At 34.8% G+C, this 57,671-nt stretch carries 55 protein-coding genes, 2 tRNA genes, 2 pseudogenes and 1 riboswitch (1 of these 60 running past the window's edge); of the genes and pseudogenes, 51 read left to right on the top strand and 8 right to left on the bottom strand.

Annotated features, from left to right (window positions below; all coding sequences use genetic code 11):
* The 14 genes from mobT to N5B56_RS12755 all read left to right on the top strand — a co-directional run.
* Positions 1 to 1,000, top strand: the 3' portion of a protein-coding gene (mobT, locus tag N5B56_RS12820; protein WP_008787615.1) for a MobT family relaxase. It extends 197 nt beyond the left edge of the window; the window shows 1,000 of its 1,197 coding nt (coding positions 198-1,197); its start codon lies beyond the left edge, outside the window; it ends in the stop codon at positions 998 to 1,000.
* Between the two features lie 12 nt (positions 1,001 to 1,012).
* Positions 1,013 to 1,147, top strand: a complete 135-nt coding sequence (locus N5B56_RS12815) for a DUF3789 domain-containing protein (protein ID WP_017143882.1) — start codon at positions 1,013 to 1,015, stop codon at positions 1,145 to 1,147.
* Entirely contained in the window at positions 1,148 to 1,369 is a 222-nt protein-coding gene (locus N5B56_RS12810; RefSeq protein WP_002323342.1) for a hypothetical protein, read from the top strand.
* 89 nt (positions 1,370 to 1,458) lie between these two features.
* Positions 1,459 to 2,079 (top strand): hypothetical protein, encoded by a 621-nt coding sequence (locus N5B56_RS12805; RefSeq protein ID WP_008787617.1) that lies wholly within the window; start codon positions 1,459 to 1,461, stop codon positions 2,077 to 2,079.
* Between the two features lie 109 nt (positions 2,080 to 2,188).
* Positions 2,189 to 2,485, top strand: coding sequence for a hypothetical protein (locus tag N5B56_RS12800; RefSeq protein ID WP_008787618.1), 297 nt, complete (start codon positions 2,189 to 2,191; stop codon positions 2,483 to 2,485).
* Positions 2,404 to 2,907 (top strand): antirestriction protein ArdA, encoded by a 504-nt coding sequence (locus tag N5B56_RS12795; RefSeq protein ID WP_008787619.1) that lies wholly within the window; start codon positions 2,404 to 2,406, stop codon positions 2,905 to 2,907. The genes N5B56_RS12800 and N5B56_RS12795 overlap by 82 nt, the downstream gene beginning before the upstream one ends.
* A 17-nt stretch (positions 2,908 to 2,924) precedes the next feature.
* Positions 2,925 to 3,428 carry an antirestriction protein ArdA gene (locus N5B56_RS12790; protein WP_002323345.1) on the top strand — a complete coding sequence of 168 codons (504 nt, stop codon included), beginning with the start codon at positions 2,925 to 2,927 and terminating at the stop codon, positions 3,426 to 3,428.
* Positions 3,429 to 3,544: 116 nt separating this feature from the next.
* Positions 3,545 to 3,943, top strand: a complete 399-nt coding sequence (locus N5B56_RS12785; RefSeq protein ID WP_009243016.1) for a conjugal transfer protein — start codon at positions 3,545 to 3,547, stop codon at positions 3,941 to 3,943.
* Entirely contained in the window at positions 3,921 to 6,371 is a 2,451-nt protein-coding gene (gene tcpF, locus N5B56_RS12780; protein WP_260979127.1) for a conjugal transfer ATPase TcpF, read from the top strand. Before N5B56_RS12785 ends, tcpF begins: the two co-directional genes overlap by 23 nt.
* On the top strand, positions 6,371 to 8,575 hold the full coding sequence (locus N5B56_RS12775; protein WP_008787621.1) for a CD3337/EF1877 family mobilome membrane protein: 2,205 nt from the start codon (positions 6,371 to 6,373) through the stop codon (positions 8,573 to 8,575). The genes tcpF and N5B56_RS12775 overlap by 1 nt, the downstream gene beginning before the upstream one ends.
* Positions 8,572 to 9,579 (top strand): bifunctional lytic transglycosylase/C40 family peptidase, encoded by a 1,008-nt coding sequence (locus tag N5B56_RS12770; protein WP_008787622.1) that lies wholly within the window; start codon positions 8,572 to 8,574, stop codon positions 9,577 to 9,579. The genes N5B56_RS12775 and N5B56_RS12770 overlap by 4 nt, the downstream gene beginning before the upstream one ends.
* A 17-nt stretch (positions 9,580 to 9,596) precedes the next feature.
* Positions 9,597 to 10,508 carry a conjugal transfer protein gene (locus N5B56_RS12765; protein WP_008787623.1) on the top strand — a complete coding sequence of 304 codons (912 nt, stop codon included), beginning with the start codon at positions 9,597 to 9,599 and terminating at the stop codon, positions 10,506 to 10,508.
* A 100-nt stretch (positions 10,509 to 10,608) separates the two neighbouring features.
* Complete coding sequence (locus N5B56_RS12760) at positions 10,609 to 10,812, top strand: helix-turn-helix transcriptional regulator (RefSeq protein WP_008787624.1); 204 nt, start codon at positions 10,609 to 10,611, stop codon at positions 10,810 to 10,812.
* On the top strand, positions 10,809 to 11,225 hold the full coding sequence (locus tag N5B56_RS12755; protein WP_008787625.1) for a hypothetical protein: 417 nt from the start codon (positions 10,809 to 10,811) through the stop codon (positions 11,223 to 11,225). Before N5B56_RS12760 ends, N5B56_RS12755 begins: the two co-directional genes overlap by 4 nt.
* Positions 11,226 to 11,402: 177 nt before the next feature.
* Here the strand turns inward: N5B56_RS12755 and N5B56_RS12750 are convergent, their stop codons facing one another.
* The 5 genes and pseudogenes from N5B56_RS12750 to N5B56_RS12730 form a co-directional block, all read right to left on the bottom strand.
* Positions 11,403 to 11,687, bottom strand: a complete 285-nt coding sequence (locus tag N5B56_RS12750; RefSeq protein WP_428979617.1) for a topoisomerase C-terminal repeat-containing protein — start codon at positions 11,685 to 11,687, stop codon at positions 11,403 to 11,405.
* A gap of 145 nt (positions 11,688 to 11,832) precedes the next feature.
* Positions 11,833 to 12,570, bottom strand: coding sequence for a 23S rRNA (adenine(2058)-N(6))-methyltransferase Erm(B) (gene erm(B) / locus N5B56_RS12745; RefSeq protein ID WP_001038792.1), 738 nt, complete (start codon positions 12,568 to 12,570; stop codon positions 11,833 to 11,835).
* Between the two features lie 124 nt (positions 12,571 to 12,694).
* A complete protein-coding gene (locus tag N5B56_RS12740; protein ID WP_001814874.1) occupies positions 12,695 to 12,778 on the bottom strand; it encodes a 23S rRNA methyltransferase attenuation leader peptide in 84 nt (27 codons plus the stop codon).
* Between the two features lie 48 nt (positions 12,779 to 12,826).
* Positions 12,827 to 12,996, bottom strand: a pseudogene (locus tag N5B56_RS12735) (MLS leader peptide).
* A gap of 191 nt (positions 12,997 to 13,187) precedes the next feature.
* Positions 13,188 to 13,472 (bottom strand): topoisomerase C-terminal repeat-containing protein, encoded by a 285-nt coding sequence (locus tag N5B56_RS12730; protein ID WP_008787627.1) that lies wholly within the window; start codon positions 13,470 to 13,472, stop codon positions 13,188 to 13,190.
* On the opposite strand from N5B56_RS12730, the gene N5B56_RS12725 reads away from it, so the two are divergent.
* The 12 genes from N5B56_RS12725 to N5B56_RS12665 all read left to right on the top strand — a co-directional run bounded on the left by N5B56_RS12725 (position 13,447) and on the right by N5B56_RS12665 (position 20,887).
* Positions 13,447 to 13,872 carry a hypothetical protein gene (locus N5B56_RS12725; protein WP_008787628.1) on the top strand — a complete coding sequence of 142 codons (426 nt, stop codon included), beginning with the start codon at positions 13,447 to 13,449 and terminating at the stop codon, positions 13,870 to 13,872. The two genes, N5B56_RS12730 and N5B56_RS12725, sit on opposite strands and share 26 nt — an antisense overlap.
* A gap of 31 nt (positions 13,873 to 13,903) precedes the next feature.
* Complete coding sequence (locus tag N5B56_RS12720; RefSeq protein ID WP_008787629.1) at positions 13,904 to 14,128, top strand: hypothetical protein; 225 nt, start codon at positions 13,904 to 13,906, stop codon at positions 14,126 to 14,128.
* 279 nt (positions 14,129 to 14,407) lie between these two features.
* On the top strand, positions 14,408 to 14,836 hold the full coding sequence (locus N5B56_RS12715) for an RNA polymerase sigma factor (protein WP_008787630.1): 429 nt from the start codon (positions 14,408 to 14,410) through the stop codon (positions 14,834 to 14,836).
* Positions 14,826 to 15,068 carry a helix-turn-helix domain-containing protein gene (locus N5B56_RS12710; protein ID WP_008787631.1) on the top strand — a complete coding sequence of 81 codons (243 nt, stop codon included), beginning with the start codon at positions 14,826 to 14,828 and terminating at the stop codon, positions 15,066 to 15,068. Before N5B56_RS12715 ends, N5B56_RS12710 begins: the two co-directional genes overlap by 11 nt.
* A gap of 374 nt (positions 15,069 to 15,442) precedes the next feature.
* Positions 15,443 to 15,646, top strand: a complete 204-nt coding sequence (locus N5B56_RS12705; RefSeq protein ID WP_004613735.1) for an excisionase — start codon at positions 15,443 to 15,445, stop codon at positions 15,644 to 15,646.
* Positions 15,647 to 15,723: 77 nt separating this feature from the next.
* Positions 15,724 to 16,914: a site-specific integrase gene (locus N5B56_RS12700; RefSeq protein WP_139639702.1), complete on the top strand. Its 1,191-nt coding sequence runs from the start codon at positions 15,724 to 15,726 to the stop codon at positions 16,912 to 16,914.
* Between the two features lie 262 nt (positions 16,915 to 17,176).
* Entirely contained in the window at positions 17,177 to 17,695 is a 519-nt protein-coding gene (locus tag N5B56_RS12695) for an RNA polymerase sigma factor (RefSeq protein ID WP_117910398.1), read from the top strand.
* Positions 17,692 to 18,243, top strand: coding sequence for a hypothetical protein (locus N5B56_RS12690; protein WP_260979126.1), 552 nt, complete (start codon positions 17,692 to 17,694; stop codon positions 18,241 to 18,243). Before N5B56_RS12695 ends, N5B56_RS12690 begins: the two co-directional genes overlap by 4 nt.
* Positions 18,224 to 18,841, top strand: a complete 618-nt coding sequence (locus N5B56_RS12685; RefSeq protein ID WP_118565872.1) for a hypothetical protein — start codon at positions 18,224 to 18,226, stop codon at positions 18,839 to 18,841. Before N5B56_RS12690 ends, N5B56_RS12685 begins: the two co-directional genes overlap by 20 nt.
* 13 nt (positions 18,842 to 18,854) lie before the next feature.
* Positions 18,855 to 19,154, top strand: coding sequence for a LiaF transmembrane domain-containing protein (locus N5B56_RS12680; protein WP_022088241.1), 300 nt, complete (start codon positions 18,855 to 18,857; stop codon positions 19,152 to 19,154).
* Between the two features lie 340 nt (positions 19,155 to 19,494).
* Positions 19,495 to 20,484, top strand: coding sequence for a 2-hydroxyacid dehydrogenase (locus N5B56_RS12675; RefSeq protein WP_260979125.1), 990 nt, complete (start codon positions 19,495 to 19,497; stop codon positions 20,482 to 20,484).
* Between the two features lie 154 nt (positions 20,485 to 20,638).
* The gene (locus N5B56_RS12665) at positions 20,639 to 20,887 is read left to right on the top strand and encodes a glycoside hydrolase family 30 beta sandwich domain-containing protein (protein WP_117910394.1); all 249 of its coding nucleotides are present in this window, start codon (positions 20,639 to 20,641) and stop codon (positions 20,885 to 20,887) included.
* Between the two features lie 89 nt (positions 20,888 to 20,976).
* Here N5B56_RS12665 and trxA read toward each other — a convergent pair whose 3' ends face one another.
* Positions 20,977 to 21,282: a thioredoxin gene (gene trxA / locus N5B56_RS12660; protein ID WP_117910393.1), complete on the bottom strand. Its 306-nt coding sequence runs from the start codon at positions 21,280 to 21,282 to the stop codon at positions 20,977 to 20,979.
* Positions 21,283 to 21,448: 166 nt separating this feature from the next.
* The gene (locus N5B56_RS12655) at positions 21,449 to 22,972 is read right to left on the bottom strand and encodes a 4Fe-4S dicluster domain-containing protein (RefSeq protein WP_022088070.1); all 1,524 of its coding nucleotides are present in this window, start codon (positions 22,970 to 22,972) and stop codon (positions 21,449 to 21,451) included.
* Positions 22,973 to 23,336: 364 nt separating this feature from the next.
* On the opposite strand from N5B56_RS12655, the gene N5B56_RS12650 reads away from it, so the two are divergent.
* From N5B56_RS12650 to N5B56_RS12615, 8 genes and pseudogenes are all read left to right on the top strand, one after another.
* Positions 23,337 to 24,701, top strand: a complete 1,365-nt coding sequence (locus N5B56_RS12650) for an MATE family efflux transporter (RefSeq protein WP_117910392.1) — start codon at positions 23,337 to 23,339, stop codon at positions 24,699 to 24,701.
* 1 nt (position 24,702) lies between these two features.
* The gene (locus N5B56_RS12645) at positions 24,703 to 25,011 is read left to right on the top strand and encodes a GIY-YIG nuclease family protein (RefSeq protein WP_022088072.1); all 309 of its coding nucleotides are present in this window, start codon (positions 24,703 to 24,705) and stop codon (positions 25,009 to 25,011) included.
* A gap of 146 nt (positions 25,012 to 25,157) precedes the next feature.
* Positions 25,158 to 25,628, top strand: coding sequence for a MarR family winged helix-turn-helix transcriptional regulator (locus N5B56_RS12640; RefSeq protein WP_022088073.1), 471 nt, complete (start codon positions 25,158 to 25,160; stop codon positions 25,626 to 25,628).
* Position 25,629: 1 nt separating this feature from the next.
* Positions 25,630 to 27,894, top strand: coding sequence for an ABC transporter ATP-binding protein (locus tag N5B56_RS12635; RefSeq protein ID WP_117910391.1), 2,265 nt, complete (start codon positions 25,630 to 25,632; stop codon positions 27,892 to 27,894).
* Positions 27,887 to 29,752 (top strand): ABC transporter ATP-binding protein, encoded by a 1,866-nt coding sequence (locus tag N5B56_RS12630; protein WP_117910390.1) that lies wholly within the window; start codon positions 27,887 to 27,889, stop codon positions 29,750 to 29,752. The genes N5B56_RS12635 and N5B56_RS12630 overlap by 8 nt, the downstream gene beginning before the upstream one ends.
* Before the next feature lie 244 nt (positions 29,753 to 29,996).
* A complete protein-coding gene (locus N5B56_RS12625; protein WP_117910389.1) occupies positions 29,997 to 32,900 on the top strand; it encodes a glycosyl hydrolase family 28-related protein in 2,904 nt (967 codons plus the stop codon).
* Positions 32,893 to 34,758 carry a hypothetical protein gene (locus N5B56_RS12620; protein ID WP_117910388.1) on the top strand — a complete coding sequence of 622 codons (1,866 nt, stop codon included), beginning with the start codon at positions 32,893 to 32,895 and terminating at the stop codon, positions 34,756 to 34,758. The genes N5B56_RS12625 and N5B56_RS12620 overlap by 8 nt, the downstream gene beginning before the upstream one ends.
* Positions 34,759 to 34,877: 119 nt before the next feature.
* Positions 34,878 to 35,681, top strand: a pseudogene (locus N5B56_RS12615) (aldo/keto reductase family protein).
* Between the two features lie 362 nt (positions 35,682 to 36,043).
* Here N5B56_RS12615 and ymfI read toward each other — a convergent pair.
* Entirely contained in the window at positions 36,044 to 36,772 is a 729-nt protein-coding gene (ymfI, locus tag N5B56_RS12610; protein ID WP_117910387.1) for an elongation factor P 5-aminopentanone reductase, read from the bottom strand.
* A gap of 515 nt (positions 36,773 to 37,287) precedes the next feature.
* Between ymfI and N5B56_RS12605 the strand changes: the two genes are divergently transcribed.
* From N5B56_RS12605 to N5B56_RS12525, 17 genes are all read left to right on the top strand, one after another.
* Positions 37,288 to 38,673: a C40 family peptidase gene (locus N5B56_RS12605; protein WP_022089651.1), complete on the top strand. Its 1,386-nt coding sequence runs from the start codon at positions 37,288 to 37,290 to the stop codon at positions 38,671 to 38,673.
* 645 nt (positions 38,674 to 39,318) lie between these two features.
* The gene (hpf, locus tag N5B56_RS12600) at positions 39,319 to 39,855 is read left to right on the top strand and encodes a ribosome hibernation-promoting factor, HPF/YfiA family (protein WP_022089650.1); all 537 of its coding nucleotides are present in this window, start codon (positions 39,319 to 39,321) and stop codon (positions 39,853 to 39,855) included.
* Between the two features lie 561 nt (positions 39,856 to 40,416).
* Positions 40,417 to 44,328 carry a glycosyl hydrolase family 18 protein gene (locus tag N5B56_RS12595; protein WP_260979124.1) on the top strand — a complete coding sequence of 1,304 codons (3,912 nt, stop codon included), beginning with the start codon at positions 40,417 to 40,419 and terminating at the stop codon, positions 44,326 to 44,328.
* Between the two features lie 144 nt (positions 44,329 to 44,472).
* On the top strand, positions 44,473 to 47,043 hold the full coding sequence (gene secA / locus N5B56_RS12590) for a preprotein translocase subunit SecA (RefSeq protein WP_117910385.1): 2,571 nt from the start codon (positions 44,473 to 44,475) through the stop codon (positions 47,041 to 47,043).
* A 193-nt stretch (positions 47,044 to 47,236) separates the two neighbouring features.
* On the top strand, positions 47,237 to 48,349 hold the full coding sequence (prfB, locus tag N5B56_RS12585; protein WP_117910384.1) for a peptide chain release factor 2: 1,113 nt from the start codon (positions 47,237 to 47,239) through the stop codon (positions 48,347 to 48,349).
* 125 nt (positions 48,350 to 48,474) lie between these two features.
* A complete protein-coding gene (locus N5B56_RS12580) occupies positions 48,475 to 49,680 on the top strand; it encodes a homoserine dehydrogenase (RefSeq protein WP_022089646.1) in 1,206 nt (401 codons plus the stop codon).
* 136 nt (positions 49,681 to 49,816) lie between these two features.
* Positions 49,817 to 51,145, top strand: coding sequence for an aspartate kinase (locus N5B56_RS12575; protein ID WP_022089645.1), 1,329 nt, complete (start codon positions 49,817 to 49,819; stop codon positions 51,143 to 51,145).
* A gap of 59 nt (positions 51,146 to 51,204) precedes the next feature.
* A riboswitch (FMN riboswitch) is annotated at positions 51,205 to 51,335 on the top strand.
* A gap of 110 nt (positions 51,336 to 51,445) precedes the next feature.
* Complete coding sequence (locus tag N5B56_RS12570) at positions 51,446 to 52,042, top strand: ECF transporter S component (RefSeq protein WP_117910383.1); 597 nt, start codon at positions 51,446 to 51,448, stop codon at positions 52,040 to 52,042.
* A gap of 198 nt (positions 52,043 to 52,240) precedes the next feature.
* Positions 52,241 to 52,660, top strand: coding sequence for a tRNA (adenosine(37)-N6)-threonylcarbamoyltransferase complex ATPase subunit type 1 TsaE (tsaE, locus tag N5B56_RS12565; protein WP_117910382.1), 420 nt, complete (start codon positions 52,241 to 52,243; stop codon positions 52,658 to 52,660).
* Positions 52,661 to 52,662: 2 nt separating this feature from the next.
* Positions 52,663 to 53,391 carry a tRNA (adenosine(37)-N6)-threonylcarbamoyltransferase complex dimerization subunit type 1 TsaB gene (gene tsaB / locus N5B56_RS12560; protein ID WP_117910381.1) on the top strand — a complete coding sequence of 243 codons (729 nt, stop codon included), beginning with the start codon at positions 52,663 to 52,665 and terminating at the stop codon, positions 53,389 to 53,391.
* A 33-nt stretch (positions 53,392 to 53,424) separates the two neighbouring features.
* Positions 53,425 to 53,862, top strand: a complete 438-nt coding sequence (gene rimI / locus N5B56_RS12555) for a ribosomal protein S18-alanine N-acetyltransferase (RefSeq protein WP_117910380.1) — start codon at positions 53,425 to 53,427, stop codon at positions 53,860 to 53,862.
* 94 nt (positions 53,863 to 53,956) lie between these two features.
* Positions 53,957 to 54,223: a hypothetical protein gene (locus N5B56_RS12550; protein WP_117910453.1), complete on the top strand. Its 267-nt coding sequence runs from the start codon at positions 53,957 to 53,959 to the stop codon at positions 54,221 to 54,223.
* Between the two features lie 111 nt (positions 54,224 to 54,334).
* Positions 54,335 to 55,246, top strand: a complete 912-nt coding sequence (locus N5B56_RS12545) for a ribonuclease Z (RefSeq protein WP_022089639.1) — start codon at positions 54,335 to 54,337, stop codon at positions 55,244 to 55,246.
* Positions 55,247 to 55,258: 12 nt separating this feature from the next.
* Positions 55,259 to 56,278 carry a tRNA (adenosine(37)-N6)-threonylcarbamoyltransferase complex transferase subunit TsaD gene (gene tsaD / locus N5B56_RS12540; RefSeq protein WP_022089638.1) on the top strand — a complete coding sequence of 340 codons (1,020 nt, stop codon included), beginning with the start codon at positions 55,259 to 55,261 and terminating at the stop codon, positions 56,276 to 56,278.
* 134 nt (positions 56,279 to 56,412) lie between these two features.
* Complete coding sequence (gene ispD, locus N5B56_RS12535; RefSeq protein WP_022089637.1) at positions 56,413 to 57,099, top strand: 2-C-methyl-D-erythritol 4-phosphate cytidylyltransferase; 687 nt, start codon at positions 56,413 to 56,415, stop codon at positions 57,097 to 57,099.
* 162 nt (positions 57,100 to 57,261) lie between these two features.
* A tRNA-Ser gene (locus N5B56_RS12530) sits at positions 57,262 to 57,347 on the top strand.
* A gap of 35 nt (positions 57,348 to 57,382) precedes the next feature.
* Positions 57,383 to 57,471 (top strand) — tRNA-Ser (locus N5B56_RS12525).
* Positions 57,472 to 57,671: the final 200 nt, after the last annotated feature.

Here is a 57,671-nt window from a genome sequence, read left to right as displayed (position 1 = left end):
ACCGCTTACCATGCTGTTTGATTATGTGAAAATTCGTTTTCCCACGCTGGATATACAGCACATCATCAAAGATATATTAAAACTGAATATCAACTATATGCTCCATGAAAATTACGGGCGTTACAGTTATACGGAGCATTACTCTTTAGGGGACATCTTTATCTATACGTCGGCTGACGAAGAAAAAGGTGTCCTTTTAGAGTTAAAGGGGCGTGGTTGCAGGCAGTTTGAAAGTTACCTGCTGGCACAGCAAAGAAGCTGGTATGACTTTCTTATGGACGCACTTATAGACGGTGGCGTGATGAAGCGTATCGACCTTGCTATCAACGACCATACGGGCATTTTGGATATTCCAGAGCTTGCGGAAAAATGCAGGAAACGGGAATATATCGGAAAGTCCAGAAGCTATAAGTTTTACCAGTCGGGCGAGCTTATCAAGCACAGAGAGGACGACAGAGAATATATGGGGCGTACCCTTTATCTTGGGTCGCTGAAATCAGATGTGTATTTCTGTATCTATGAAAAGGACTATGAGCAGTACGTCAAGTTAGGGACACCTCTGGAAGAAGCCGACATTATCAACCGTTTTGAAATACGGCTTCGCAATGAACGAGCCTATTATGCGGTACGAGATTTACTGACCTATTATGACGCAGAACAGACCGCTTTTTCTATCATCAATCAGTATGTGCGGTTTGTTGATGAAGAACCCGACAAGCGAAAAAATGACTGGAAGCTCAATGACCGCTGGGCTTGGTTTATCGGCGATAACAGACAGAGCTTGAAGCTGACGACAAAACCAGAGCCTTACACCTTAGACCGCACATTGCGGTGGGTACAACGGCAGGTAGCACCGACCTTAAAAATGCTGAAAAAGATTGATAAGGGAAACGGTACAGACTACATGGAAACAATCGAACAGCAGGCAAAGCTCACAGAAAAGCATGAAATGATAATCAAACAGCAGACGACCCCTGCAAAAGATTTAGTAGAAAGTTAGGAGTGATAAAAAATGTGGGTATTATTAAAAGACTTCCTGCTGGTATCTATGGGAATGGGTATCGGCGTAGTCTTGATGTGTATTTTGAATGTCGGCAAAGAAGCTGACTATGAAATGGAACAATTAAAAGAAAGCGAGGACAATTAAATGAATTTCGGACAAAATTTATATCAATGGTTTTTATCAAACGCACAGAGCTTAGTGCTTATGGCGATTGTGGTTATCGGTATCTACTTAGGGTTCAAGCGTGAGTTTTCAAAGCTCATTGGCTTCTTGGTAGTTGCCTTGATTGCTGTCGGCTTGGTATTCAATGCCGGCGGTGTGAAAGATGTACTGTTAGAGCTGTTCAACAAGATTATCGGTGCATAAAATTTTATTGTAGTGCTAATATGTGAGTGATATAATATGGATATGAAGAAAACGACAAATATGAATTTGAACTTAGGAGGAAAACTATTGTGTCAAATATAAAACTAAGAAATACATATAAGTCTTATACAGCGATATTTGTAATTGGTATATTAGTAGGGTGTATATGTAGACTGTTAGATTATTTTCCCGCAGATACACTATGGAGTTTTTCATCACCTCAAACATTGTTTGGTTTTTGGATTATTACCAATACTATCATCGTTATGTTAAGCACCTCAAATATTTGTGCAGGAATTAGTTCGTTCTTGTATATGTTTGGAATGACATTAAGTTTTTATGCTTTACAAGCAATATTAGGAATGTTTATACCTATGTTTTCCGGCGGATTCCGCTTTGGGCTATTCATATTGTTTACTGTTTGGTCAATCGCTTGTGCAATAGCAGCATTTATTCTGTACTATTGGAATAGGGAACATATTTTTAGTTCAGTATTATATTCTTTACCAGTAGGAGCATTATTTGCTGAAACAATAGCAGTTTTTATTTATTTTTTGGAACATCAAACATTCCTATTTCAGTTGTTAATGGATATTATAGGAGCTGTTGTGTTTACCATAATATTTTTCAAAAAAGTAAACTATAGAAAAATGTATATTGTCGGAATTGTATTAAGTACTTTGGTATTTTATTATATTTTTCCATGGTAGTTTATATTGATAAATCCCAGTTTGACAATTTCATATCCATACACACAAAGCAGTTAGTCTTAGGATTGACTGCTTTTTTCTTACCTAAATTTTAGATTGGAGTGATGAAATGAGCGATATTTTTAAGGATATGCAGACGAAAGTCGGCTGTGATTATATTTCCGACCTGCCCTCTTACAAGCGTAAGGTGTGGCAGGAAATGAAACGACTGAACCCTGCCGATTATGAAGAAAGACAGTTAGAAGATTTTTCTAAATATGTGTTTGGTATGTCGTACCAGACCTTACAAGATGTGATGAAACAACAGAAAGGACGTGAGGAACAATGCAGGAAACAAGGGTGCTGGTGGAAACGAAAGGAACAACTGGCGAAGAAACAACATCATACTGGTTTGACCTGCCGATAGATGTTGCAGAGTTTGAAGAAAAGTTAGGTGTCGGTGCAGAAAGTGGGGATTACCGCATTATCGAAAAGGTACTGCCCTTTGCTGATGAAGTCCACGAACATACAAGCGTGTACCAGCTCAACGAATTAGATTTTATGTACCGCCAGCTTTCAAGCGATATGCAGGAAGAATATGTATCACTTCTTACCGTGTATGAAAATTTAGAAGCACTTTATATTTGCAGGAACGTGATTACGGTTTATCCCGACTGCAAAAGCATGATAGATGTTGCAAGGCAAAAGCTGATGAACGACCCGACATTTAAGCATTTATCCGAGGACTGTCAAGAATATTACTTTGACTTTGAAGCCTACGCTTCTCACTTGCAGGAACACGGGAAATTTTTAGTAACAGAACACGGTATCTTTGAACTGCCAGAGTAGGAAATGAGGTGGTGCTTATGATTGATGATATGGCGGTTTACATTGCTAATCTTGGCAAATACAATGAGGGCTATTTAGTCGGTGCTTGGTTCACGTTCCCCATTGACGAGGAAGATGTGAAAGAAAAAATCGGCTTGAATGAACAGTATGAGGAATACGCTATCCATGATACCGACAACTTCCCCATTGCGATTGGCGAGTATGTTTCCATTGAAGAACTCAATGAGATGTATGAAATGATAGAGGAACTTCCCGACTATATTGTAGAGTGTCTGGACGAATTTATCAGCCACTACGGGACGCTGGAAGAAGTCGTGGAACACAAGGACGATATTTATTATTATCCCGACTGTGAAACTATGACAGACGTTGCCTATTACTACATAGACGAATTGCAGGCACTTGGGGACATTCCACCCAGCTTACAGAATTACATTGACTATGAAGCCTACGGGCGAGATTTGGATATGGGCGGTTGCTTTATTGAAACAAGCCGAGGTATGTGCGAGATACCATATTAACGCTGGAAGATCAGCGACAAGCATTGTTGTTACTGACAGCGTATTTCTCTTTAAGGGACAGTCTGAAAATGGCTGTCCTTTTCTATTTAGAAACTTACGAAAGGAGCTGAAAGAACTTGAAAAAGATTAAATCTTATACGGGTATCTGGAACGTGGAAAAAGTCTTGTATGCAATCAATGACTTTAACTTACCCTTTCCCGTTACCTTTACACAGATTACATGGTTTGTGATTACGGAATTTCTCATTATTCTGTTTGGGGATATTCCCCCACTTTCCATGATTGAGGGAGCATTTCTCAAATACTTTGGTATTCCCGTTGCTCTCACATGGTTTATGTCGCAGAAAACCTTTGACGGAAAGAAGCCGTACAGCTTTTTGAAATCACAGATAACCTATGCCCTGCGACCGAAAATCACTTATGCAGGAAAAGCCGTAAAACTGCATAAGCAGATACTCAATGAAACAATCACGGCAGTAAGGAGTGTGAACTATGTTCCCGATAAAATATATTGACAATAACCTTGTCTGGAATAAGGACAATGAGGTGTTTGCTTATTATGAGCTGATACCATACAACTATTCTTTCCTATCCGCAGAGCAGAAATTTATCGTGCATGACAGTTTCCGACAGCTTATCGCACAGTCCCGTGAGGGAAAAATTCATGCGTTGCAGATTGCAACGGAAAGCTCAATACGAAGTATGCAGGAGCAGTCAAAGAAGCTGGTTACGGGGAAATTAAAGGAAGTTGCCTGCCAGAAGATAGACGAACAGACCGAAGCGTTAGTATCAATGATTGGGGACAATCAAGTGGACTACCGCTTTTTTCTTGGCTTTAAGCTCATGGTTACGGAAGAACAGCTCAATCTGAAGAACATCAAAAAATCGGCGTGGCTGACATTCAAGGAATTTCTCCATGAAGTGAACCACACGCTGATGAATGACTTTGTTTCCATGCCGAATGATGAAATCAACCGTTATATGAAAATGGAAAAGTTGCTGGAAAATAAAATCTCCCGTCGCTTTAAGGTGCGTCGCTTGGAAATCCATGATTTTGGGTATCTCATGGAACATCTTTACGGCAGGGACGGTATCGCCTATGAAGATTATGAGTACCAGCTACCAAAGAAGAAATTACAGAAAGAAACGCTGATAAAATACTACGACCTTATCCGTCCGACAAGGTGTGTGATTGAGGAAAGCCAGCGGTATTTGCGATTGGAACATGAGGACAGGGAAAGCTATGTGTCCTACTTTACCGTCAATGCGATTGTTGGCGAGCTTGATTTTCCGTCGTCTGAAATCTTCTATTTCCAGCAACAGCAATTCACATTCCCCGTTGATACTTCTATGAATGTAGAAATCGTGGAGAACCGTAAAGCATTAACAACCGTCCGCAACAAGAAAAAGGAATTGAAAGACCTTGACAATCACGCTTATCAAGCAGGAAGTGAAACAAGCTCAAATGTGGTGGACGCATTAGACAGCGTGGATGAGCTGGAAACGGACTTAGACCAGACAAAAGAAAGTATGTATAAGCTCTCTTATGTAGTGCGTGTATCGGCTGATGATTTGGACGAATTAAAACGCCGTTGTGATGAAGTCAAAGATTTTTACGACGACCTCAATGTAAAGCTGGTGCGTCCTGCTGGGGATATGCTGGGGCTTCATTCTGAATTTCTTCCTGCCAGCAAGCGATATATCAATGACTACGTGCAGTATGTAAAATCAGATTTCTTGGCAGGTCTTGGTTTTGGTGCGACCCAGCAGTTAGGGGAAACTACGGGTATCTATATGGGCTATTCCGTTGATACGGGAAGAAATGTGTACCTGCAACCGTCGTTAGCTTCGCAGGGTGTAAAAGGTACAGTAACAAACGCTCTTGCTTCTGCTTTTGTCGGTTCGCTTGGCGGTGGAAAGTCATTCTGCAACAATCTTCTGGTATATTATGCGGTGCTGTTTGGCGGTCAAGCAGTCATTTTAGACCCCAAAGCTGAGAGGGGCAACTGGAAAGAAACGCTCCCAGAAATCGCCCATGAAATCAATAGCGTAAACCTTACCAGCGACAAGGACAATGCAGGACTTCTTGACCCGTTCGTGATTATGAAGAATGTAAAAGACGCTGAAAGTCTGGCAATCGACATCTTAACATTCCTTACGGGTATTTCCTCTAGGGACGGCGAAAAATTCCCTGTACTTCGTAAGGCGGTACGCTCCGTTACCCAGAGCGACAGTCGGGGCTTGCTCCATGTGATAGACGAGCTACGCCGTGAAGATACACCCATATCAAGAAATATCGCAGAACATATCGACAGCTTCACGGACTACGACTTTGCACACCTGCTGTTTTCAGACGGTACGGTGGAAAATGCAATCAGTCTGGATAACCAACTCAATATCATTCAAGTAGCGGACTTAGTATTACCAGATAAGGATACAACATTTGAGGAATACACGACCATTGAATTATTGTCGGTGTCTATGCTGATTGTGATTAGTACCTTTGCCCTTGATTTTATCCATTCAGACAGAAGCATTTTTAAGATTGTAGACCTTGACGAAGCGTGGGCGTTCTTAAATGTGGCACAAGGCGAAACTTTATCAAATAAGCTGGTGCGTGCTGGACGAGCTATGCAGGCAGGCGTCTATTTTGTTACACAATCTTCTGGCGACGTGTCAAAGGAAAGTCTGAAAAACAATATCGGCTTGAAGTTTGCCTTTCGTTCTACTGACATCAACGAGATAAAGCAGACCTTAGAATTTTTCGGTATCGACAAGGACGACGAGAACAACCAGAAACGCTTGCGTGATTTGGAGAACGGACAATGCTTATTGCAGGACTTATACGGGCGTGTCGGTGTGGTGCAGATACACCCAGTCTTTGAAGAACTGCTACACGCCTTTGATACCAGACCGCCCGTACAGAGAAATGAGGTGGAGTGATGAAAGAAAGGATAAAAGGTGCGTTCACAAAAAGGAAGATACTTCACTTTCTCAAAATGGCTCTGTTTGTCGTGGCACTCTCCCTTATCCTGCTCTCACTTCTGGGGACGGTGGCTCATGCGACGGGGCTTGTGGACGATACCATAAACGCAGAAAATCTTTACTCAAAATATCCGCTGTCGAATTACCAGCTTGATTTTTATGTGGATAATAGCTGGTCGTGGTTGCCATGGAACTGGCTGGACGGTATCGGAAAATCGGTGCAGTACGGACTTTACTGCATTACCAATTTTGTCTGGACGATAAGCCTTTATTTAAGCAATGCTACGGGCTATGTGGTGCAGGAAGCATACAAACTTGATTTTATTAACGATATGGCAGACAGTATCGGACAAAGCATACAGACCCTTGCAGGCGTTACCGAGAACGGCTTTTCTTCTACGGGCTTCTATGTCGGTTTCCTGCTTCTCATTATCTTAATAGTGGGACTTTATGTTGCCTATACGGGACTTATCAAACGCGAAACCAGCAAGGCACTTCACGCTGTTATTAACTTTGTGGTGGTGTTCGTGTTGTCCGCTTCCTTTATTGCCTACGCTCCCGATTACATCAAGAAGATAAATGAATTTTCATCAGACATCAGTACCGCTTCTTTGGACTTGGGAACAAAAATCATGCTCCCCAACTCTGACAGCGAGGGCAAGGACAGCGTGGACTTGATACGGGACAGCTTGTTTTCCATTCAAGTGGAACAGCCGTGGCTCTTGCTTCAATTTGGTAACAGCAACGCAGAGGAAATCGGGACAGACCGTGTAGAAGCTCTGGTATCAGTAAGTCCAGAGGACGAGGACGGCAAGACCAGAGAGGAAGTCGTGAAAACAGAAATCGAGGACAATGACAACAACAATCTGACGATACCGCAGGTCGTAAACCGTTTAGGTATGGTGTTCTTCCTGCTATTCTTTAACTTAGGTATCACGATATTTGTATTCTTGCTTACGGGTATGATGTTGTTCAGCCAGATACTCTTTATTATCTTTGCAATGTTTTTACCTATCAGCTTTCTACTTTCCATGATACCGAGCTATGAAAGCATGGCAAAGCAGGCAATCGTGAGGGTATTTAATACCATAATGACACGGGCAGGAATAACGCTCATTGTAACGGTGGCGTTCAGCATTTCCAGTATGTTTTATAACATCTCCACAGACTACCCGTTCTTTATGGTGGCGTTCTTGCAGATAGTGTGTTTTGCTGGTATCTATATGAAACTGGGCGACTTAATGAGTATGTTCTCACTTAATGCTGGCGACAGTCAAAACATGGGACGAAGAATTTTCCGCAGACCGTATCTGTTTATGCGACATAGGGCTAGGCGTATGGAACACCGTATTGCAAGGGCGGTAAGTGCTGGCGGTATTTCGGGTGGTGTGGCTGGTGCGGTAGCTGGAAGTGCCGTTGCTGGCAAGAGAGCCGAAAGAAAAAATACGGCTTCTAAAGAAAATCGGGGCAATACCACTTCCAGCATGGGACAGCGTGCAGGCTCAAAGGTGGGTGCTGTCTTAGATACGAAAAATAAAGTGAAAGACAAGGCTAACGCTGTCAAAGAGAATATCAAGGATATGCCGACACAGACCGCTTATGCGGTGTATTCCGCAAAGGAAAAGGCAAAGTCCAGCGTATCAGACTTCAAGCGTGGCATGGTGCAGGAACAGCAGTCCAGACAGACGGGACGCTTGGAAAAGCAGGAACAGCATAGACAGAATATCGCTGACAAACGTATGGAGCTTCAAAAGGCACAAGAAGCAAGACAAAGAAAGACGGACGGATCAGCGACAACGGGAGCTACCCGTCCCCATGAGCGACCAGCCACAGCTTCAACCATTCCAAAGCCGAGTGCGGAAAAAATGCAGGAAGTGAAACGTCCTGCCACAGCGACCACTTCAAAAGCAAGTGAACCAGTCAAGACAAATGTTGTGAAAGAGCGTCCGTTATCTTCTGGTGCTTCTGATAAGAAAGCGACCCAGCCTGCACAGCCAGTACATAGGCAGAATGTAGAAAAAGTAGTATCGCAGGAAACACGCCAGAATTACAAAGCAGAGCGTACTACAAAGAAACAGACCTTTGAACAATCAAAGCGTACAACGGAACATACCGAAAAGAACCGTAACCTTGTAACGAAGAAAGGACAGAAGAAAAAATGAAACTGAAACATATCGCTCTTATTGGCAGTCTGTTTCCTATCCTCTTTTCCATAGTCCTTTTCTTTGGTGTCCTCATTAGTGCGGACAGCGACGACGAGAACAGCAACTTTTCTTCTGGCATTACGGGTATGAATTTATCCGCAGAAGTCTTGAAACATCAGCCTATGGTGGAAAAATACGCCAGAGAAAACGGTATCTCCGAGTATGTCAACGTGCTACTGGCTATCATTCAAGTAGAAAGTGGCGGTACGGCAGAAGATGTTATGCAGAGTTCAGAAAGTCTTGGTTTACCGCCCAACTCTTTAGATACGGAAAGCTCAATCAAGCAGGGGTGTAAGTATTTTGCGTCCCTGCTTTCTTCCTGTAAAAATCAAGGTATCGACGATTTGAATGTAGCGATACAGTCCTATAACTATGGCGGTGGTTATGTGGGATATGTGGCAGGAAAAGGAAAGAAACACACCTTTAACCTTGCAGAGAGCTTCGCCCGTGAGAAATCGGGTGGAAAGAAAGTAACCTACACCAACCCGATAGCCGTTGCGAAGAACGGGGGTTGGCGGTATCAGTATGGCAATCAATTTTACGTCGAATTAGTCAATCAGTATTTAACTGTTCCGCAGGTATCGGGAGAGCTGGCACAAAAGGTCATGAATGAAGCGTTAAAATATCAAGGCTGGAAATATGTGTATGGCGGTAGCAATCCCAACACTTCTTTTGACTGTTCGGGACTGACGCAATGGTGCTATGGAAAAGCTGGTATCTCCTTACCGAGAACCGCACAAGCACAGTATGACGCAACCCAACATCTTCCACTTTCGCAGGCAAAGGCTGGGGACTTGGTATTTTTCCATTCTACCTATAACGCTGGAAGTTATGTAACACACGTCGGTATTCTTGTTTCGCCGACACAGATGTACCACGCAGGCGACCCGATAGGATATGCAGACCTAAGTAGTAGTTACTGGCAACAGCACTTAATCGGTGCAGGACGAGTAAAACAATAGAAAGTGAGGATTTCATCATGTTTAGAAAGAATAAGAAACAGACAGAAACTATCAAAGAACCCAAAGAAAAAAAGGTGCGTACTTTCAAGGTAGGCACACATAAAAAATCCGTGATTGCATTGTGGGTGGTGCTTATCGCAAGCGTGAGCTTTGGGGCGTATAAGAATTTTACGGCTATCGACCAGCACACGACCCATGAAAAAGAAATCATAGAGCTTCGCTTGCAGGACACCAACGGGATAGAAAATTTTGTGAAGAACTTTGCAAAGCCCTACTACACATGGAGTAACAGCAAAGAAGCGATTGAAGCAAGGACGCAGGCAATCAGCGGTTATCTGACAAAGGAATTGCAGGACTTGAATGTGGATACCATTAGAACCGATATACCGACCAGCTCCACAGTTACAGATGTGATTGTATGGAGTATTGAACAGTCGGGAACGGACACTTTTTCTGCTACCTACGAAGTGGATCAGCAGATAAAAGAGGGAGAACAGACAAGCAATGTGAAAGCAACCTATACCGTAAAAGTCCATGTAGACGCTGACGGGGATATGGTAATCGTTCAGAACCCTACCCTTGCACCAGCAATCGAGAAATCAGATTATGAGCCTAAGACACCAGAAGCAAATGCAAGTGTAGACGCTGATACCGTCAATGACGCTACTGCATTTCTTGAAACATTCTTTAAGCTGTACCCGACAGCCACAGAAAAAGAGCTTGCCTACTATGTATCGGGAAATGTGCTTGAGCCTATCGGCAGGGACTACATTTATGCTGAACTGGTAAACCCTATCTTTACAAAGGACGGGGACAATGTGAAAGTCAAAGTTGCTGTGAAATTCCTTGATAATCAGACAAAGGCTACACAAATATCGCAGTATGAACTTGTGCTACATAAGGATAGCAACTGGAAGATTGTAGGATAATAAAATATGGAAAGTTTGCTTGACATTCTTTACTTGCAGGAGTATCATAAGATTAGAAAAGGAAAGCAAACTTTCCATTTGTTCAAGAAAGGGGTATGTTGTGAAAAATCGTTTAGAAGAATTACGAAAACAAAGAGGTATTAAACAAGAAGATTTAGCGACTGCTCTTGAAGTATCTCGTCAAACAATAGGCTCTTTAGAAAATGGACGCTACAATCCCTCTATTATCTTAGCTTTTAAAATTGCAAGGTACTTTCAAATGAGTATTGAAGAAATATTTATTTATGAGGAGGAAAGCAAATGAAACATAAGATACAAAAAGTTGAATTATTTATCGGTGTAATAATCTTTTTAGGTGGTTTACTAACTTATGGTTTAGGCGTACACCAACTATTGCCCGTACCTCGTCCAGATTTGGTTGTCTATGGTACAACGCTTATTGGAATAATATTGATTTTTATGGGTTGTGATATATTCAGTAAGCCAACAAAAGAAATGCAAATATTAGAAAATGATGAAAGAAATATCGCAATTACTAATGCTTCTCTTGCGAATGCTTATAAAGTAACACTTACATTATTGGTTCTTGTATTATTTGCTCTTGTCTTTATGGGATATATGAGTAAAGTTGTGTTTTTTTCGATAGCAGGAGTTATTGCTATCGGACAAATTACATGGGTTATAACAGCTCGTTATTTAGATAAAAATACGTCTTAATTCTTCAAGTATTTTTAGTTTTTCCTTCTCCATAACTACGCCCCATTCTTTTTTTGTATAGTAATATTGTATCATTAAGAATCACAAATCACAAGTGATTTGTGATTAATCACTTGTGATTTGTGATAAGTGATTTGTGATTAATATATAAAAGCCCTCTTTAAAGGGCTTTTATGTTTATTTTGAAAAAGAGATAAAATCAATATATCCCTTTTCCCCAATTTTTACAACGGCATTGTAGGGCTTTTTCTCTTTGTTTTTGATTTCTTTTACCAGGGTTTCTTTTCCCTCCAGTAATTCTTTTACATTCGTTTTGGTTAGTTTTTTCTTTCTAAAATGTTCAGCTAAAGTAAACTTACATTCAGGATAATTTGAACAACCATAAAACGATTTTTTTAATACAATATTGTTGCCACACTTAGGACATTTTCCTACAAGGGGTCCCGAGCGCTTAGTGGGAATTTGTACCCCTTATCGATACAAATTCCCCGTAGGCGCTAGGGACCTCTTTAGCTTCTTGGAAGCTGTCAGTAGTATATCTAATAATTTATCTCCATTCCCTTTAGTAACGTGTAACTTTCCAAATTTAAAAAAGCGACTCATAGAATTATTTCCTCCCGTTAAATAATAGATAACTATTAAAAATAGACAATACTTGCTCATAAGTAACGGTACTTAAATTGTTTACTTTGGCGTGTTTCATTGCTTGATGAAACTGATTTTTAGTAAACAGTTGACGATATTCTCGATTGACCCATTTTGAAACAAAGTACGTATATAGCTTCCAATATTTATCTGGAACATCTGTGGTATGGCGGGTAAGTTTTATTAAGACACTGTTTACTTTTGGTTTAGGATGAAAGCATTCCGCTGGCAGCTTAAGCAATTGCTGAATCGAGACTTGAGTGTGCAAGAGCAACCCTAGTGTTCGGTGAATATCCAAGGTACGCTTGTAGAATCCTTCTTCAACAATCAGATAGATGTCAGACGCATGGCTTTCAAAAACCACTTTTTTAATAATTTGTGTGCTTAAATGGTAAGGAATACTCCCAACAATTTTATACCTCTGTTTGTTAGGGAATTGAAACTGTAGAATATCTTGGTGAATTAAAGTGACACGAATGTTCAGTTTTAATTTTTCTGACGATAAGTTGAATAGATGACTGTCTAATTCAATAGACGTTACCTGTTTACTTATTTTAGCCAGTTTCGTCGTTAAATGCCCTTTACCTGTTCCAATTTCGTAAACGGTATCGGTTTCTTTTAAATTCAATTGTTTTATTATTTGGTTGAGTACTTTTTCACTCGTTAAAAAGTTTTGAGAATATTTTATATTTTTGTTCATGTAATCACTCCTGAAGTGATTACATCAGTAAATAAATACAGAAGTTAAACGATTTGTTTGTAATTTTAGTTATCTGTTTAAAAAGTCATAAGATTAGTCACTGGTAGGAATTAATCTAACGTATTTATTTATCTGCGTAATCACTGTTTTTAGTCTGTTTCAAAACAGTAGATGTTTTATCTACATTACGCATTTGGAATACCAACATGACGAATCCCTCCTTCTTAATTACAAATTTTTAGCATCTAATTTAACTTCAATTCCTATTATACACAAAATTTTAAGATACTGCAATATCAACACACTCTTAAGTTTGCTTCTAAGTCTTATTTCCATAACTTCTTTTACGTTTCCGCCATTCTTTGCTGTTTCGATTTTTATGATATGGTGCAAGTCAGCACGAACACGAACCGTCTTATCTCCCATTATATCTTTTTTTGCACTGATTGGTGTATCATTTCGTTTTTCTTTTTGTGCGCCTAAATTTCCCACAATCACTCACTTCTTTCTATTTCTTCTTATTCTTATTTTATCATCAACAATCACAAATCACTTGTGATTTGTGATAAGTGATTTGTGATTAATATATAAAAGCCCTCTTTAAAGGGCTTTTATGTTTATTTTGAGAAAGATATAAAATCAATATATCCCTTTTCCCCAATTTTTACAACGGCATTGTAGGGCTTTTTCTCTTTGTTTTTGATTCCTTTTACCAGGGTTTCTTTTCCCTCCAGTAATTCTTTTACATTCGTTTTGGTTAGTTTTTTCTTTCTAAAATGTTCAGCTAAAGTAAACTTACATTCAGGATAATTTGAACAACCATAAAACGATTTTTTTAATACAGAAAATGTAGTCTTTTGAAAGGTGGAATTAACAATGAAGAAAAAATTATCATTTATCATTGAGATTATTATAGGTATAATCTTTATATGTTTTGGATATTTCGTTATTGATACTGATTATTACGCTACACTTTTTTACGCAATGGGGTTCGGTTTAGCTTTTGCTTCTGGTGTTCAATTATTGAAAATTTGTTATTATGAAATGCCAAAAAATAAAGAAAAATTACAAAATATAAATAGAGAAAATCACATCAATAATGTTGATGAAAGAAAAATATTTTTAAGAATGAAAGCTGGTTCTTTAGTATATCAGTTAATGACTTTCGTGTACTTGTTTGTTGCTTTTGTACTTGCGTTACTTCATATTGAAGCATGGATTATAGGCATTATATTTGGTTTATTCCTACTGCAAACATTTTTAGGGATTATTCTATATAAGCATTTTGAAAAACATTTCTAAAACATTCAGTAAATTGTGACGAGGTAATACTATGATAGGACTTAAAAAACGAGATATTAAAAAAGCATTGAAAGCTGGTGCAAAAGCTGGCGGTGTGTCATTAGCTGATGTTCGAGCTGATATTGAAGCGACGATTGATGAAGCTATGAACAGCACCGACCCAGAAGTGCAGGAGAATTTCAGAAAGTATTTTGGAAATAAACGCCCTACTCCAGAAGAATATATTTACAAGATTACAAAAAAGACAAAAGTTTAATAGAAATCAAGTGCTGTAAGGGGGCTTGTGTCATGGAAAGTTTTAAGCATAATCTTATACGGTCATACACTACCTAACAGCATTTTATTAACAACTGAATATCTCACAGCTTTAATAGCTCGTACAGACTATATGTTTTGTGCGGGCTTTTTTTGTACCCGAAAAAATTTTTTCATTTTTTTTCAAAATCATGCAACAAATCACACCTTGCTGTACAGATATGGTGCGGAAAGAGGGATAAACACTTTTCACGTCATAACGGAAAGGGGGTGTGATGATATGAAACCGTCGGACTTCCAAAAGACAATACAATGTCAATTTGACTGCAAGCTCAAACGTGTAGTGAAAGGCATTGTCCGTAATTATCGCAAAGAATTAAAGCGACGAAGAAATAAGGAAATTTCCTATTGTGAACTTCCAGAAATCGTCGTAGAAAAGCTGGCAGTCTGGGACGAATACGAAAGCGATTATACCGCCTTTGATGTATGTGGTATTGAGGTTCGTGTCCTTGATGATGATTTAGCAGAAGCGATTAAGTATCTGTCTGAAAAAGACAGAGAAATCTTGTTGATGTATTTCTTCTTAGGCATGAGCGATACAGAAATCGGCGACAGATTAAAGATTAACCGTTCAACGTCGTTCCGCAGTAGGAAGAACTCACTTGAAGAAATCAAGAAAAAATTAAAGGAGAACATGAATGATGAATAACACACGCCCGTCATTTTACCTTATTTCGTCGGCTGTGGACGGCAACGTAAATGCGATTGAAAAGATACTGGCGTTGTATGACCCGTACATATCAAAATGTTGTTTGCGTCCGTTCTACGACAAATATGGTAATGTCTGCATAGTCGTAGACATGGAATTAAAAGGACGTATCAGAGAAGCACTTATCAAAATGATTTTGGACTTTGATATTCCTTTAGAAACCGAAGAATAACAAGCAGTAACCGCAGAGCATGATTTGTTCAATCCCCTCTTTCCTGCTCTGCCCCTGCTTTTACATGAAAGCAACACGCTTTCGCCACAGCTCTTTGACAACTGAATAAAGCAGACAGATACGTTTGTGAGATAGCGAGCCACGGGGACTGTACGCCACGACCTTTTCAAAAGAAAGCGAGCGACCCACGCAGTGATCCGAGAGCGACTGTTGGAAAAGTCGTTTTGCCACGACCTATCCTCACAGAATAATGATACGTCCGCATGGTGCGGTTCTGCCCACAAGAATGGGAATAGTTGAGATACTAACGGAGCTTTCCAAAGCCGTCTGCCTGCTTGTAAAAAATGACACACAGTAAAGGGGGTGCATAGATTATGAACAATACTGATGTGCCTATCTGGGAAAAATATACGCTGACGATTGAAGAAGCGTCCAAATACTTCCGCATTGGCGAAAAGAAATTGCGTAAATTAGCCGAAGAAAATATTGACGCTGGCTGGGTTATCGTGAACGGTAACCGTATTCAGATTAAGCGAAAACAATTTGAAAAAATCATAGATACATTGGACGAAATCTAATGTCATTGAGCCGTAGATATGGTATAATAAATATAGCGTATCACGGCTCATTCCATGACGGAAAGGAGCTTTACACTATGTCTAATGTAAAACGAAAAGACGGTAAAAATCGCAATTTGCGTAATGGAGAGAGCCAGCGAAAAGACGGAAGATACGTTTATAAATATACCGATATATACGGAAAGCCACAATTTGTCTATTCTTGGAAACTTGTACCGACAGACAAGACACCTGCTGGAAAGCGTGATGATATATCGTTGAGGGAAAAAGAAGCACAGATAAAAAAAGACCTTAACGACGGTATCGACACAGTCGGCGGTAAAATGACAGTCTGCCAGCTCTACGACAAGAAGAACAGCCAAAGAAAGAACATCAAAAGGGCTACTGAAAAAGGACGACAGTATCTTATGAACGCTCTGAAAAACGACCCGTTGGGTATGAGGGCGATTGATACTGTGAAGCAATCGGACGCTAAAGAATGGGCTATCAGAATGATTGAAAAAGGATATGCCTATAAAACGATTGATAACTATAAGCGTTCCTTGAAAGCGTCATTTTACATGGCGATACAAGACGACTGTATCAGAAAGAACCCGTTTGAATTTAAGCTAAGTGATGTTCTGGAAGATGATACGGAGCAGAAAGTTATCCTTACACCAGAGCAGGAAGAACGCCTGCTTGCCTTTATGGAAAAGGACAAGATTTACAGCAAGTATTATGATGAGGTTGTGCTTCTGCTGGAAACGGGACTTCGTATTTCTGAATTTTGCGGACTGACGACGCATATTGATATGCAGAACAGAATACTCAATATAGACCACCAGCTATTGAAAGATAGCGAAATAGGCTACTATATTGAAACACCAAAGACCAAAAACGGAAAACGGGAACTTCCATTGACAGAACGGGCTTATCAAGCAATCCAAAGAATACTAAAGAGCAGAGGAAAAGCACAACCGCTGATTGTAGGTGGTTACAGCAATTTCCTATTCTTAAACCGTGAGGGCTTGCCTAAAGTTGCAGGAAACTATGAGGGTATGGTGCGAGGATTGATTAAGAAATATAACAAGTATCACACGGATAAGTTACCGAACATCACACCACATTCATTCAGGCATACTTATTGTACGAATATGGCAAATAGAGGAATGAACCCAAACACCCTGCAATATCTCATGGGACACGCTAACATAACCATGACACTTGGCTATTACGCACACGGTACATTTCAATCTGCAAAAGCGGAACTGGAAAGACTGGCTTGTTAATATCGGAGCTTATATTTACTACTCATTTACTACTTTTGGTTGCATTTTCATGCTGGTAAATGCCAGCTTATGCAAGGTATCTTCCAAAAAGAAAATACCGATAAAGCCCTAAAATACGGGATATATCGGCATTTACCAACTTATGAAAAGATAATCAGAAATTTAGTAAGTTTTTTAAATAAAAATAAAAAAATTGAATACTTTTGTTTTGCTAAATCGTTATATATTATAGAGGGGTAAATAAGGAAAGGAGTGCTAAATTTTGGAAGAGATATATCAAAATAGTTATTTTGAAGATTTATTAACTAAATATGAGAAATTGGTTTTTTCAATATGCTATCGAATGACGAATAATTATTTTGATGCTCAGGATTTAACACAGGAAACTTTTATTTCAGTTTACAAAGTTATGGAATCCTTTGATGAGAAAAATGAAAAAGCATACATTACAAGGGTAGCTACAAATAAGTGTCTGGACCATTTGAAAAGAGCTGAGAGAAGAACAATGCCAAGTGAGGATGAAGAACTTGAAAGAGGAAGCCCACCGGTTGATTCAGCAGAGAAGCAAGTTATGGAAATAGTTGTTATGGAACAATTAGAAAAATGCTGTAATAGACTTAAAGAACCATACAAAACCGTTGCCTATGAATATTTTTATAAAGGGAAAACGGCTAAGGAAATAGCAGAACATATAAATGCTAATGTACATACGGTGCAAACTCAGATAAGGAGAGTAAGAAAGGTTCTTAGAACACAATGGGATAAGGAGGAACTGCGATGAATCATTTAAAAGATGAAGAAATAATTTCATATTATAATCACAAATTAGAACAAAATGAAGAAATCAATTTGTTAAATCACGTGTCACAGTGCTTGGTATGTGCAGAAAAATTTGCAAATCTTTTTCCTGTTGAGGAGTTAATTTCACCAACTGATAATTTAAAATATGAAATAAAAGAAAAAATAAATGATGAAAAAAATCAGAAAATTATAAAAACAAACGGTGAAATACATAAGACAAAAGCAAATATTATTCCGTTAAACAAATATAAAAATAGGAAAACAGAACTTATTTTGTATAGCTCAAAGGTTGTTGCTGCTGCAGGAATTGCTGTACTTATGGTGTTTAATATGGATTCAATTAAGCCAAATTTAGTCGGAACTAAAATAGAAACAATGAAACAGTTAAATAACAAATTTTCGATATCGAGAATGTTACAGCAGTATACGGAAAAGATAGGAGCCGGAATGAAAAATATATCCGGAGGAATAGCCGAAAATTTAGAATTTGATAAAGGAGTGTATAAAGATGAAAAAGCAAAGAAGTAAATTTTGGAATTTTTGCCTGGCATGTATACCTGGTGCAGGGCAGATGTATTTAGGATTTTTTAAACAGGGAATTAGTTTAATGTCCATATTTATGGGATGCTGTGCTATTATTTCTTTGATTGGAGTTGATGCAATTGCATTTGCACTTCCTGTTATATGGTTTTATGCTTTTTTTGATGCATTAAATAAAAATTCATTGTCAGCGGATGAGTTTTCAAAATTAGAGGATGATTGGTTAATAATCAAGAACACGGATGAACTTAAATTTAATGTTAAAAAAGTAAGAATTATAGCAGCAGTGATATTAATACTTATAGGAATAAATTCCTTGTATAATGGTGCGATTAGTTTTTGCTATCAGTTAGGAATAGATTTAGATAATACTGTATTTGGATTAATTAGATATGCGTTACCTAAATTAGTATTTTCAGTGTTAATAATTGGAGCTGGAATTTATTTAATTAAAGGAAAAAGAAAATCAATATACGAAGAAAATGTAAGTATAGATAATACAAAGTTAGATGGCGATTCAGAAATTATTGAAGATAATTTTATTGAAAATGAAAAAGAAGCAAATGATGAAATATTAAGCGATTAAGGGGGAATAAGAAATGAAGGAAAGAAGAGTAGGTACATTTACATTTGGAATAAGCCTGATACTTTTTGGTGTGTTATTTTTAATTAAAACAATATTTAAAAGTTTTAATTATGCATTTATTTTTCATATGTGGCCAATTATGCTGATTATGTTAGGAGGAGAAATTATATATTATACTTTAAGATTTAATGACAAACATTTCAAGTATGATATTGGTGGAATGTTTATGATATGTTTTCTTATCCTATTTGCGATGGGGATGGCAGGTGTGGAATTTTTGATGGACAATTATCCTCAATATATTCAGTTGTAATGTGTAATATTATTTGAGGCTAATAGGTTAAATATAAAGAAGTGTTTTAGTATAAGATATTTTAAATGTATTGTAAAAGATAAATAAAAGTAAATTTTAAATATAACCGGTCGGGGATGCAAACGACCGGCTATATTTAGTTATTTGGCTAATTACCAAATAATTAATTTTCAGATTAATTTACAAATTAATTGTCAGGTTTAATAGTTGGTAAAGTTTAAGTAAGTCTTTTGTTGTAGCATAAGTAATTTGGATGCTTGTTATTTTAGTGTTGTATATTATGAAAAAAAATGAAAATACTAGATAATAAAATCAATTAAGAAGGAGACATGAGATAATTATGAGAATATTATTTTATGATACAAAAAAATATGATAGGGATTCATTTGAAAAAGTTACGGAAAAATATCCGGAAATAGAAATTGAATATACAGATACAGATATTAATTCAAAAACTGCAAATTTAGCAAAAGGGTACAAGGCAATCTGTGCATTTGTAAGTTCGGATGTAGGAAAAGAAACAATAGATTGTCTAAGTAAAAACGGCGTTGAACTTGTTTTATTAAGATGTGCGGGATTTAATAATGTAGATTTAGAAGAAGCAAAAAAGAAAAATATAACAGTTATGAGAGTCCCGGGATATTCACCTGAAGCAGTTGCGGAACATGCAATGGCTTTGGCTTTAGCTTCGAGCAGAAGAATTCATAAAAGTTATATAAAGGTTAGAGAAAATAATTTTAGTCTTACAGGACTTACAGGAACAAATTTGCATGGAAAGATAGCAGGAATAATAGGAACAGGAAAAATAGGAGCAACGATGTGCAGAATATGCAGAGGATTTGGAATGAAAGTTATTGCATATGATTTGTATAAAAATCCCGAATTAGATTTTGTAGAATATCTGGAATTAGATAAGTTATTAAATGACAGCGACTTAATTTCATTGCACTGTCCACTTACAGAAGAGTCTTATCATATGATAAATAAAAGTAGTATAGCAAAAATGAAGGATGGAGTTATTCTTGTAAACACATCAAGAGGAGCCTTAATTAGAACAGAAGATTTAATACATGGAATTAGAGACAAAAAGTTTTTCAGTGTAGGATTAGATGTATATGAAGAAGAAACAAATAATGTATTTGAAAACAGAGAAGATGATATTTTAGAAACTTCTATTACTGCAAGACTATTATCTTTTCCAAATGTTATAGTTACCTCGCATCAGGGATTTTTGACTAATGAAGCTTTAGAATCGATAAGTATTACTACATTTGAAAATGCAATGTCATATTTGAATGGCAATTTAATAGAAAATAATGTAGTTATGTAATTAATGTTATTTTTCTTTTTATCCAATATCGCATAATTTAATAGAAACGATATATTTATGTAAGTGACCTGGATTAGATGAACAGGGTGGTCCAAATCATGTCGGAAATTATTGTGATGCACCGTATTTATACGATACAAAAGATGACAAATTAATGGAAAGAAATACTCTTTCATATATTAATCATTTTAGTCACTACATAAAACCGGGAGCTAAAAGAGTGGCATTTAGCAGATATTCAGACGATGTAGATGTTACATCATTTGAAAACCCTAATGGAGATATTGTGGTAGTCGTGTTAAATAAAACAAATGAAAGCAGACCTGCCGGTATTAGAGTTAATGATACGGTAGCACAATTAGATATGCCACCAATGTTAATTATGACAGGAGTAATTAATTAGAATATCCAATCTTAAAAGACCCTCGATAGTTAGAAAAAATCTAACAATTGAGGGTCAAATTAATTTTGTATTTTAGAAAATTTGTGTAATTAAGCCAGCAATGACAATAATTCTGCTTTTGAAACTAAACCAATACTTTTGTTTGTTATTTCACCATTTTTAAATACTATTACTGTTGGAATAGAAGCTATTTTGTATTTAACTCCTAAGCCGGGTTGCTCGTCAACATTTACCTTTCCAACAACTATATCATTTCGTTCTTCAGCAATCTGTTTAATTACAGGTGAGAGCATCTTACATGGACCACACCAGTCAGCCCAAAAATCTACAAGTACAGTTTTGTCACTGTTTAATACTAATTCATCAAAGTTTTCAGTTGTAATTTCTAATTCCATATTAAAGCCTCCTTTATCTAAAGTTTGCATAATGATGATAGAAAGATAATTAGATGTGTTATCTGTTTTAGCCTTTCATCATATAATGATTATACACATTTTTGTTAAAATTATTAGTATATAAAATAAAAATTGTATTAAGATAATATATAAAATAACATGATAATTATTTATCAGCATCTTCTTCAGTAATTAATTTCAAATAATCAACATAATATGTTTCAGAAGAATTTTTTAATTGGGAGTTAGCCATTTCCTGCTTTAATTTTATTTCAGCTCTTTTAGCATCACTTAAAACTCCGGCACCGCCTACACAACCACCGGGACATGCCATTCCTTCTAATAAATATCCATTGTATTTTCCTGCTTTTGCTAAAGTAAGCATTTTTTTACACTCTGCAAGTCCTTGTGCACTGACAACATTGACTTCTTTATCAGGATCAATTTTCTTAATAACATTTTTTACAGCATTAGCAACACCGCCACTAGCAGCAAATCCTTTACCATCAGCAGAAGATGTCTGGAGTTCCTCTTCAACTTCTAATTCAGAAAATTCAATTGATTTAGCATCAAATATTCCCATAAGTTCTTCAAATGTAAGAACAAAATCAACATCACTTCTAACGCTTCGTCTGCTTGCTTCAAGTTTTTTAGCAGCACATGGCCCTATAAAAACAACCTTACAATCCGGATGGTCTTTTTTAATCATACGACCTGTTAAAACCATTGGTGTAAGTGCCATTGAAATACAATTTGCATATTCAGGGAAAGTCTTTTTCGCCATTACAGACCATGCCGGACAACAACTTGTTCCCATAAAAGGAATCTTTTCAGGTACTTCTTCAAGGAAATCTTCAGCTTCCTGAATTGCACATAAGTCTGCACCGACAGCAACTTCAATCATATCTTCAAATCCAACAGCTTTTAAAGCAGCGCGTACCTGTGCAGATGTAACAGCACCGCCAAACTGATTTACAAATGATGGGGCTATTGCTGCATATATTGGCGTGTCACTCTTAAGTGCAAGAACAGTCTGGAATATCTGGCTTTTATCGACAATTGCACTAAATGGGCAACTTACAAGACACATTCCACAAGATACACATTGTTCATAATCAATATCTGCACGTCCATATTCATCTGATTTGATAGCGTTCATTCCACATGCTTTTGCACAAGGACGTTCCTGTTTGATAATGGCATTATAAGGACATGCTGAAACACATTTACCACATTTAATACATTTATCCTGATCAATAATAGAACGACCGTTTTCCATATGAATAGCTTTTTTAGGACATACTTCAATACAAGGATGTTCTAAACAACCCTGACATCCGTTAGTTATTAAAATTCGTTTTTCAGGACATGCATGGCATGCAAATTTAATTATATTAATAAGTGGTGGATCATAGTATTTTTCATCAATAGCACTTTTATCAATACCTTCCGAAAGAGGAGCATGTTCAGATACTTTTCTTATAGGGAGTCCGATAGTAGCACGCAATCTTTCTCCTATAATTGCTCTCTCAAGAAAAATATTGTCATAGTAGTTACCGATTTCACCTGGCATAATCTTATATGGTAGTTCTTCCATACGTGAAAAATCTCCACCTTCATATGCCATTCGGGCAACTTCCGTAAATACTTTATGCCTAATCTCAGTTTTATTTGAGTATATACCTCTCATATTTTTATCCTTTCATAGTAATTTAATAAAATAATTTCATAATTATAAGTTTTCATTCATAGAATGACGATTAATTTAAATATATGGGGTGCTATGTATATTATGCTTTAATAAACAATAGCAATATTATCTAAAATTATAACATAGTGTAATTATTTAAAACAAGTTAAATATAGGTAGAAAACGATTCCTTAATTCATTAAAAACATATATAAATTGAACAAATAATATTAATAAGTTGGTAAGGCATAGAAATATATATAATTTTATGGTGGAAAAGTTATTTGTATATGTGATAAAATTGTACGAATAGTTTTAAGACAAAAGAAAAAAATATAAGTAAATATAAAAGAGAGATAAAGAAATGGAAGAAAATAGTGAAATCAGAAATCCGTTAGGGATTGAACCGATAAGTAAGTTGTTGCGTAAATTTGCAATACCAAGCATAGTAGCTATGCTTGTCAGTTCTTTTTATAATATAGTGGATCAGTTTTTTATAGGAAGAACTGTTGGAACATTAGGAAATGCAGCTACGAATGTAGCATTTCCTGTAAGTACAATATGTGTAGCATTAGGTTTACTATTTGGAATTGGTGGTGCGGCAGCATTTAATATTGAAATGGGAAAAGGAAATAAAGAAAAAGCCCCCTTTTATATAGGTAATGTTGTTACAGGAATAATGATACTTGGAACTATAATAGCTATAGGAATATTATTGTTTTTAACACCTTTATTAAAATTTTTTGGATCACCTGACAATGTTTTAGGATATGCTAAAGATTACGTTGGTGTTACGGCAATTGGAATACCATTTCTTATAATGGGACTTGGGGGAGGACATATTATAAGGGCGGACGGAAGCCCTGATTTTTCTATGACATGCAATCTTGTAGGTGCAATAATTAATATAATTCTTGATTATTTGTTTGTTATGGTATTTGATTGGCAAATGAAAGGGGCAGCGTTAGCAACAATTATTGGACAATTTGTTTCGTTTGTCTTAGTGATAAATTATTTAAGGCACTATAAGACAGTAAAGTTAAAAAAAGAACATTTTATTCCTTCTTTAAAATGTATTGGTAGAATTGCATCATTAGGGGTTACACCATTTTCAAATCAGATAGCAATAATGATTGTTCAAATTACATTAAATAAATCTTTGACATACTATGGGGCGTTATCAAATTATGGGGATTCAATTCCGTTAGCGTGTGCAGGCATAATAATGAAAGTTAATCAAATTTATTTTGCTGTGATAATTGGACTATCGCAGGGAATACAGCCAATTGCAAGTTTTAATATAGGCGCAAAAAATTATAGCAGAGTGAAAGAAACATATAAACTAGCTGTTATAAGTGGTACAATAGTATCAGTGATAGCCTTTATAATGTTTCAGGTTTTCCCAAGAAATATCATTAGTATATTTGGAAATGGTACAAAAGAATATTATCAGTTTGCAACAAATTATTTTAGAATATTTTTGTTTATGACATTTGCAAATGCGATACAACCAATAACTTCAACTTTTAGTACGGCAATTGGAAAACCAATGAAGGGAACTTTTCTTGCACTTACAAGACAGATTATTTTTCTGCTACCTTTAATAGTAGTTTTACCGATGATATTTGGAATAGATGGCATTATGTATGCGGCACCTATAGCAGATGGTGGGGCAGCAGTTATATCAATAATTGTTATACGAGGAATATTTAGAAAAATGGGAGAATAAAATGTACTATATTTATATGTTAAGATGTAAAGACGATTCGATTTACACAGGGATAACTACGGATTTAGATAGAAGAATGAAAGAACATTTTGGAGCAGGAGAAAAAAGTGCAAAATATACAAGAAGTCATGTGGCTTTAAAACTTGAAGCTGCTTGGCAGACAGAAAATAAAGCACTTGCATCTAAATTAGAATATTGGATTAAACAACTAAGCAAAGCACAAAAAGAGATTCTTATAAAAGATGATACGAGAATGGATTCTATTATGGGTGATAGAATCGATGTAAAAAAATATAGTAAGAAATGTTAACGATTAGTTAAATTTTAAATTAAGTTGTTGACAGATTAAAAAATAAGAGTAAAATAATAAACGCTGTTTACAGTTAACGTTGTTAAATATAAACAGTGTTTATTTTTTTGCTAAAGTCTAATTAAGCTTGGAGGTGACAGGATGAAATGAGCGAGTACAATAAGGAACTTGTAGAAAAGGTCATAAAAGGAATGATGAAATTCAGAAAGTTTCATCATCCAAAATTATCTGATGATATTTCAAGAATGGAAGGCAGTATAATATTTTGGCTTGTTAAATCAGAAAAAATGGAAAATAAATCAGTCAATGTATCAGAACTTGCAGAAGGATTGCATGTGTCAATGCAGTCTATTTCAAGAACACTAAAAAGTTTGGAAAATAAAGGATATATAGTAAGAGAAGTAGATTCTGATAATAGAAGGAATACATTAATAAAATTGTCAAAAAAAGGCAATGAACTTGTAGAAAAGAAAAAAAAGGATGTGGAAGGATATTTTGAAAGAGTATTTTCACATTTTACTGAAGAAGAATTACAGCAATATTTGAATTTTCAGGAAAAATTTTATGCAGCTATACTTGAAGAAGGCAAGACATTAAAAAAAGAAAAGGAGAATTAAGATGAGATTTTTTAAAAATTTCAAGGGGCATATGCCAATGGTATTTACAATAATAGCATTTTTGTTTATACAGGCTATGTGCGACCTGTCTTTACCTGATTATACAGCATCATTAATTGATACAGGTATTAATAATTCAGGAATTGAATATGCAACACCGGAGAAAATTTCAGAAGAAAGTTATCAGGGAATTGCAATGTGGATGACTGATAAAGAAAAAAGTAAATGGGAGTCTGCATATAAGAAACAAAGTAATGGAAATTATAAGTTAAAAGATAAATCAAAAGAAAACATGGAAAAGTTAGATAAGACTTTTTCAGAACCAATTCTTGTATATTCAATGATTTCTCAGGCACAGGACAAGAAGAACAATAATGAAAATACTGGTCAGGATATGAGTGAGTACATGAAAGAAATTGATATGGATTCTCTTGATAATCAGGCTAAGATGGACTTAGCAGCAGTTCAAAATGGAACTATGACACAGGAACAGTTTATGGCAGCTCATTTCGATTTAATAAGAGATACAGTAAGAGATAAAATGGGGTCAGCAATTGATTCTATGGGAGATTCTCTTGTTCAGTCTTCAGCTATTTCATTTGTAAAAAAGGAATACAAAAAAATCGGAGTAGATGTTGAAACAAAGCAAGTTAGTTATTTGTGGAGTACAGGAGCAAAAATGCTTGCAATGGCACTTTTAATGACTGTAAGTGCGATTATTGTTGGTTTCCTCGCATCTAAAGTATCAGCTTCAATCGGTAAAGAGTTAAGAGAAAAAGTATTTAATAAAGTATTGGAATTTTCTGATGCAGAAATTAATAAGTTCTCTACAGCATCATTAATTACAAGAAGCACAAATGATGTTCAACAGATTCAAATGGTATGTGTAATGCTTCTTAGAATGGTTGCTTATGCACCTATTCTTGCTGTGGGCGGCATAATAATGGTTATAAAAACACACTCAGGTATGGAGTGGATTATCGTAGTTGCTGTTGTTGCTCTTTTATGTTTGGTAGCAATATTGATGGCTTTAGCTATGCCTAAGTTTAAAATTATGCAGGATTTAGTTGACAGAGTAAACCTTGTTTCGAGAGAAATTTTAACAGGAATTCCTGTAATAAGAGCATTTAGCAGAGAAAAGAAAGAAGAAGAAAGATTTGATGTTGCAAATAAATCTTTGACAAAGGTAATGTTATTTACAAATAGAGTAATGACATTTATGATGCCACTTATGATGATGGTTATGTATGGAATTACAATATTGATTGAATGGGTTGCAAGCCACAGAATTAATCAGGGTGCTTTAGAAGTTGGGTCTATGACTGCATTTATTACCTATACAATGCAGATAGTTATGTCTTTCCTTATGATAACAATGGTATCAATTATGCTTCCTAGAGCAACAGTTGCAGCAGAAAGAATAGATGACGTTTTAGATACAGATGTTTCTATAAAAGATAAAAAAGAAGCTAAGATGTTAGATGCACCAAAGGGAATTGTAGAATTTAAAAATGTTGATTTTAAATATCCTGATGGAGATACAAATGTTTTAGAGGGAATAGATTTTATTGCTAAACCTGGTGAAACTACTGCTATTATAGGTAGTACAGGTAGTGGTAAGAGTACTGTAGCAAAGCTTATTCCTAGATTTTACGATGTAACAGAGGGACAGATTACAATTGATGGAATTGATGTAAAAGATTTATCACAGAAATCAATAAGGGATAATATTGGATATGTACCGCAAAAGGGAATTTTGTTCTCAGGAACAATTGCATCTAATATAAAATATGGAGCAGAGAATGCATCCGATGAACAAATGTTAGAGGCTGCAACAATTGCTCAGGCAACAGAATTTATTGATTGTAAAGAAGAAAAATATGATAGTCCTATTTCACAGGGTGGAACTAATGTTTCAGGAGGACAGAAACAGCGCTTATCAATTGCAAGAGCAATTGCAAAAAATCCTAGAATATATATTTTTGATGACAGTTTCTCAGCGTTAGACTTTAAGACTGATGCAGCATTAAGAAAAGCATTGAGTCCTAAGGTAAAAGAAAGTACAGTAATTATTGTAGCTCAAAGAATAAGCACTGTATTACAGGCAAAGCAGATTATTGTTTTAGATGATGGAAAGATGGTTGGAAAAGGAACACACAAGGAATTAATGAAGAATTGTGAGGTATATAAGCAGATAGCATCATCTCAGATGTCAGAAGCCGAATTGGCAGCAAGTTTAAATGAGGAGGTGGATAAAGATGAGTAATGAAAATAGAACAAATATAAATCCACCAAAAAGAATGAGAGGACCTATGGGCGGCGGCCGAATGGGGTCAGGTGAAAAGGCTAAAGATTTTAAAGGCACGATTGGAAAATTAATACGATATATTGGAAATTATAAATATGGCGTATTTGCAGTAATGGTTTGTGCAATGTTTAGTGTTGTATTTACTGTTGCAGGACCTAAGGTATTAGGTAAAGCGACAACAGCACTTTCAGATGGAATTATGAACAAGATATCCGGAAAAGGTGGAATTGATTTTGGATATGTTGGAAAAATACTTTTAATAGTATTGGCGTTATATGGAGTTAGTTGTGTATTCAATCTTATTCAGGGATTTGTAATGACGGGTATAACACAGAAAATCTGTTACCGTATGAGAAAAGAAATTTCAGAAAAAATAAATAGAATGCCACTCAAATATTTTGAAAGTAGAACATACGGTGAAGTTTTATCAAGAATTACAAATGATGTAGATACATTAGGAAATGGATTAAATCAAAGTATAACACAGTTAATTACATCTATAAGTACATTAATCGGTGTATTTATTATGATGATAACAATAAGTGTACCGATGACACTTATTACACTTATTACATTACCTGTGAGTATCTTATTAATTAGTTTTGTAATTAAACATTCACAGAAATACTTTAAGAGTCAGCAGGAATATTTAGGTCATATAAATGGTCAGGTAGAAGAAGTATATAGTGGTCATCATATTGTAAAGGCGTTTAATAAAGAAGAAACTGTAAAGAAAGAATTTCATGATACAAATGAAATCCTTTATAAATCAGCTTGGAAATCTCAGTTTTTCTCAGGATTAATGATGCCTATAATGCAGTTTGTTGGAAATTTAGGTTATGTTGGTGTTGCAATTTCGGGTGCTTATCTTGCTATAAATGGAAAAATTGAAATCGGTGATATTCAGGCGTTTATCCAATACGTAAAGAATTTTACACAGCCAATTCAGCAGGTGGCACAGGTTTCAAATATGATGCAGAGTATGGCAGCAGCAGCTGAGAGAGTATTTGAATTCTTAGACGAGGAAGAAGAAGACCAATTCGTAGCAAATCCTGTAGATATAAACACTGTTAAAGGAAATGTTACATTTGATCATGTAAACTTTGGATACAATGAAAATCAGACTATAATTAATGATTTTAGTGCTGATATTAAGGAAGGACAACAGATAGCAATAGTTGGTCCTACCGGAGCAGGAAAGACTACAATTGTTAAATTATTAATGAGATTCTATGACGTAAATAAGGGGCAGATTCTTATTGACGGACATAATGTCAAAGATTTTAACCGAGGCGAACTTAGACAGGAATTTGGAATGGTTCTTCAGGATACATGGTTATTTAAAGGAACAATTATGGAAAATATCCGTTATGGCAGATTAGACGCAACAGATGAAGAAGTAATTGCAGCAGCTAAGAAAGCTCACGCAGACCATTTCATCAGAACTCTTCCGGATGGATATAAAATGGAATTAAATGAAGAAGCAAGTAACATATCACAGGGACAGAAACAGCTTCTTACAATTGCAAGAGCTATACTCGCAGATAATCCGATTATGATATTAGATGAAGCAACATCTTCAGTAGATACAAGAACAGAACAAAGAATTCAGCGTGGTATGAATAATATGCTTAAAGGCAGAACAAGTTTTGTAATTGCCCACAGACTTTCAACTATAAAGAATGCCGATTTAATTCTTGTAATGAAAGATGGAGATATAATCGAGCAGGGAAATCATAACGAATTAATGGAAAAAGATGGATTCTATGCTAAACTATACAATTCACAATGGGCACAGCAGGAAGAAACAGCTTAGTTTTAGAAGATTGATAAAGAGAGAATAATTTTAATGAAAGAGCATCATAAAAAAGTGGTGCTCTTTTATTTATGCCTACAAAAATGTTAAAGAAAAATATGATAAAAATGCACAAAAATAATGCTTTGATTTAATCAATTAATGTTGATTTTAACAAAAATATCTGATAAAATTGTTTCAATAAAAAAGAATAAAGTATTTTAAAAAGAATACATATATTATTGAGAAATATGAGGTATTTGTTATGAAAACAAGTTTTTATACGGGGAAAATAGAGGATGAGTCTGCGATATATTTTGACGCAGACCATTTTAATATTAGTAATGATGGAATAGTGGATGTATCAGATGAACTGCAAAAAGCAGTTAATATGGTTGTAGAAGAATACGGTTATGGAATTGTATTTGTTCCTGAAGGAAAATATCTGTTAAGTAAGACAATTTATATTCCAAAGGCAGTAAGAATAATCGGATATGGAGAAAAAAGACCTGAATTTATATTAAAGGATAATGCATTAAATTTTAATATATCAAAGGAAGACGATAAAGGTCATTTTAGATATTTGTTCTGGTTTGTGGACAGAGTTGTAACGGAAGGGACAAATGTGAATGCAAATGATGCTAATCCGGGAACTTTCTATAGTGCAATGTCTAATGTTAATATTAACTTAGGTAGAGAAAATGATTATGCGGTAGCTTTTAGGACACATTATGCACAACATGCTTTTTTAGCTCACATTACAATTAACGTCAATTCAGGAATGGCAGGAATATATGATGTGGGAAATGAAATGGAGGATATAGAAATTGTCGGTGGAAATTACGGAATAATCACTACAAAGTGTTCTCCGGGATGGCCATTTGTAATGGTAGATACAAAATTTGAAAATCAGAAAAAAGCAGCTATTTTTACAAGAGAGGCAGGTCTTACAATAGTAAGAACTGATGTGAAAAATGTGCCACAGTTTGTAGAGGTACAGGATGGATTTTTTGAAAAATTATATGTAGAAGATTCTATATTTAAAAATGTGGATAAATTATTGAATATTGCATTAGAAAATAATTCGTTAACAAGTATTTATGTAAAGAATTGCTATTTAGAAAAATGCAATGTTATCGTAAGTTATAAGGATACAGAAAATACAATAGATAATAAATATGATTGTGCACATATAAATGAATATATACATGGAATAACAGCAAGTGATGAGTATCCTGAAAAACAAATTAAAGATATATTATATATAGGAGAAAAGCAAATTGACTATAATGTTTTGTATACAGATTTAAAGACTTTACCTGAAGTAAAACAGTGGATAAATGTTAAGAAAAATGGTCTTATTGGAGATGGAGTTACGGATGATACAAAGGTTCTTAAGGAGTTAATTGAAAAGTATACATATCTTTATTTCCCACAGGGAGAATATTTGCTTACAGATACTATCAAATTAAAAGATGATACAGTTATTATTGGACTTAATCCTGTTTCTACTAAATTTATACTTAAAGATAATGCAGAAAGATTTACCGGATATGGAAAAGGTATAGCATTTATTGAAAGTGGAAAAAGCAACATATTATTTGGTATAGGAATAGAAACAGGTGGAAAAAATCCAAGAGCAATAGGACTTAAGTGGAACGGCGATATTGATTCATATATTAATGATGTAAAAATGTTTGGTGGACATGGAAATCTTGTTAAAGGTACAGGAGCGTTTGAAATGCCTTATAACTCAACAAGAACTGCAGACAGTAATCCTGAGCGTATGTGGGATTATCAGTATCCATCAATAGTTGTTAATGGTGGCGGAGTAATTAAGGATGTGTGGTCTGCAAGTCCTTATGTAACAGCAGGAATAACTATCGAAAATACTGATACACCGGGAAAGATTTATTGTATGTCACTTGAGCATCATTGTAGACATGAATTGTTGATGAATAATGTTAAGAACTGGACAATCTATGGAATACAGACAGAGGAGGAAGTGGCAGAAGGCGAATTTGCAAGACCAATAGAACTACATAATTGTGAAGATATTACATTTGCAATGACATATCATTTTAGAACAATATTTGTAAATAAGCCTTATGATTATTGTGTAAAAACATTTGACTGCAAAAATATTTCATTTATAAATGCACATAATTTCTCACAAATGAAATACACAATCGATAATTATCTTTTGGATGTAAACTCAAATGTAGAAATAAGAACATGGCAGGCAACAAAGATTGATATAAAGGGAAATGTTGGCAGAAATATTAGAATAACTAAAACTAATGAACCACAAAAATTATATAGTGGATTCAGATTCCCTGATGGAGGGATTTGTAATCAAAAAGGTGATTTCTATTTTGTAGACAGTCTTGATAAGAAAATTTATTGTGTAGACGGAAAAGATTATAAACTTACTGAAATATTTGAATCACCTTATAAAATTAATTCTGTGGGATTTGATACAAATGACAGAATAATAATTGTTGGAGAATATGTGATTCCAAAGAATGCTACAGTAGATGGAAAAAAACAGGAAAATATTTTGCCTTCGGACTCATATGGTACTTCATATGGATTTTGGTACAACAGAGATGCCTATACAATAGTATTTACATTAGATAATAATGGAGAAATGCAACCATTAGATATGGTGGAAATGGGCAAAATAGAACCTGATAGAGTTATATATCCTGGTAATAGATGGAGAGATGGTTCAGATTATAAAGAAGTTTTAGGATATAAGCCTGAAAAAGCCTGGATAGCAACAGATGGAAAAACTATAATTCCAAATCATTATGATTTAATAAGGAGTAATAACTTATCGATTTCATCATGTGGCAAAAAAATGTATTCAGTTGATGAAATGTACAAAAGAGTATTTGAGTGTACAGTTGATAAAAATGGTTATCTTATAAATCCGAATGTAATAATTGAAGAGGGAGATTATTGCGTTAGAAATATTAAAGATAATATTTTGGTTGGAGATGACGATATAAAAATATATAAAAATGGAAAAATTGTAAAATCTATTCATGTAGCGTCAAGACCATCTACATTTGATATAGGTGGAACAAATAAAGATACTTTGTTTATAACGGCAAGAGATGGGATTTATGTAGCAAAAATTGATTTGGAGGAGAATGATGAATAGAAAGGTTTATATTGCAGTAACAGCAGCACTTGCATCGATGTTATTGTGGAGTTGTGGAGAAAGTGATAACAAAACAGCTAAAAAGAATGTGACACAAAATGTTACTGAGGCACAGACAGAAGAGAAAATAGAAAATGCAATTGACTATGAAAGTGATGGTGAACCTGTAAAAGATGCTACAGTATTTGGAGAAAATACATATGTATTTTCTCCGGAAGATGATAAAAATGAAATTCAGTCTAAAGTAGATGAAATTTATAAAAAACAGGAAACAAATCAGTTCGGAAAAGAGAGATATGCAATTTTATTTAAACCGGGTGCATATGATACATCATTATCTGTAAATGTTGGTTATTACACACAGGTATCAGGACTTGGAGTTTTACCTACAGATACAAATATTAACAAGTTGTGGGTCAACGCTGACTGGATGTATCATAATGCAACATGCAATTTCTGGAGAAGTGCAGAGAATTTTTCAGTAAATGAATATTGTATGTGGGCAAATTCACAGGCGGTTTCACTTAGAAGAATGAAGTTTAATGATGGAATGGTTCTCAGTGATGGAGAAGGGTGGTCAAGTGGTGGATTTATGGCTGACTGCTATTCAAATGGAACAGTTTCATCAGGTTCACAGCAGCAGTATCTTACAAGAAATGATTTTTGGAGATTGTGGGATGGCGGAGTTTGGAATATGGTTTTTGTTGGGATTGATACTGTAAGAACTCCGGCAGGAACATGGCCGTATTCGCCATATACAAAAGTGCAGACTACACCTGTTATTCAGGAAAAGCCATACCTTACATATGATGAAGAATATGGATACGGAGTTATTGTTCCTGAACTTAGGACAGATGCTGTTGGAGTATCATGGGAAAGTGGAACAAAGGGTAAATTTGTCAGCTTAAATAAATTCTACATCGCAAATCCAAATACGGATGATGCAGATACAATTAATGAGGCTTTAGCAGCAGGCAAAAATTTATTACTAACGCCTGGAATTTATGAAATAAATAAACCGTTAAATGTTAAAAATAGCGATACAATAGTATATGGAATGGGAATGGCAACAATTGTATCTGTCAATGGAAATAAAGCAATGAAAATAGCAGATGTTGACGGGGTGAAAATAGCAGGAGTGTTATTTGAAGCAGGTGAAAAAGAGTCAGATACATTGCTTGAAGTAGGTGCAAAAAAGAGCGATGTTTCTCATGGAGCAAACCCTACAACTTTAAGTGATGTATACTTTAGAGTTGGAGGCTCAAGCTACGAAGGAAAAGTTGAAAATTGTATTACAGTAAACAGTAATGACGTTATTGGCGACAATTTATGGGTATGGAGAGCAGATCATGGAGATAATGTGGCATGGGACAAAAATACAGCAAAAAATGGTGCTGTAATTCATGGTGATAATGTAATTATGTACGGATTGTTTGTAGAACATTTTCAGGAATACCAGACAATATGGGATGGAAATGGTGGAAGATTATACTTCTATCAAAGTGAGATACCTTATGATGTTCCAAATCAAAGTGAATTTATGAGCAATAATGGTAAAGTAAATGGATTTGCGTCATTAAAAGTGGGAGATAATGTATTAACATTTGAAAGTTATGGCGTAGGTGTATATAGTTACAATAGAGATGCTACTATTACAATAGATAGAGCAGTAGAGGTCCCTGATATTGAAGGAGTAAAATTACATAACACGGTAACCGTTATGTTAAATGGACATCCGGGAATAGAACATGTAATCAATAACAGTGGATACGGAGTAAAATCATCCGGCGCAACAGCAAGAATAGTGGAATATGAAAATGGAGAACAGAATAATATGGTCTCTCGGAATCTTGAGTAATCATACCAGCAAAATAATGGAATTAAAGTGGAGGCTTTAATAAAAAGGGAATCGGGAAGTCTTGATTTTACTGGCTTAGAGACTCCGAGAGATTATTAATAAATAAAGGAGGAAAAGAAATGATACTTGATGAATGTTATGTACTGCAAAATGGAGTAAAGATTCCTAAATTAGGATTAGGTACATGGCAGATACCAAATGGAAAAGACACATACGATGCTGTTTCATATGCTTTAGAAACAGGATATAGACATATTGATACCGCAGCAGCATATGGCAATGAAGAAAGTGTTGGCAAAGCAGTAAGAAATTCAGGAATACCAAGAGAAGAAATATTTATAACTACAAAACTTCCTGCCGAATGTAAAGGCTATGATATTGCTAAAGAATGCTTTAACAAATCAATGGAAACACTTAATTTAGGATATATTGATTTGTATCTAATACATGCACCTTGGCCGTGGGATGAGTGGGGAAAAGACTGTACAGAAGGAAACATAGCAAGCTGGCAGGCTATGGAAGAAATTTATGAAGCAAACGAAGCTAAGAGTATCGGAGTATCAAATTTTGCAAAACAGCATTTAGAGCCGGTGTTAGAAATTGCTAAGATAGTACCAATGGTAAATCAAATCTGCTTCCATATAGGTAACAGACAGGAAGAGACTATTGAATTTTGCAATAAATATAATATGCAGATAATGTAATATTCTCCGCTTGCAACAGGAAATATTGTAAATGACAAATATATAGAAGTAATTGCAAGAAAATATGGTGTTACAATACCACAGGTGTGTATAAGATATTCGTTACAAAAAGGCAATGTTGTAATTCCTAAATCTACAAAGAAAGAACGTATAATAGAAAATTCAAAAGTAGATTTTGAATTAACAAAAGAAGATATGGAATATTTAGACAAAAAATAAATATAGAAATAACACAAAATCATAGAAAAATCCTATGATACACTTAAGGTTAATTAACTGAACCTAAAAGAGTTAGAACTAAAATTGGGTAATCGAAGTTTTTGATGGTTTGTCAATCTATTTGATGGTCTTACGTGAGGGTTTGTGATATTAACTAAAGGCATTTGTCACCGCCGGTTCAAATTGACAGCGGATTTTGCTTAGAACCAAAGGTTCTAACAGCAAAATATAGCTGGAGATTTAGAACTGCTGCGAGTGACAAGCAGCGCGAGCGTTATTAAGTTAATATCACAAACCCTCACAATTAAGAAATCTAATAATTAGAAAATCAACGTAACTTTAAAGTGCATCATAGGAGTTTTTTATATCCATCCACCATCAACAGTGATAATCTGACCGGTTAAATAATCACTGCCATTTACTAAAGAGAGTGCAGTCAATGCAATGTCTTTAGGAGTTCCAATACGTCCGGCAGGAATATCGGTTACAATTTCATTGATATCATCTGAAGAAAGGTGGCTGTTCATATCAGTATCAATAATTCCACATGAAATGGCATTAACCTGAATATTTGAAGGCGCGAGTTCTTTAGCTAAAGCTTTTGTAAAAGAATTAATTGCACCTTTAGTTGCTGAGTATGCGACTTCACATGAAGCACCGACATTTCCCCATACAGAAGAAATGTTAATTATTTTACCTGAATGGTTATGCAAAAAATGAGGAACCAGTTCTTTTGACAAAAATATAGGCGCTGTTACATTTGTATTCCAAATATAATTCCAATCGTCAATTGATAAATCCTGAATTAATCCAACAACAGATATTCCTGCATTGTTAATAAGAACGTCAACTGAAATATTATTATTCTTTAAAAATTTAATTAAATCAGATATAGTTGACTGCTTTGATAAATCACCCTGAAACAGGAAAATATTAACATTATATTTTGAAAGCTCATTTTTTAAAGAACTTAGGGTGTCAATATTATTGTGACAGGTTGCTACGATATTAAAACCATTTTGAGCAAAGATAATTGCAATTTGTTTGCCGATTCCACGGGAGGCTCCCGTTATTAAAACTGTTTTATTCATAATTAATATAATATCAGTAATGAAAAATTAGTTATATTAAAACTTCAATGTATTGAAAAATATAAACGTATAAAAAATTTTTACACAGAAGTATAAAAAGTTTGTATTTATAAAATTTTTTATGTTAAAGTATTTCAAAACATTAAAACTTTTCCATAGTTGATAAAATCCTTCCTAAAAACTATTATCAACACAATAATAACACATATTTAATATAAATTAATATAGATATAGTAAATTTAGAATAATATAAATTAATATTTAGATATTAAAATACAATGAAATAATTTGCCACAAAATTGATTTAATTTGTTCACAAAAAGCAAATAGATAACTGGTAATATATAAAATTGTTGTAGGAAGCATTATGAAAATGACACTTATTTAATGCACTATTGATAGTGTAATAGTGGCATGAATTGTCAAAGTATCTTTGTTGACAATAATAGACAGTGTTGTTATAATGTACAACGTAATAATTTTGTAATAAATAGTGAAAGTACACGGAGGTTTACATGAAGCACTATAGAAATATGACAGCGTTAGCGTTTGGAGTATTAGCAGGAACAGCAATTTTTGCAGGTGGAAAAACGGTAGCGGCTGACACATTAGACACTGAGATTGCAGGTGCTGGAATTGCAGTTGCGTTGAATGATTACACAGCAGGTGTTGCAACAGAAGCAGAAACACAGGCTACAGATATTTCAACTTTAATTCCACAGCAGTCGGCAGAAGAAGCACAGCAACAGGCAGCTCAGGCAAGTAAAGATAAGGAAAACAAATATTTTGAGGATATTGCAATTACATCTGTAACAGGTGATGATTACGTAAACGTAAGAAAGAAACCTAGTACTGAAAGTAAAGTTGTTGGTAAAGTATACAGCAATTGTGGCGCAGTTATTCTTGAAACAACAGAAGACGGATGGTACAAAGTCAGATCCGGAAACGTAACAGGTTACATAAAAGCTGATTATTTTGTAACAGGTTCAGAAGCAGAAGATTATGCATTGGATGCAGGTTATGTTATTGCTAATATGAATGACACAGGTATTCGTGTTAGAACAAAGCCTACTACAGAATCAGAAGTTGTGACTAACGTTTACCAGAATGAACATTATGTTATTAAGAAATTTAGTAAAGATGGATCATGGGTTAAGATTAAGATGAAGAAACCTGATGGCGAAGGAAGTATGAGTGGTTGGGTTTCAGCAGATTTCGTTGATGTTACAATAGATATGGATACTGCAATTACACTAAAAGAAGAAAAGGCTATGCAGGAAGCAATTTTAGCTGAACAGCAAAGAGAAGCAGAAGCAGCTCAGGCAGCTATAGATGCACAGCAACAGGAACAACAGAATCAGAGTAATACATCAGTTAATTATAATTCAAGTAGTTCAAGTTCAAGTAGTAGCAGTTCATCAAGTAGCAGTAGTTCATCAAGTAACTCAAGTTACAGTAAACCTGCAACAAGTAATAGCTCAAGCTCAAGCAGTTCATCAAGTAGCAGTAGTTCATCAAGCAGCTCGAGTAGCTCAAGCTCATCAGGTAGTGCTGCTGCAGTTGTAGCATATGCTAAACAGTTCTTGGGCAACCCATATGTTTATGGTGGCTCAAGTTTAACAAATGGAACAGACTGCTCAGGATTTACAATGTCAGTATATAAGCATTTTGGATATAGCTTGAATAGATCATCATATACACAGGTATACAATGGTGCAAGTGTATCAACAGGAAACTTACAGGCAGGTGACTTGGTATTCTATAAATATGGTGGCAATTCAATTAGCCATGTTGCTATTTACATAGGTGGTGGACAGATTATTCATGCATCTACAGAAGAAACTGGTATTATTATCAGTGGTGTAGGTTCACCTTGTGCAGCAAGAAGAATTATGAACTAAGAATAACATATAAAATAAGACCGAATTTTTCGGTCTTATTTTTTTGGCTCTTTGTCAAGCGTGGGGGTAATCCGAGTTTATACCAGGCTGTTAATAACATTCACAGCCCATGTTTCTTTTTAGTTAAATATGTTGGTAATTAGGGAGTAAAAAAGTAAATTGTTTTAGAATTTCGAAATTAATTCTTAAAGTATTAATCCGCACTGAGAAAATGGTTCATAATATTGGAAAAAAGTCAATAAAAAAATAGTGAAAATTACCAAAGAAAATCATTTTTATTACTAATACACAAAACAGACGTTCTTTTACGCCATAAAACAAAATACGACATGAATCAACAAAAAATAATGTTAATAGTGTTAATAACTAGATTGATAACTTGTTTTAAAGGGAAAAATGCCAAAAGAATATGTTAATAACTCAAATAATGGAGGAAAATGAATGTTAATAAGTTAAGGTGTCAAATTGTGCAATTTATACAAAAACATATGTCGAAAAAGATGTATGGAAAAATAGTGTAAATTTGTTAATAAAATAACACAAAATAAATGTGAAAAACTTGTAAATAAAGTTTGCTTTTCGCTTGTTAAATCTTATGATTATATGGTATAATTAATCCATCAGAAACGGAAAGGAAGTGGTACCATGAAAATTAAAATCATAGGTAGAGGCATTGAGATTACAGACGGATTAAGACAGGCAGTAGAGGACAAACTTAGCAAGCTTGAGAAGTATTTTGTACCAGATACAGAGATTATTGCCAGACTCAGTGTTGAAAAGGACAGTCAGAAGATTGAGGTAACAATTCCAGTAAAGGGAACTATTATTAGAGCAGAGGAGGAAAGCAGCGACATGTACGCTACAATCGATTTAGTATTAGAAACGATTGAGCGCCAGCTTGTTAAACATAAAAATAAACTTGTTGACAAGAAGAAATCATATAAAGAGTTATTTACATCAGAATTTATAGATGCAGATTACGAAGATGAAGAAGAAACAATAAAGATTGTTAAGAGTAAGAAATTTGGAATTAAACCAATGGATCCTGAAGAAGCTTGTGTTCAGATGGATATGCTTGGACATAATTTCTTTGTTTTCCTTAACTCAGAAACGGATGAAGTAAACGTTGTTTACAAGAGAAAAGGAAATACATACGGATTAATTGAACCGGAATTTGATTAAGATAGTTAAATAAATATTTAGATAATTATAAAAAGGAACTGCAAATGGTAAATGCCATTTGCGGTTCCTTTTTTGGCTCTTTGTAAAGAATGGAGTAAACCAAGTTTATAACCGGGATGCTAATAACATTCACAACCTCGAACTTTTCTTTTGCATACAGAAAACTAAGATTACAAATTATAAACATTGGATGCATTAAATGTTTATTAAGTAATATGGTGCAAGAGATTAATTAAAGAATAGAATCAAAAGCAATAGAACTGTAATATAAATATAAAAATATTTTTATGAACATATAATAAATATTTAGATGTTAAAAACGATTCAAAACAAAACTGACTAGACAATTTGCATAAAAAATATGGCTGCCAAATATCGAAATATACAAAAATTACGTTTACGAATAAAAGCAGTTTTATTTTATAGAAAAAAAGTGGGGTAAATTTTATAATATAAACAGTGCAGTAAAACGTAAAACGTTAGGGGTTTTGCTATATGAGGTTTAGATTGCACGCTACGATTGGGCGCACATATGTGCAATATATTGAGGAGGTTTTGATTATGCGAAATGCAAAAAGAATTGGCAAGAAATTGCTTGCTTCTTTTTTGTGTGTAACAATGACAGCAGGATTACTTACGGGTCTATATACATACAAGAACAATAAAGAAGTAAAAGCAGCAACAACGGGTTTTACCAGCAATGATTTCTTAAAATGTGATGGTACATCAATTAAGAATAATTATGGTAAAGGAAACATGGTGTACTTAAGAGGTACAAATACGGGAGGATGGCTTGTACAGGAAAGTTGGATGTGTTCTACAAATGTACGAGACCAGAAAACACTTATGTCAAATCTTGAAAACAGATTTGGAAAAAATACTATGTATGAATTACTTGATTTGTATGAAAACAACTATTGGTCAGAATCAGATTTTGACAATTGTAAGGAAATGGGAATGAGTGCAATAAGGGTTCCGTTTACTTACATGAATCTATACAAATATGACAATTCTAAGTCGGATTGGGTCCTTAGAGATGATGCTTTTAACAAACTTGACTGGTTTGTTGAGGAATGCAGTAAGAGAGGAATTTATGTAATTTTGGACTTACATGGGACATTTGGATCACAAAATGGACAGGATCATTCAGGGGAAGTAATTGACAACGTATCTGACGTAACATTTTTCTCAAATAACTATTATAAAAATAAAACATTAGAATTATGGAAGACAGTAGCAGCTCATTATGCAGGAAATCCGGCAGTGGCAGCTTATGATACCTTAAACGAACCGGGTGAAAAAGCCGGAACTACATCTTCTAAGCATTGGGCATTTTATGATCAGATGTATAAAACAATAAGATCAGTTGACCCTGACCATATTATCATTATGGAATCATGTTGGGGAACTGCAAATCTTCCAAAACCATCAGATTATGGATGGAGCAATGTAATGTATGAATATCATCACTATACATGGAATTATATTAGTGATTTACAGGGACAGAAAGATTCATGTAAAAATCTTATTAACAGCATAAATAATGCTAATTATGGAGTTCCTACATATATAGGTGAATATACATGCTTTGGATTGGAAGATGCATGGACATATGTTATGGATGAATTTAACAAGGCAGGATGGAATTACACATCATGGGCATATAAAACAAATAATTCGGGTTCATGGGGAATTTATCAGGAAAAGACAACGCAGAAGGTAAATCCTACATCGGATTCTTTAGCAGATATTAAGGCTAAATGGAGCAAGGATTCAATTGGCACAGGTTCAAAGAGTAGTAATGGAATTGTGTATAATACAATGAAAAAAGCTATGCCGGGAACAATTGTTTTTGCTGATAAGGCATTAACAGATGCGGATTATTTCTCAATTAAGGCAACTATAAATAACAAATATGTTTGTGCGGATAATTATGGACAGTCTAATTTAGTAGCTAACAGAGATTCTGCCGGTGCATGGGAACAATTTAGAGTTATTTATAATTCAGATGGAACAGTATCTTTCCAGTCTAGAGCAAATAATAAATATTTATGTGCTGTTTTTGATGATACAGATAAAGAAAACCTGGTAATTCCAAGAAGTAATGCAATTGGAACATGGGAAAAATTTTATGTTGAAAAACAGAGTGATGGAACATATGCGATTAAAACATATTTAAATAATTATTATGTTCAGACAGATATAAATGATACAACATCAGGAATATTACATGCCTGTGGAACTTCAGTTGGAACATGGGAAAAGTTTGCACTGGAAGCAACTAATGCATCTGCAATTCCTGGAAATAGCCAACCTGTAGAAACAACTACACAGCCAACAGTTGAAACAACAACTACACAGCCTGTAACAGAAACAATAACTGAAGCTGTGACAAAACCACAGACTGAAGGAAAATTAATTTCAAAGAACAAAACAGTAACAGTTTCAGGAAACGAAAATGATACATTTACAGGAAAAAATATAGTTGATGGTGATGATGGAACAAGATGGTCATCAGACTTTGCAGATAATGCGTGGGCATGTATTGATTTGGGTAAGACATATGAAATTAATAATATGGTGCTTAAATGGGAAGCAGCTTATGCAACAGAATACAGAATAGAAATTTCAAATGATGGCGCTTCCTGGACAACTGCAAAGACATTAAATAATCAGACAGGAGGAACTACAACAGTATCTCTTAATGGAGTAAAGGCCAGATATGTAAAGATGCAGGGTGTTAAGAGAGCGCTCCCTTATGGATATTCTATATGGGAAGTTGAAGTTTATGGAAATGAAACTCAGGATGATTCAGAGCCTGAAGTAAATGTAGATGTACCTGACACACAGGGCAAATATGGAAACAATTTTAAAGCAGTAGCGTACTATCCAAACTGGTATGGAGATATTACATCAAGCATTCAGTGGGATAAATTAACTACAGTAATATATTCATTTGCGTTGCCAAATGCATCAGGTGTACTTGATTCTGTAGACGGTTCTGCAAATGTAATTAACAGTTTGATTGAGGCAGCTCATAATAGTGGAACAAAAGTAGAAATGGCAGTTGGAGGCTGGTCATATTCAGATGGAAGTTTGTGCCAGTATGCATTTGAAAAAGCAACAAATACTGACGCAAAATGCAGAAGCCTTGCAAATAGTATTTTATCAGTAGTTGATAAGTATGGATTCGATGGTGTTGATATTGACTGGGAATATCCAACAGCAAGTTCAGCAAATCAATTTACGTCATTCATGAGATATTTGAGAGAAGGATTAACAAAGAGAGGATTGACATTATCGTCAGCAGTTGCTGCTACCAGTGGAACATATCAGACTGATGAAGTTCTTAACATGGTTGACTGGATTAATGTTATGGCATATGACGGAGATAGTGGGGCAGGACATTCACCATATAGCTTACTTACAAATTCATTTAACTATTGGAACTCAACAAGAAAAGTAGACGCGTCTAAAATTGTACTAGGTGTACCTTTCTATGAAAGACCTAACTGGGCGTCATATGCAGATGTAGTTGCTAATAATTCAGCAAATGCATATAAAGACTCAGCAGTTATTAACGGAACAACAGTTTACTATAATGGTTTAGATACAATGGCTAAGAAAGCTACATTTGCAGCACAGAATGCTGGTGGTATCATGATTTGGGAAATTAGCCAGGATAGTAAAAATGCTACATATAGTTTGTTGAACCAAATTTACAAATCAGCTACGGCTATTGTTGGTACAGGTGGAAAAGCTACAGTAACGCAGGTTCCGGGAACTGTAAAAGTAGATTCATTTGGTGGAAAGACAAGTTCAATTACAATGAATACATCTGATAATACAACATATGCAGGAAATTTAACAAATGAATCATATTTAGACTATTATATTAAAGTCCCTTCAAAGGGTAATTATACAGTTGATTTGAAATTAGCTGCTGGAGATAGTAAATATAATGCAGATAACATAATTGTGAAGTTAAATGATAATAATGCGGCAACAATGGCAATTACAGCAAGCAATTCATGGACAAACTTTATTAGTCATAAAGTTACAATTAATTTTGCAGCAAAAGGAACATATAAATTAACTTTAGTTGTAAATGGAGGAGCATGTAACATAGCTGATTTTACAGTTGAAAAAGAAACACAGACTATTCCGGAAGAAACAACAACTACAACAAAGGAACAGGAAACAACTACAAAAGCACCTGAAACAACAAAGGCACCTGAAACAACTACAACAAAGGCATCAGAGACAACAACTACAACAAAAGCGCCTGAGGTTACAACAAAGACACCTGAAACAACAGAAAATGTAAGCCAGTATCCAACATGGGATAGTAATACTGTATATACAAATGGAAACAGAGTTTACTATAACGGCAAAGTATATCAGGCTAAATGGTGGACAGTTGGTGAGAATCCTGAAACTTGTGGACAGTGGGGAGTATGGAAACAAGTGTGATGTTAACAAATATTTTACAAAATAGTAACAGTATGCAGGGGATAATATGTTGAATAAAAAACTCTTAAGTGATACAATATGCTAGTGTGATTATAAGGTTATTGAAACGTTATTATCATAGAAATACATAATTGGGAGTATATAATGAGCGCATTTAGTAAAGTATTTGGCACTTATAGTGACAGAGAGATTAAAAGAAATCAGCATACGCTAGATAAGATTGAAAGCTACAGACCGGCTATGATGGAATTGTCGGATGAACAGCTTAAAGATAAAACGACAGAATTCAAGGATAGATTATCAAAAGGAGAGACTTTGGATGATTTACTTCCGGAAGCATTTGCGGTAGTAAGGGAAGCTGCGAGAAGAGTTCTTAATACAGAACACTATAGAGTTCAGCTTTTAGGTGGCATTATTCTTCATCAGGGTAGAATTGCAGAAATGAAAACAGGTGAAGGTAAGACACAGACATGTTTACTTCCGGCATATTTGAATGCTTTGGAAGGAAAAGGAGTTCATATTGTTACAGTAAATGAATATCTTGCAAACCGTGATGCTGAATGGATGGGACAGGTTCACAGATTCTTAGGTTTAACTGTTGCATGTGTTACTGCTGATATGGATCATGATGCTAAGAAGGCAGCATATGATTGTGATATTACATATATAACAAATAATGAATTAGGATTTGATTACTTAAGAGATAACATGGTCGTTTACAAGGAACAGCTTGTACAGAGAGGATTACATTATTGTATCATCGATGAAGTTGACTCTGTTTTAATTGATGAAGCAAGAACACCTTTGATTATTTCAGGTCAGAGCGGTAAGTCTACTAAGTTGTACGAAGCTTGTGATATTCTTGCCAGACAGATGGAAAGAGGTACAGCAAGCCCTGAATTAAGTAAGATGGACGCTATTATGGGTGTTGACATTGAAGAAGATGGCGACTTCCTTGTAAACGAAAAGGACAAGATTGTAACATTAACTGCTCAGGGTATTGAGAAGGTTGAAAAATTCTTCCATATTGACAATTATGCTGATGCAGAGAATCTTGAATTGCAGCACAATATGATTTTAGCATTAAGAGCGCATAATCTTATGTTTAAAGATCAGGATTATGTTGTAAAAGATGATGAAATTCTCATTGTAGATGAATTTACAGGACGTATTATGCCGGGCCGTCGTTATTCAGACGGATTGCATCAGGCGATTGAAGCTAAGGAGCATGTAAAAGTTAAGAGAGAAAGTAAGACACTTGCAACTATTACATTCCAGAATTTCTTCAACAAATATGATAAGAAAGCCGGTATGACAGGTACAGCCCTTACAGAAGAAAAAGAATTTAGAGATATTTACAGCATGGATGTTGTAGCAATACCTACAAACAGACCTGTAGCAAGAATTGATCATGATGATGCTGTATTTAAAACAAAGAAAGAAAAATTACATGCAGTTATAGAAGAAATAAAGAAATCCTATGCTAAGGGACAGCCTGTATTGGTTGGTACAATTAACATAGATGCATCTGAAGAAATAAGTGCATTATTAAAGAAGGAGGGAATTCCTCATAAAGTTTTAAATGCTAAGTATCATGAATTAGAAGCTGAAATCGTAGCAGAAGCAGGACGTCACGGTGCGGTTACCATTGCTACAAATATGGCAGGTAGAGGTACAGATATTAAACTTGATGATGAAGCAAGAGCAGCAGGTGGATTAAAGGTACTTGGAACAGAAAGACATGAATCAAGACGTATTGATAACCAGTTAAGAGGTCGTTCAGGACGTCAGGGAGATCCGGGTGAATCTAAATTCTACATCTCATTGGAAGATGATATAATGAGATTGTTCGGTTCAGAAAGACTTATGTCTGTGTTTAATGCATTAGGAGTTCCTGAGAATGAAGAAATTCAGCATAAGTCATTAAGCAAAACAATCGAAAGAGCTCAGAAGAAGATTGAAGGAAATAACTTTGGTATTAGAAAGAACTTATTAGAATTTGATAAAGTAAATAATGAACAGCGAGAAATTATTTACTCAGAAAGAGAAAAAGTTCTTAACGGCGATAATATGAGAGATGCCATTGTTAAGATGATTACAGATGTAGTTGAAAATGAAGTTGATACTTACATTGGAGATAATCAGCCATCATCTGAATGGGATCTTGCTGGATTGAATCAGAGTATTCTTGAAATTATGCCAATAAAGCTTTTATTGACAAAGGATGAAATCCTTAATTTATCAAAGGCTGAATTTAAGCAGACACTTAAGGCGGCAGCAGTTAAATTATATGAAGATAAAGAAGCAGAATTCCCTGAACCCGAACAGATAAGAGAAATTGAAAGAATTGTTCTTCTAAAGGTTATTGATAGAAAATGGATGGATCATATCGATGATATGGATCAGTTAAAACAGGGAATAGGCCTTATGGCTTATGGACAGAAAGATCCTGTTGTAGAATATAAGATGCAGGGTTACGAAATGTTTGAAAATATGATTCTTAATATCAGATTTGAAACAATAAAAATGTTAATGCATCTTCAGGTAGAACAAAAAGTTGAGCGAGAAGAAGTTGCTCAGGTTACCGGAACAAATAAGGATGATGAAGGAGTTAAAAAGCCAAAGCACAGAGATGTTGCTAAGGTATATCCAAATGATCCTTGTCCATGTGGATCTGGTAAGAAATATAAACATTGCTGTGGAAGAACACATTAAGAGGAAGAGGACAGGACAATACCTGTCCTTTCCTAGTGTTAACAGAAAGTAAAGCAATAAATTGAAACAGTAAATTATATCTGTTAAAAATATAGGAGAAAAAAATGAACGAAGTTCATTTTTTCCTATAAATGTTTCCAACGAATAGCCACTGACCGAAGGGAGGGGGCAATACATATTATAGGAGAGAGTGATGATAGAATTAGATGAAATAAAATATCGATTGACTCCATATGAAAAAGAATTAGACGAAATAAAAGATGCTTTGGATTTGCAAAATAAAGAAGAAAGAATCATTGAGCTAGAAAGAACAATGGAAGCTCCGGACTTTTGGGATGATATGGACAAAGCACAAAAATATATGAAAGAGCTCAAAAATTTAAAGGATTCAATAGAAACATATAATAATTTAAAGAGTTTGTATGATGACATTTTAGTCTTAATAGAAATGGGAGAAGAGAGTGAAGATGCAGAAATTGCTGAAGAGGCGAAAAGTTCAATGGATGAATTTGCTTCTAAAGTGGATGAAGTAAAGATAAAAACTCTTTTGTCAGGTGAATATGATAAATATAATGCAATATTAAAGTTAAATGCAGGGGCAGGTGGAACAGAATCCTGTGATTGGACAAGTATGTTGTATAGAATGTATACGCGTTGGGCTGAAAGTAAAGGATTTACAACTCAGGTTTTAGATTTTCTAGAGGGTGAAGAAGCGGGAATAAAATCCATAACTGTGCAGATTAATGGAGAAAATGCATATGGGTATTTAAAATCAGAGAGAGGTGTTCATAGACTTGTAAGAATATCTCCTTTTAATGCAGCAGGAAAAAGACAGACTTCATTTGCTTCATGTGATGTAATGCCTGATATAGAAGAAGACTTAGATGTTGAAATTAATGATGATGATATCAGAATAGATACATATCGTTCAAGTGGAGCAGGTGGACAGCACATTAACAAAACCTCATCGGCAATAAGAATTACTCATTTACCAACAGGCATAGTAGTTCAATGTCAGAATGAACGTTCACAGTTGCAAAATAAAGATAAAGCAATGAAAATGCTCAAAGCTAAATTGTATCTTTTAAAACAGCAGGAAGAACAGGAAAAGAAATCAGGAATCAGAGGAGAAATAAAAGAAATAGGCTGGGGAAGTCAGATAAGATCATATGTAATGCAACCGTATACTATGGTAAAAGACCATAGGACAAATGAAGAAACAGGGAATGTAAGTAGTGTTTTAGATGGCAATATAGACCAGTTTATAAATGCATATTTAAAGCAAAATAGTATACAGGGAAAATAAATTAGTATGCAAAGTAACGAAAAATAAGTTGCAGTATAAAATTAACTATGTTAAAATTTTGAAAGTGTATACATAAATTTGTTATGCAAATAAGCAATGATAATGAAACAAGCGAGGAAGAGATAATGATTAATGTAGCAATTTTAGGATACGGAACAGTAGGCTCCGGAGTGTTTGAAATTTTAGATACAAACAAAAAATTGATTGGGGAAAAAGCAGGACAGGAGATAAACGTAAAATATGTTTTAGACCTTAGAGATTTCCCTGGTGACCCATGTGAATCAGTATTGGTTCATGATTTTAATACTATTTTGGAAGATGATGAAGTTGAAATTGTTATTGAAGTTATGGGCGGATTAAAACCAGCTTACGATTTTGTGAAAAAATCACTTTTAGCAGGCAAGAGTGTTTGTACATCAAATAAAGAATTAGTAGCTAAATATGGCGCAGAGTTAATTCAGATTGCAAAAGACCACAACAGAAACTTCTTGTTTGAAGCAAGTGTTGGAGGTGGAATACCTATTATAAGACCATTAAATCAGCATATTACAGCAGATGAAATTTGTGAGATTGCAGGTATCTTAAATGGAACTACAAATTATATCCTTACAAAAATGGATAAAGAAGGTGCAGATTTCCAGACAGTATTAGCACAGGCACAGGAATTAGGATATGCAGAACGTAATCCGTCAGCAGATATAGAAGGATTTGACGCAGTTAGAAAGATAGCAATATTAGCATCACTTGCTTATGGCAAATCAGTTGATTTTGAAGATGTATATACAGAAGGAATAACAAATATTACAGATATAGATTTTAAATATGCGGCAGCTATGGGAAAATCTATAAAGTTATTAGGAAAATGTAAAAAAGAGGCAAACGGAATAGTTGCATCTGTAACACCAAGATTATTATCACCAAGTCATCCATTGTTTAACGTTGAAGGCGTTGTAAATGGAATCTTAGTAAGAGGAAACATGGTTGGTGATTTAGTATTTATCGGTAGTGGCGCAGGAAAACTTCCAACAGCAAGTGCAGTTGTATCAGACGTTGTAGATGCTGTAAGACATTTGAATATTCCTGTGACAGTTATATGGGATAAAGAAAAGTTAGAATTATTAGAATTTGGCAAATCAAGAAAGTCTTTCTTTGTTCGTGTTGAAGGTGATGAAAAAGATAAGATTGAAGAAGCGTTTGAAAATGTAACATACATAGATGCAGGAATTGAAAATGAAATTGGTTTTGTTACAAGACCGATGTCAGAAGATGAATTTAAGGCTGCATCAGAAAAATTAGAGAATATTATTACAAGAATAAGAATTGAAGAATAATATTAAGGGATATTAAATTAAGTTAAATTTGCATTAACAGATTAATGTTTATGTAAATAATAATTGATAGCAATTTATAATAAAAAAACATATATAATATAAAGGCCGTAATTCGGTGTGAGAGGATTGAAAGAAAATGGAAGAAACAAAGGTTGTTAAATTTGGTGGAAGTTCACTTGCTGATGCAAAACAGTTTAAAAAGGTTGCAGACATAATATTGTCTGATCCGGAAAGAAGATTTGTAGTTGCATCTGCACCTGGAAAAAGATTTATTGAAGATGTTAAAGTTACAGATATGTTATATAAGTGCTATGAATTAGCATCTGAAAGCGAAAATTTTGACGAATATTTTCAGATGATTAAAGACAGATATAACAATATTATTGCAGACTTAGGATTAAAAGATTTTAGCCTTGATGAAGATTTTGAGATAATTAAAGGCGCATTTGCTCATATGGCAGGCCGTGATTACGCTGCAAGCCGTGGAGAATATCTCAACAGTAAAGTATTAGCAAAATATTTAGGATTTGATTTTATCGATGCAGGAAAATATATCTTCTTTGATGATCAGGGTAATTTTGACTGGACTAAGACAGAAGCAAAATTGGCACCAAAGCTTGCTAAGACAAACAAGGCAGTAATACCTGGATTTTATGGATCTATGCCAAATGGAACAATAAAGACATTTTCAAGAGGTGGTTCTGATGTAACAGGATCAATAGTTGCTAGAGCAACTAAAGCTAAATTATACGAAAACTGGACAGATGTTAGCGGATGTCTTATTTGTGATCCTAGAATAGTTAATAATCCGGAACCTATCAAGACTATCACATATAGAGAATTACGTGAATTAGCATATATGGGAGCAACAGTATTGCATGAAGATGCTATATTCCCTGTTAGAGCAGCAGGTATTCCTGTAAACATCAAAAATACAAATCAGCCGGAAGATAGAGGAACAATGATTGTTTCTGAGTCAGCTGAACATTGCGATCATATTATTACGGGTATTGCAGGTAAGAAAGGCATGTCTGTAATTAATATAGAAAAAGATAAGATGAATAGCGAAATCGGATTTGGTAAAAATGTATTACGTGCATTAGAAAAGAGTAATGTAAGTTTTGAACATATGCCATCAGGTGTAGATACAATGAGCGTTGTAATTGCAACTGAAGCATTAGCAGGCAAGGAAACAGCTATTATTGACGAGATTAAGAGCAGAGTACATCCTGATCAGATTTATATCGAAAGCAATCTTGCACTTATAGCAGTAGTTGGTAGAGGAATGAAGAGTGCAAGAGGAACTGCAGCAATTTTATTCTCAGCATTAGCTGATGCAAGAGTAAATATTAAGATGATTGACCAGGGTTCTTCAGAACTTAACATTATCGTTGGTGTTGAAGAAGAAGATTTTGAAGTAGCAATAAAGGCAATCTACAAGAGATTCATTGGCATTAACCAGTAAATAGAGTATATGATGCGGAATAAAACCGTGTTAATAATATTTTTAACCGTATATTAAATATAATTCTTCAGGGCAGGGTGAAATTCCCTACCGGCTGTATTTATGCAATGCATATAAGCCAGCGAGCCGAAAGGCATGATATGGTGTGATTCCATAGCCGACAGTAAAGTCTGGATGAGAGAAGTAATAAGATTAATAATTATGATATTAATAATCTCATGAAAAGCACCTGAACCAGGTGCTTTTTTTCTTTGCTCTGTATAAATAATATATTAATTTTCAGAAAGGAAGTAAAATTAAATGAAAAAATTATTTACAACAAAAAATTTAGCGTTGATGGCTATTTTCGCGGCTATTGCTGCAATACTCATGGTCCTTATAGAAATTCCGGTAGTGTTTATAGCGCCGTCTTTTTATAAGCTTGATTTTAGTGAGATACCTATTTTGATAGGAACATTTATTATGGGACCTGTATCAGGAATAATTATGGAAGCTATAAAGATTGTGCTTAAAATATTACTTAAAGGGACAACAACAGGTTATGTTGGAGAATTGGCAAATTTTTGCATAGGATGTTGCCTTGTTGTTCCGGCGGGAATAATATATAAATTTAAGAAATCTAAAAAGGGAGCATTCATAGGGATAGTAGTTGGTATTGTGTTAATGGCAGTTGCAGGCGCAATTCTTAATTATTATGTAATGCTACCGTTTTATGAAAAGTTTATGCCGTTAGAAGCAATTATAGAAGAAGGAGCAAAAGTAAATCCGATAATTAAAGATAAATGGAGCTTTGTTTGGGTTGCAGTAGCACCATTTAATGTATTTAAAGGAATAATAGTTGGAATTGTAACAGGAATATTATATAAGAAAATAAGCACATTTATAAAAAAACTCTAGAAATAAATAAATTGAAATGTAAAAAGATATTGTTTATAATTATGTGGTGATTATAAACAATATCTTTTTGTTTTGACAAATATTTGCTGTTTGTTATGCAAATGTTTTTGTTGTGTAGGAAAAGCTCATATGGGCTTAGACCTTTTGACTCTGGCATTACAATATGTTTTGCCATAAAAGAAAAGAGGAATAAAATTTATGATATATGAAACAAATTCGCCTGATGAAACTTTTGAGATTGGGAGAAAGTTAGGACAATCTGCGAAAGCAGGACAAATAATTTGCCTAAATGGTGATTTAGGTGTTGGAAAGACTGTTTTTACACAGGGATTTGCAAGCGGACTTGGCATAAAAGAATGCGTAAATAGTCCAACTTTTACAATTGTACAAATATATGAAGAAGGCAGGATTCCGTTGTATCATTTTGATGTATATAGAATTGGTGACCCTGAGGAAATGTATGAATTAGGATATGAGGATTATTTCTTTGGAGAAGGAGTATGTCTGATAGAATGGTCGAAACTCATAAGTGAACTGATTCCTGACAATGCATCAACAGTTTTGATAGAAAAGAATTTAGAAAAAGGATTAGATTATAGAAAGATAACGGTGGAATAAAGATGAGAATATTAGCAATAGACAGTTCTTCCTTAGTGGCATCAGTTGCAGTAGTAACAGATGATATATTAACGGCAGAATATACAATAAATTTTAAAAAGACACATTCACAGACATTGTTGCCAATGATAGATGAAATTAGCAAAATGATAGAATTGGACATGGAAACTATAGACGCTATAGCAATAACAGGAGGACCGGGTTCGTTTACCGGACTACGTATAGGAAGCGCTACAGCAAAAGGATTTGGATTAGCACTTAATAAGCCGATAATAAATGTACCGACAATTGATGCTATGGCATATAATTTTTATTCCAGCAATTATATTATTTGTCCGATTATGGATGCAAGACGTCAACAGGTATACACTGGAATATATTACTTTGAACAGACACATATGAAAATATTAAAAGAACAGTGCGCAATTTCTGTAGAGGATTTGATTGATGAGCTAGATAAGATAGGAAAAACAGTAATGTTCTTGGGAGATGGAGTGCCTGCATATAGAGAAATTATAGATGAAAAAATGAAAACTGAGCATTTATATGCCCCATGCCATATGAGCAGACAAAGAGCATCGTCACTTGCAGCTTTGGCACAAATATATTATAAAAATGGAAAAATTGAGGAGGCTAGTGAACATAGACCTGATTATTTGAGACTTTCACAGGCTGAAAGGGAAATGCTTGAAAAGCAAAAGAAGGAAGAAAAAATAAAACAGTTTTCATAATTTGGTTTTATAGAGATAAAGGATAAGGGTAATATGGTAAAAATAGAAAAGATGAGCGAAAAGCATATAGCCCAGGTAGCGGAGATTGAAGAGAGCATATTTTCTGTTCCGTGGTCACAAAAAGCATTTAAAGATTCGCTAGAATTAGATAATACTGCATTTTATGTCGCTATAGAGGAAGAAGGGGTTATAGGATATTGTGGCGTTTATAAGGTTATGAATTCCGCTGATATTACGAATGTAGCTGTAAAAAAAGATAAGAGAAAAAAAGGTGTGGCTAAGCAGTTGCTAAAAGAGGCTATTAAAGATGCTAAAAGTGAACAAATTAAGGAAATAATGCTTGAAGTTAGAGAAAGTAATGAAGCCGCAATATTTTTATATAAAAAAATTGGATTTCAAAGTATTACAAAACGAAAAAAATACTATAAACATCCGGTAGAAGATGCAATTATAATGCTATTAAAGATATAAATATACTTCTAGATAGTGGAATGCCAAAGGTTTCCACTATTTTTTTGTCGAAAAAAATAATATGATGATTGCATCAAAAGAAAGGATTAAAAATATGAAAAAGATGAATAGCAAAGGTAAATATGAAATTTTTTGTCATAAATGTGGAAAGAAAATGCAGATGACAAATGGAATAGTTACGGAAGGAATAATTAGATTACAGGGGAAATGGGGTTATTTTTCTAATAAGGATTTACAGATGCATACAATGGATTTATGTGAAGAATGTTATGATTCGATAACTACGTTATTTAAATATCCGGTTGACGTTACAGAATATATTTCAGTAGAGGATGATTACTATACGTTAGAACAGGTATAAAAAATTACATCCTTTTCATAAAAAAGTCTTTGTGCTATTATACAACATAGAGTTAACAAGAGTATTAAAAGAATTATTAAAAAAATTCTTTTATAGAAAGTGGAGAAATTTATGCTGGATGTATGTTTGTTAGGCACAGGAGGAATGATGCCGCTTCCAAGAAGATGGCTTACAGCTTTAATGTGCAGATATAATGGAAGTAATATATTGATAGACTGTGGAGAAGGCACACAGGTAGCTATTAAGCAAAAAGGCTGGTCGTTTAAACCTATAGATGTTATTTGCATAACACATTTTCACGCAGATCATATAAGTGGATTGCCGGGATTGTTGCTGACTATGGGAAATGCAGAAAGAACAGAACCGTTAACTATGATAGGACCAAGAGGTCTTGAAAAAGTTGTTAAGGCTTTGAGAATGATAGCTCAAGAATTGCCATTTGAAATTAATTTTATTGAATTAAGCGGCGACAGACAAATAATTGATATTGGAGAATACAAAATCAACGCGTTTAAGGTAAAGCATAATGTAACATGTTTTGGATATTCAATTGAAATAGACAGAAAAGGAAGATTTAATCCAGAAAAAGCAAAAGAACTTAATTTACCCGTTAAATGTTGGGGATTGCTCCAAAAAGGAAAAACAATAATTTATGAAGATAAAAAATATACTCCGGATATGGTTATGGGTGAAAGAAGAAAGGGTCTTAAGGTTACTTATACAACTGATACAAGACCTGTTCAAGCGATTGTTGAAGCAGCAACAGGAGCCGATTTGTTTATTTGCGAAGGCATGTATGGAGAACCTGATAAAGAAGCAAAAGCTAGAGAATATAAGCATATGACTTTTAAGGAAGCAGCTACTATTGCAAAAGAAGCAAATCCGAATGAAATGTGGCTTACTCACTATAGTCCGTCACTTGTAAAACCACAGCTTTACATGGATACAGTCACAAAAATATTCCCGAATGCTAAAGCAGGCAAGGATGGAATGTCAGTCGATTTGAAATTTGAAGAAGAATAACGAGGTATAAAAGTGAAAGAAGTAAAGATATTAGCTATAGAAAGTTCTTGTGATGAAACAGCGGCAGCAGTTGTTGTGAATGGAAGAGAAGCATTGTCAAATGTAATTTCATCTCAAATAGATCTTCATACACTATATGGTGGAGTTGTGCCTGAAATTGCCTCCAGAAAACATATTGAGAATATTAATTATGTTATTGAGGAGGCCTTAGAAAAGGCAGGAAGCACATTAGATGATATTGATGCTATAGGTGTAACATATGGCCCCGGATTAGTTGGAGCACTGTTAGTTGGAGTGGCTGAAGCAAAAGCTATTAGTTTTGCAAAAAATATCCCTCTTGTTGGAGTACATCATATAGAAGGACATATTTGTGCAAATTACGTAGAAAATAAAGAGTTAGAACCACCATTTATTTGTCTGGTTGTTTCAGGAGGACATACACACCTTGTAAAAGTAGAAGATTATGGTAAATATACAATTTTAGGGAAAACCAGAGACGATGCAGCAGGAGAAGCTTTTGATAAAGTGGCAAGAGCAATCGGTTTAGGATATCCGGGTGGACCTAAAATTGATAAAATATCAAAAGAGGGAAATCCTCATGCCTATGAGTTCCCTAGGGCAAAAATAACAGATAACGCCTATGATTTTAGCTTTAGTGGCTTAAAATCATCAGTATTAAATCAGATTAATATGGCGGAAATGAAGAAAGAGAAAATAGTACCGGCAGACATAGCAGCATCGTTTCAAAATGCAGTAGTAGATACATTGTTGACACATGCAATGATGGCTGTTAAAGAAAGTGGCATGAATAAATTGGCTATCGCAGGTGGAGTGGCATCAAATACAGCTATTAGAGCAGCTTTTGAGCAAAAATGTAAAGAAGAAAATATAGAATTTTATCATCCGTCACCAATTTTGTGCACTGATAATGCGGTTATGATTGGATCAGCTGCATACTACGAATACATAAATGGAAAAAGAGATGGATGGGATTTAAATGCAATACCTAACTTGAAATTAGGTGAAAGATAGTTTGATTTTAAAAAAATAAAATTAATTGTGTAACAAGACTATATATAACAGTAATAGTTATAATCATATTTGTATTTAGTGTGCACAGTTAATTATAGTAGAAAAATTAAAACCATTGATATTAGGAGAAAAATATGAAAGTAAACGCTATTGTTCTTGCTGCAGGTAGTGGAAGTAGAATGAAAAGCAAAACAAAAAAACAGTTTATGACAATAAAAGGCAAACCAGTGATATGGTTTGCTTTAAATGCTTTTCAGAAGAGCATGGTAGATGAAATAATATTGGTAACATCTAAAGAGGATGTAGATTATTGCAAAAATATAATAAAAAAATACAATTTAACAAAAGTATCAAGTATAATTGAAGGGGGAAAAGAAAGGTACAATTCTGTATATAATGGATTAAAAGAAACAAAATGCGATTATGTTCTGATTCATGATGGCGCAAGACCTTTAATAAATCAGCAAATAATTGATAATTGTATTAATGGAGCGATAAAATACAAAGCATGCGTAGCGGGAGTACCGGTAAAAGATACTATCAAAATAGTTGATGAAAAAGGAATTGTAATAGATACTCCACCTAGGAATCAAATTTGGATAACACAAACACCACAGGCGTTCGAAGATAAATTAATAAGAGAGGCTTATGAGAATATAGAAAGAAGTGACAATGCATTAATTACAGACGATGCAATGGTAGTAGAAAAATATGGGAATGCTAAAGTTCATTTTGTAGAAGGTGCATATGATAATATAAAAATAACAACACCAGAAGATATAATACTATGCGAGTGCCTAATGCAAAATAAGCATGTCTAAATGATTAGAAATTGTTAAAAATAAATAAGATGAAGTGGAAATAAATTTTTCACTTCACGAAAAATAAAAAAATAAAAAAAGTTGAAAAATATTGTTGACATATGTAAACAACAATGATATTATAATTGAGCGCGTTACGGAAACGGAACGAAGCAAACAACTGGAGAGGTGTCCGAGTGGTTTAAGGAGCCGGTCTTGAAAACCGGTGATTCCGAAAGGGACCGTGGGTTCGAATCCCACCTTCTCCGTTTTTAAATAATGAATCACCTGTAAGCTGTTGCTTGGAGAAGTACCCAAGTGGCTGAAGGGGCTCCCCTGGAAAGGGAGTAGGTCGTTAATAGCGGCGCGAGGGTTCAAATCCCTCCTTCTCCGTTTGAAACTTCTCAGATAAAAAAAGACATTGACAAACAAAAGAAAGTGTGATTGATTATTTAAGTCGACAAAACAAGTTGACAACAAGCAAAACAAGAACATTGATAATTGAACAGCAACCATCCCTGAAAATGAATAAAAGATTTTCAGTGAACGTCATCAGAAATGATGAATTCCAAAACAACAGTAATTGATGGAAG

The sequence above is a fragment of the Eubacterium album genome, assembly GCF_025336545.1.
Classification (GTDB): domain Bacteria; phylum Bacillota; class Clostridia; order Lachnospirales; family Lachnospiraceae; genus Eubacterium_U; species Eubacterium_U album.
Note: the sequence above shows the minus strand (reverse complement) of the source record. Positions and strands in the feature narration are given on the sequence as shown.

Coding starts and splice junctions, on each gene's coding strand:
- N5B56_RS12815 (WP_017143882.1), top strand. CDS start 1,013: ATGTGGGTATTATTAAAAGACTTCCTGCTGGTATCTATGGGAATGGGT.
- N5B56_RS12810 (WP_002323342.1), top strand. CDS start 1,148: ATGAATTTCGGACAAAATTTATATCAATGGTTTTTATCAAACGCACAG.
- N5B56_RS12800 (WP_008787618.1), top strand. CDS start 2,189: ATGAGCGATATTTTTAAGGATATGCAGACGAAAGTCGGCTGTGATTAT.
- N5B56_RS12795 (WP_008787619.1), top strand. CDS start 2,404: ATGCAGGAAACAAGGGTGCTGGTGGAAACGAAAGGAACAACTGGCGAA.
- N5B56_RS12790 (WP_002323345.1), top strand. CDS start 2,925: ATGATTGATGATATGGCGGTTTACATTGCTAATCTTGGCAAATACAAT.
- tcpF (WP_260979127.1), top strand. CDS start 3,921: ATGTTCCCGATAAAATATATTGACAATAACCTTGTCTGGAATAAGGAC.
- N5B56_RS12775 (WP_008787621.1), top strand. CDS start 6,371: ATGAAAGAAAGGATAAAAGGTGCGTTCACAAAAAGGAAGATACTTCAC.
- N5B56_RS12770 (WP_008787622.1), top strand. CDS start 8,572: ATGAAACTGAAACATATCGCTCTTATTGGCAGTCTGTTTCCTATCCTC.
- N5B56_RS12765 (WP_008787623.1), top strand. CDS start 9,597: ATGTTTAGAAAGAATAAGAAACAGACAGAAACTATCAAAGAACCCAAA.
- N5B56_RS12755 (WP_008787625.1), top strand. CDS start 10,809: ATGAAACATAAGATACAAAAAGTTGAATTATTTATCGGTGTAATAATC.
- N5B56_RS12740 (WP_001814874.1), bottom strand. CDS start 12,778: ATGTTGGTATTCCAAATGCGTAATGTAGATAAAACATCTACTGTTTTG.
- N5B56_RS12725 (WP_008787628.1), top strand. CDS start 13,447: ATGAAGAAAAAATTATCATTTATCATTGAGATTATTATAGGTATAATC.
- N5B56_RS12730 (WP_008787627.1), bottom strand. CDS start 13,472: ATGATAAATGATAATTTTTTCTTCATTGTTAATTCCACCTTTCAAAAG.
- N5B56_RS12720 (WP_008787629.1), top strand. CDS start 13,904: ATGATAGGACTTAAAAAACGAGATATTAAAAAAGCATTGAAAGCTGGT.
- N5B56_RS12715 (WP_008787630.1), top strand. CDS start 14,408: ATGAAACCGTCGGACTTCCAAAAGACAATACAATGTCAATTTGACTGC.
- N5B56_RS12710 (WP_008787631.1), top strand. CDS start 14,826: ATGATGAATAACACACGCCCGTCATTTTACCTTATTTCGTCGGCTGTG.
- N5B56_RS12705 (WP_004613735.1), top strand. CDS start 15,443: ATGAACAATACTGATGTGCCTATCTGGGAAAAATATACGCTGACGATT.
- N5B56_RS12700 (WP_139639702.1), top strand. CDS start 15,724: ATGTCTAATGTAAAACGAAAAGACGGTAAAAATCGCAATTTGCGTAAT.
- N5B56_RS12690 (WP_260979126.1), top strand. CDS start 17,692: ATGAATCATTTAAAAGATGAAGAAATAATTTCATATTATAATCACAAA.
- N5B56_RS12685 (WP_118565872.1), top strand. CDS start 18,224: ATGAAAAAGCAAAGAAGTAAATTTTGGAATTTTTGCCTGGCATGTATA.
- N5B56_RS12680 (WP_022088241.1), top strand. CDS start 18,855: ATGAAGGAAAGAAGAGTAGGTACATTTACATTTGGAATAAGCCTGATA.
- N5B56_RS12675 (WP_260979125.1), top strand. CDS start 19,495: ATGAGAATATTATTTTATGATACAAAAAAATATGATAGGGATTCATTT.
- N5B56_RS12665 (WP_117910394.1), top strand. CDS start 20,639: ATGGAAAGAAATACTCTTTCATATATTAATCATTTTAGTCACTACATA.
- trxA (WP_117910393.1), bottom strand. CDS start 21,282: ATGGAATTAGAAATTACAACTGAAAACTTTGATGAATTAGTATTAAAC.
- N5B56_RS12655 (WP_022088070.1), bottom strand. CDS start 22,972: ATGAGAGGTATATACTCAAATAAAACTGAGATTAGGCATAAAGTATTT.
- N5B56_RS12650 (WP_117910392.1), top strand. CDS start 23,337: ATGGAAGAAAATAGTGAAATCAGAAATCCGTTAGGGATTGAACCGATA.
- N5B56_RS12645 (WP_022088072.1), top strand. CDS start 24,703: ATGTACTATATTTATATGTTAAGATGTAAAGACGATTCGATTTACACA.
- N5B56_RS12640 (WP_022088073.1), top strand. CDS start 25,158: ATGAGCGAGTACAATAAGGAACTTGTAGAAAAGGTCATAAAAGGAATG.
- N5B56_RS12635 (WP_117910391.1), top strand. CDS start 25,630: ATGAGATTTTTTAAAAATTTCAAGGGGCATATGCCAATGGTATTTACA.
- N5B56_RS12630 (WP_117910390.1), top strand. CDS start 27,887: ATGAGTAATGAAAATAGAACAAATATAAATCCACCAAAAAGAATGAGA.
- N5B56_RS12625 (WP_117910389.1), top strand. CDS start 29,997: ATGAAAACAAGTTTTTATACGGGGAAAATAGAGGATGAGTCTGCGATA.
- N5B56_RS12620 (WP_117910388.1), top strand. CDS start 32,893: ATGAATAGAAAGGTTTATATTGCAGTAACAGCAGCACTTGCATCGATG.
- ymfI (WP_117910387.1), bottom strand. CDS start 36,772: ATGAATAAAACAGTTTTAATAACGGGAGCCTCCCGTGGAATCGGCAAA.
- N5B56_RS12605 (WP_022089651.1), top strand. CDS start 37,288: ATGAAGCACTATAGAAATATGACAGCGTTAGCGTTTGGAGTATTAGCA.
- hpf (WP_022089650.1), top strand. CDS start 39,319: ATGAAAATTAAAATCATAGGTAGAGGCATTGAGATTACAGACGGATTA.
- N5B56_RS12595 (WP_260979124.1), top strand. CDS start 40,417: ATGCGAAATGCAAAAAGAATTGGCAAGAAATTGCTTGCTTCTTTTTTG.
- secA (WP_117910385.1), top strand. CDS start 44,473: ATGAGCGCATTTAGTAAAGTATTTGGCACTTATAGTGACAGAGAGATT.
- prfB (WP_117910384.1), top strand. CDS start 47,237: ATGATAGAATTAGATGAAATAAAATATCGATTGACTCCATATGAAAAA.
- N5B56_RS12580 (WP_022089646.1), top strand. CDS start 48,475: ATGATTAATGTAGCAATTTTAGGATACGGAACAGTAGGCTCCGGAGTG.
- N5B56_RS12575 (WP_022089645.1), top strand. CDS start 49,817: ATGGAAGAAACAAAGGTTGTTAAATTTGGTGGAAGTTCACTTGCTGAT.
- N5B56_RS12570 (WP_117910383.1), top strand. CDS start 51,446: ATGAAAAAATTATTTACAACAAAAAATTTAGCGTTGATGGCTATTTTC.
- tsaE (WP_117910382.1), top strand. CDS start 52,241: ATGATATATGAAACAAATTCGCCTGATGAAACTTTTGAGATTGGGAGA.
- tsaB (WP_117910381.1), top strand. CDS start 52,663: ATGAGAATATTAGCAATAGACAGTTCTTCCTTAGTGGCATCAGTTGCA.
- rimI (WP_117910380.1), top strand. CDS start 53,425: ATGGTAAAAATAGAAAAGATGAGCGAAAAGCATATAGCCCAGGTAGCG.
- N5B56_RS12550 (WP_117910453.1), top strand. CDS start 53,957: ATGAAAAAGATGAATAGCAAAGGTAAATATGAAATTTTTTGTCATAAA.
- N5B56_RS12545 (WP_022089639.1), top strand. CDS start 54,335: ATGCTGGATGTATGTTTGTTAGGCACAGGAGGAATGATGCCGCTTCCA.
- ispD (WP_022089637.1), top strand. CDS start 56,413: ATGAAAGTAAACGCTATTGTTCTTGCTGCAGGTAGTGGAAGTAGAATG.